Annotated in this window: 67 protein-coding genes and 1 riboswitch (2 of these 68 running past the window's edge); of the genes, 14 read left to right on the top strand and 53 right to left on the bottom strand. The window is 45.5% G+C overall.

Going from position 1 to position 56,015, the window contains the following annotated elements:
* The 3 genes in view from A7K50_RS05190 to A7K50_RS05180 are tightly spaced (at most 49 nt apart) and all read left to right on the top strand, a layout consistent with a single transcriptional unit that may run on beyond the window.
* Positions 1-110, top strand: partial view of a DUF421 domain-containing protein gene (locus A7K50_RS05190; RefSeq protein ID WP_119774896.1) — the 3' portion only. 574 nt of this gene lie to the left of the window's left edge; the window shows 110 of its 684 coding nt (coding positions 575-684); the start codon falls outside the window, past its left edge; the stop codon is at positions 108-110.
* Between the two features lie 37 nt (positions 111-147).
* On the top strand, positions 148-528 hold the full coding sequence (locus A7K50_RS05185; protein WP_119774895.1) for a DUF4363 family protein: 381 nt from the start codon (positions 148-150) through the stop codon (positions 526-528).
* A 49-nt stretch (positions 529-577) separates the two neighbouring features.
* The gene (locus tag A7K50_RS05180; protein WP_119774894.1) at positions 578-1,393 is read left to right on the top strand and encodes a YihY/virulence factor BrkB family protein; all 816 of its coding nucleotides are present in this window, start codon (positions 578-580) and stop codon (positions 1,391-1,393) included.
* Here A7K50_RS05180 and lysA read toward each other — a convergent pair.
* From lysA to A7K50_RS05150, 6 genes are all read right to left on the bottom strand, one after another.
* Positions 1,386-2,639, bottom strand: coding sequence for a diaminopimelate decarboxylase (gene lysA / locus A7K50_RS05175; protein WP_119774893.1), 1,254 nt, complete (start codon positions 2,637-2,639; stop codon positions 1,386-1,388). The two genes, A7K50_RS05180 and lysA, sit on opposite strands and share 8 nt — an antisense overlap.
* Positions 2,640-2,804: 165 nt before the next feature.
* A riboswitch (Lysine riboswitch) is annotated at positions 2,805-2,975 on the bottom strand.
* A 121-nt stretch (positions 2,976-3,096) separates the two neighbouring features.
* A complete protein-coding gene (gene scpB, locus A7K50_RS05170; protein ID WP_034382176.1) occupies positions 3,097-3,663 on the bottom strand; it encodes an SMC-Scp complex subunit ScpB in 567 nt (188 codons plus the stop codon).
* Positions 3,663-4,439, bottom strand: a complete 777-nt coding sequence (locus A7K50_RS05165) for a segregation/condensation protein A (protein ID WP_020491605.1) — start codon at positions 4,437-4,439, stop codon at positions 3,663-3,665. The genes scpB and A7K50_RS05165 overlap by 1 nt, the downstream gene beginning before the upstream one ends.
* Complete coding sequence (gene trpS, locus A7K50_RS05160; RefSeq protein ID WP_026156304.1) at positions 4,439-5,413, bottom strand: tryptophan--tRNA ligase; 975 nt, start codon at positions 5,411-5,413, stop codon at positions 4,439-4,441. The genes A7K50_RS05165 and trpS overlap by 1 nt, the downstream gene beginning before the upstream one ends.
* A gap of 53 nt (positions 5,414-5,466) precedes the next feature.
* A complete protein-coding gene (locus A7K50_RS05155; RefSeq protein WP_119774892.1) occupies positions 5,467-8,055 on the bottom strand; it encodes a CBS domain-containing protein in 2,589 nt (862 codons plus the stop codon).
* Between the two features lie 29 nt (positions 8,056-8,084).
* Positions 8,085-8,432 (bottom strand): hypothetical protein, encoded by a 348-nt coding sequence (locus A7K50_RS05150; protein WP_119774891.1) that lies wholly within the window; start codon positions 8,430-8,432, stop codon positions 8,085-8,087.
* 203 nt (positions 8,433-8,635) lie between these two features.
* Between A7K50_RS05150 and A7K50_RS05145 the strand changes: the two genes are divergently transcribed.
* The gene (locus tag A7K50_RS05145) at positions 8,636-9,970 is read left to right on the top strand and encodes an ArsB/NhaD family transporter (protein ID WP_119774946.1); all 1,335 of its coding nucleotides are present in this window, start codon (positions 8,636-8,638) and stop codon (positions 9,968-9,970) included.
* Positions 9,971-10,006: 36 nt separating this feature from the next.
* Here A7K50_RS05145 and A7K50_RS14460 read toward each other — a convergent pair whose 3' ends face one another.
* Together A7K50_RS14460 and A7K50_RS14455 are read right to left on the bottom strand one after the other, a co-directional pair.
* Complete coding sequence (locus A7K50_RS14460) at positions 10,007-10,582, bottom strand: MFS transporter (RefSeq protein WP_282432367.1); 576 nt, start codon at positions 10,580-10,582, stop codon at positions 10,007-10,009.
* 74 nt (positions 10,583-10,656) lie between these two features.
* Positions 10,657-11,334 (bottom strand): MFS transporter, encoded by a 678-nt coding sequence (locus A7K50_RS14455; RefSeq protein ID WP_282432368.1) that lies wholly within the window; start codon positions 11,332-11,334, stop codon positions 10,657-10,659.
* Between the two features lie 70 nt (positions 11,335-11,404).
* Here A7K50_RS14455 and A7K50_RS05135 point away from each other — a divergent pair, with 70 nt between their 5' ends.
* Positions 11,405-11,557 carry a DUF2922 domain-containing protein gene (locus A7K50_RS05135; RefSeq protein ID WP_243103654.1) on the top strand — a complete coding sequence of 51 codons (153 nt, stop codon included), beginning with the start codon at positions 11,405-11,407 and terminating at the stop codon, positions 11,555-11,557.
* On the opposite strand, the gene A7K50_RS05130 is transcribed toward A7K50_RS05135, so the two are convergent.
* Entirely contained in the window at positions 11,538-11,804 is a 267-nt protein-coding gene (locus A7K50_RS05130) for a hypothetical protein (protein WP_119774890.1), read from the bottom strand. The genes A7K50_RS05135 and A7K50_RS05130 overlap by 20 nt on opposite strands.
* Positions 11,805-11,975: 171 nt before the next feature.
* Here A7K50_RS05130 and A7K50_RS05125 point away from each other — a divergent pair, with 171 nt between their 5' ends.
* On the top strand, positions 11,976-12,449 hold the full coding sequence (locus A7K50_RS05125; RefSeq protein ID WP_199698228.1) for a hypothetical protein: 474 nt from the start codon (positions 11,976-11,978) through the stop codon (positions 12,447-12,449).
* A 65-nt stretch (positions 12,450-12,514) separates the two neighbouring features.
* On the opposite strand, the gene A7K50_RS05120 is transcribed toward A7K50_RS05125, so the two are convergent.
* The 4 genes from A7K50_RS05120 to spoVAC are packed head-to-tail and all read right to left on the bottom strand — an operon-like array spanning position 12,515 to position 15,907.
* Positions 12,515-14,023, bottom strand: a complete 1,509-nt coding sequence (locus A7K50_RS05120) for a spore germination protein (protein WP_119774889.1) — start codon at positions 14,021-14,023, stop codon at positions 12,515-12,517.
* A 4-nt stretch (positions 14,024-14,027) separates the two neighbouring features.
* Positions 14,028-14,390 carry a stage V sporulation protein AE gene (gene spoVAE / locus A7K50_RS05115; protein WP_119774888.1) on the bottom strand — a complete coding sequence of 121 codons (363 nt, stop codon included), beginning with the start codon at positions 14,388-14,390 and terminating at the stop codon, positions 14,028-14,030.
* Between the two features lie 13 nt (positions 14,391-14,403).
* Positions 14,404-15,414 carry a stage V sporulation protein AD gene (spoVAD, locus tag A7K50_RS05110; protein WP_119774887.1) on the bottom strand — a complete coding sequence of 337 codons (1,011 nt, stop codon included), beginning with the start codon at positions 15,412-15,414 and terminating at the stop codon, positions 14,404-14,406.
* A 22-nt stretch (positions 15,415-15,436) separates the two neighbouring features.
* Positions 15,437-15,907, bottom strand: a complete 471-nt coding sequence (gene spoVAC / locus A7K50_RS05105; RefSeq protein WP_119774886.1) for a stage V sporulation protein AC — start codon at positions 15,905-15,907, stop codon at positions 15,437-15,439.
* Between the two features lie 190 nt (positions 15,908-16,097).
* On the opposite strand from spoVAC, the gene A7K50_RS05100 reads away from it, so the two are divergent.
* From A7K50_RS05100 to sigF, 3 genes are read left to right on the top strand one after another with little or no spacing between them, the layout of a single operon-like run.
* Positions 16,098-16,415: an anti-sigma factor antagonist gene (locus tag A7K50_RS05100; protein WP_020491615.1), complete on the top strand. Its 318-nt coding sequence runs from the start codon at positions 16,098-16,100 to the stop codon at positions 16,413-16,415.
* 30 nt (positions 16,416-16,445) lie between these two features.
* Positions 16,446-16,883 (top strand): anti-sigma F factor, encoded by a 438-nt coding sequence (gene spoIIAB / locus A7K50_RS05095; protein ID WP_119774885.1) that lies wholly within the window; start codon positions 16,446-16,448, stop codon positions 16,881-16,883.
* 13 nt (positions 16,884-16,896) lie between these two features.
* The gene (gene sigF / locus A7K50_RS05090; protein ID WP_119774884.1) at positions 16,897-17,682 is read left to right on the top strand and encodes an RNA polymerase sporulation sigma factor SigF; all 786 of its coding nucleotides are present in this window, start codon (positions 16,897-16,899) and stop codon (positions 17,680-17,682) included.
* Here the strand turns inward: sigF and A7K50_RS05085 are convergent.
* The 3 genes from A7K50_RS05085 to A7K50_RS05075 form a co-directional block, all read right to left on the bottom strand.
* Complete coding sequence (locus tag A7K50_RS05085; RefSeq protein ID WP_119774883.1) at positions 17,679-18,851, bottom strand: D-alanyl-D-alanine carboxypeptidase family protein; 1,173 nt, start codon at positions 18,849-18,851, stop codon at positions 17,679-17,681. The two genes, sigF and A7K50_RS05085, sit on opposite strands and share 4 nt — an antisense overlap.
* Before the next feature lie 92 nt (positions 18,852-18,943).
* Complete coding sequence (locus A7K50_RS05080; RefSeq protein ID WP_119774882.1) at positions 18,944-19,438, bottom strand: CoA-binding protein; 495 nt, start codon at positions 19,436-19,438, stop codon at positions 18,944-18,946.
* Between the two features lie 190 nt (positions 19,439-19,628).
* A complete protein-coding gene (locus tag A7K50_RS05075) occupies positions 19,629-20,021 on the bottom strand; it encodes a pyridoxamine 5'-phosphate oxidase family protein (protein WP_119774881.1) in 393 nt (130 codons plus the stop codon).
* A gap of 156 nt (positions 20,022-20,177) precedes the next feature.
* On the opposite strand from A7K50_RS05075, the gene A7K50_RS05070 reads away from it, so the two are divergent.
* Positions 20,178-20,519 carry a helix-turn-helix domain-containing protein gene (locus A7K50_RS05070; protein ID WP_119774880.1) on the top strand — a complete coding sequence of 114 codons (342 nt, stop codon included), beginning with the start codon at positions 20,178-20,180 and terminating at the stop codon, positions 20,517-20,519.
* Positions 20,520-20,527: 8 nt separating this feature from the next.
* Here A7K50_RS05070 and A7K50_RS05065 read toward each other — a convergent pair whose 3' ends face one another.
* The 7 genes from A7K50_RS05065 to A7K50_RS05040 all read right to left on the bottom strand — a co-directional run bounded on the left by A7K50_RS05065 (position 20,528) and on the right by A7K50_RS05040 (position 26,628).
* The gene (locus A7K50_RS05065; RefSeq protein WP_119774879.1) at positions 20,528-21,829 is read right to left on the bottom strand and encodes a pyrimidine-nucleoside phosphorylase; all 1,302 of its coding nucleotides are present in this window, start codon (positions 21,827-21,829) and stop codon (positions 20,528-20,530) included.
* 47 nt (positions 21,830-21,876) lie between these two features.
* A complete protein-coding gene (locus tag A7K50_RS14450) occupies positions 21,877-21,999 on the bottom strand; it encodes a hypothetical protein (RefSeq protein WP_282433201.1) in 123 nt (40 codons plus the stop codon).
* A gap of 328 nt (positions 22,000-22,327) precedes the next feature.
* Entirely contained in the window at positions 22,328-23,161 is an 834-nt protein-coding gene (locus A7K50_RS05060) for a purine-nucleoside phosphorylase (RefSeq protein WP_119774878.1), read from the bottom strand.
* Positions 23,154-24,338 (bottom strand): phosphopentomutase, encoded by a 1,185-nt coding sequence (locus A7K50_RS05055; protein WP_119774877.1) that lies wholly within the window; start codon positions 24,336-24,338, stop codon positions 23,154-23,156. Before A7K50_RS05055 ends, A7K50_RS05060 begins: the two co-directional genes overlap by 8 nt.
* Positions 24,307-25,278, bottom strand: a complete 972-nt coding sequence (gene xerD, locus A7K50_RS05050; protein WP_119774876.1) for a site-specific tyrosine recombinase XerD — start codon at positions 25,276-25,278, stop codon at positions 24,307-24,309. The genes A7K50_RS05055 and xerD overlap by 32 nt, the downstream gene beginning before the upstream one ends.
* A 99-nt stretch (positions 25,279-25,377) precedes the next feature.
* Positions 25,378-25,977, bottom strand: a complete 600-nt coding sequence (gene spoIIM / locus A7K50_RS05045) for a stage II sporulation protein M (RefSeq protein WP_026156310.1) — start codon at positions 25,975-25,977, stop codon at positions 25,378-25,380.
* A 126-nt stretch (positions 25,978-26,103) separates the two neighbouring features.
* Entirely contained in the window at positions 26,104-26,628 is a 525-nt protein-coding gene (locus A7K50_RS05040) for an NUDIX hydrolase (protein ID WP_020491626.1), read from the bottom strand.
* Between the two features lie 141 nt (positions 26,629-26,769).
* On the opposite strand from A7K50_RS05040, the gene A7K50_RS05035 reads away from it, so the two are divergent.
* A complete protein-coding gene (locus A7K50_RS05035) occupies positions 26,770-27,336 on the top strand; it encodes a hypothetical protein (protein WP_119774875.1) in 567 nt (188 codons plus the stop codon).
* Between the two features lie 160 nt (positions 27,337-27,496).
* On the opposite strand, the gene spo0A is transcribed toward A7K50_RS05035, so the two are convergent.
* Positions 27,497-28,309, bottom strand: coding sequence for a sporulation transcription factor Spo0A (gene spo0A, locus A7K50_RS05030; RefSeq protein ID WP_026156311.1), 813 nt, complete (start codon positions 28,307-28,309; stop codon positions 27,497-27,499).
* 113 nt (positions 28,310-28,422) lie between these two features.
* A complete protein-coding gene (spoIVB, locus tag A7K50_RS05025; protein ID WP_119774874.1) occupies positions 28,423-29,586 on the bottom strand; it encodes a SpoIVB peptidase in 1,164 nt (387 codons plus the stop codon).
* 234 nt (positions 29,587-29,820) lie between these two features.
* Here spoIVB and A7K50_RS05020 point away from each other — a divergent pair, with 234 nt between their 5' ends.
* On the top strand, positions 29,821-30,840 hold the full coding sequence (locus A7K50_RS05020) for a lysylphosphatidylglycerol synthase transmembrane domain-containing protein (RefSeq protein ID WP_119774873.1): 1,020 nt from the start codon (positions 29,821-29,823) through the stop codon (positions 30,838-30,840).
* Between the two features lie 86 nt (positions 30,841-30,926).
* Here the strand turns inward: A7K50_RS05020 and recN are convergent, their stop codons facing one another.
* The 12 genes from recN to xseA all read right to left on the bottom strand — a co-directional run bounded on the left by recN (position 30,927) and on the right by xseA (position 41,017).
* Entirely contained in the window at positions 30,927-32,597 is a 1,671-nt protein-coding gene (gene recN / locus A7K50_RS05015) for a DNA repair protein RecN (RefSeq protein ID WP_119774872.1), read from the bottom strand.
* A 72-nt stretch (positions 32,598-32,669) separates the two neighbouring features.
* On the bottom strand, positions 32,670-33,119 hold the full coding sequence (gene argR / locus A7K50_RS05010) for an arginine repressor (protein ID WP_119774871.1): 450 nt from the start codon (positions 33,117-33,119) through the stop codon (positions 32,670-32,672).
* A complete protein-coding gene (locus A7K50_RS05005; RefSeq protein ID WP_119774944.1) occupies positions 33,116-33,712 on the bottom strand; it encodes a class I SAM-dependent methyltransferase in 597 nt (198 codons plus the stop codon). The genes argR and A7K50_RS05005 overlap by 4 nt, the downstream gene beginning before the upstream one ends.
* A gap of 4 nt (positions 33,713-33,716) precedes the next feature.
* Positions 33,717-34,535, bottom strand: coding sequence for an NAD(+)/NADH kinase (locus A7K50_RS05000; RefSeq protein WP_119774870.1), 819 nt, complete (start codon positions 34,533-34,535; stop codon positions 33,717-33,719).
* A 4-nt stretch (positions 34,536-34,539) separates the two neighbouring features.
* Complete coding sequence (locus A7K50_RS04995; RefSeq protein WP_119774869.1) at positions 34,540-35,358, bottom strand: TlyA family RNA methyltransferase; 819 nt, start codon at positions 35,356-35,358, stop codon at positions 34,540-34,542.
* A 71-nt stretch (positions 35,359-35,429) separates the two neighbouring features.
* Positions 35,430-37,307 (bottom strand): 1-deoxy-D-xylulose-5-phosphate synthase, encoded by a 1,878-nt coding sequence (gene dxs, locus A7K50_RS04990; protein ID WP_119774868.1) that lies wholly within the window; start codon positions 37,305-37,307, stop codon positions 35,430-35,432.
* 1 nt (position 37,308) lies between these two features.
* Positions 37,309-37,887, bottom strand: a complete 579-nt coding sequence (locus A7K50_RS04985) for a hypothetical protein (RefSeq protein WP_119774867.1) — start codon at positions 37,885-37,887, stop codon at positions 37,309-37,311.
* 76 nt (positions 37,888-37,963) lie between these two features.
* Positions 37,964-38,422: a divergent PAP2 family protein gene (locus tag A7K50_RS04980; RefSeq protein ID WP_020491638.1), complete on the bottom strand. Its 459-nt coding sequence runs from the start codon at positions 38,420-38,422 to the stop codon at positions 37,964-37,966.
* Positions 38,423-38,451: 29 nt separating this feature from the next.
* On the bottom strand, positions 38,452-38,610 hold the full coding sequence (locus A7K50_RS14015; protein ID WP_158582040.1) for a hypothetical protein: 159 nt from the start codon (positions 38,608-38,610) through the stop codon (positions 38,452-38,454).
* 44 nt (positions 38,611-38,654) lie between these two features.
* Complete coding sequence (locus A7K50_RS04975; RefSeq protein ID WP_119774866.1) at positions 38,655-39,521, bottom strand: polyprenyl synthetase family protein; 867 nt, start codon at positions 39,519-39,521, stop codon at positions 38,655-38,657.
* Between the two features lie 15 nt (positions 39,522-39,536).
* Positions 39,537-39,773 (bottom strand): exodeoxyribonuclease VII small subunit, encoded by a 237-nt coding sequence (gene xseB, locus A7K50_RS04970; RefSeq protein WP_119774865.1) that lies wholly within the window; start codon positions 39,771-39,773, stop codon positions 39,537-39,539.
* Positions 39,770-41,017, bottom strand: coding sequence for an exodeoxyribonuclease VII large subunit (xseA, locus tag A7K50_RS04965; protein WP_119774864.1), 1,248 nt, complete (start codon positions 41,015-41,017; stop codon positions 39,770-39,772). The genes xseB and xseA overlap by 4 nt, the downstream gene beginning before the upstream one ends.
* Positions 41,018-41,196: 179 nt before the next feature.
* Between xseA and A7K50_RS04960 the strand changes: the two genes are divergently transcribed.
* On the top strand, positions 41,197-41,715 hold the full coding sequence (locus A7K50_RS04960) for a DUF2148 domain-containing protein (protein WP_119774863.1): 519 nt from the start codon (positions 41,197-41,199) through the stop codon (positions 41,713-41,715).
* A 328-nt stretch (positions 41,716-42,043) separates the two neighbouring features.
* On the opposite strand, the gene A7K50_RS04955 is transcribed toward A7K50_RS04960, so the two are convergent.
* From A7K50_RS04955 to spoIIIAA, 15 genes are all read right to left on the bottom strand, one after another.
* Positions 42,044-42,997, bottom strand: a complete 954-nt coding sequence (locus A7K50_RS04955) for a magnesium transporter CorA family protein (RefSeq protein ID WP_020491643.1) — start codon at positions 42,995-42,997, stop codon at positions 42,044-42,046.
* Between the two features lie 792 nt (positions 42,998-43,789).
* On the bottom strand, positions 43,790-45,178 hold the full coding sequence (gltA, locus tag A7K50_RS04950) for an NADPH-dependent glutamate synthase (protein ID WP_119774862.1): 1,389 nt from the start codon (positions 45,176-45,178) through the stop codon (positions 43,790-43,792).
* A 2-nt stretch (positions 45,179-45,180) separates the two neighbouring features.
* On the bottom strand, positions 45,181-46,023 hold the full coding sequence (locus A7K50_RS04945; protein WP_015042523.1) for a sulfide/dihydroorotate dehydrogenase-like FAD/NAD-binding protein: 843 nt from the start codon (positions 46,021-46,023) through the stop codon (positions 45,181-45,183).
* A gap of 280 nt (positions 46,024-46,303) precedes the next feature.
* Positions 46,304-47,257, bottom strand: coding sequence for an O-sialoglycoprotein endopeptidase (locus A7K50_RS04940; protein WP_119774861.1), 954 nt, complete (start codon positions 47,255-47,257; stop codon positions 46,304-46,306).
* Entirely contained in the window at positions 47,254-47,676 is a 423-nt protein-coding gene (gene nusB / locus A7K50_RS04935) for a transcription antitermination factor NusB (protein ID WP_119774860.1), read from the bottom strand. The genes A7K50_RS04940 and nusB overlap by 4 nt, the downstream gene beginning before the upstream one ends.
* A gap of 23 nt (positions 47,677-47,699) precedes the next feature.
* Positions 47,700-47,969 carry a DUF2273 domain-containing protein gene (locus A7K50_RS04930; protein ID WP_119774859.1) on the bottom strand — a complete coding sequence of 90 codons (270 nt, stop codon included), beginning with the start codon at positions 47,967-47,969 and terminating at the stop codon, positions 47,700-47,702.
* A 22-nt stretch (positions 47,970-47,991) separates the two neighbouring features.
* Positions 47,992-48,429, bottom strand: a complete 438-nt coding sequence (locus A7K50_RS04925; RefSeq protein ID WP_026156314.1) for an Asp23/Gls24 family envelope stress response protein — start codon at positions 48,427-48,429, stop codon at positions 47,992-47,994.
* Between the two features lie 131 nt (positions 48,430-48,560).
* Positions 48,561-49,109 carry a SpoIIIAH-like family protein gene (locus tag A7K50_RS04920; RefSeq protein ID WP_119774858.1) on the bottom strand — a complete coding sequence of 183 codons (549 nt, stop codon included), beginning with the start codon at positions 49,107-49,109 and terminating at the stop codon, positions 48,561-48,563.
* A 6-nt stretch (positions 49,110-49,115) separates the two neighbouring features.
* Positions 49,116-49,673 carry a stage III sporulation protein AG gene (locus A7K50_RS04915; protein ID WP_119774857.1) on the bottom strand — a complete coding sequence of 186 codons (558 nt, stop codon included), beginning with the start codon at positions 49,671-49,673 and terminating at the stop codon, positions 49,116-49,118.
* Between the two features lie 16 nt (positions 49,674-49,689).
* Entirely contained in the window at positions 49,690-50,307 is a 618-nt protein-coding gene (gene spoIIIAF / locus A7K50_RS04910; RefSeq protein ID WP_119774856.1) for a stage III sporulation protein AF, read from the bottom strand.
* A 17-nt stretch (positions 50,308-50,324) separates the two neighbouring features.
* Positions 50,325-51,569, bottom strand: coding sequence for a stage III sporulation protein AE (gene spoIIIAE, locus A7K50_RS04905; protein WP_119774855.1), 1,245 nt, complete (start codon positions 51,567-51,569; stop codon positions 50,325-50,327).
* A 12-nt stretch (positions 51,570-51,581) separates the two neighbouring features.
* Positions 51,582-51,968 carry a stage III sporulation protein AD gene (gene spoIIIAD, locus A7K50_RS04900; RefSeq protein ID WP_019225824.1) on the bottom strand — a complete coding sequence of 129 codons (387 nt, stop codon included), beginning with the start codon at positions 51,966-51,968 and terminating at the stop codon, positions 51,582-51,584.
* Between the two features lie 12 nt (positions 51,969-51,980).
* Positions 51,981-52,178 carry a stage III sporulation protein AC gene (gene spoIIIAC, locus A7K50_RS04895; RefSeq protein ID WP_015042513.1) on the bottom strand — a complete coding sequence of 66 codons (198 nt, stop codon included), beginning with the start codon at positions 52,176-52,178 and terminating at the stop codon, positions 51,981-51,983.
* Between the two features lie 16 nt (positions 52,179-52,194).
* Positions 52,195-52,704 carry a stage III sporulation protein AB gene (locus A7K50_RS04890; protein ID WP_119774854.1) on the bottom strand — a complete coding sequence of 170 codons (510 nt, stop codon included), beginning with the start codon at positions 52,702-52,704 and terminating at the stop codon, positions 52,195-52,197.
* 300 nt (positions 52,705-53,004) lie between these two features.
* Complete coding sequence (gene spoIIIAA / locus A7K50_RS04885) at positions 53,005-54,075, bottom strand: stage III sporulation protein AA (RefSeq protein WP_119774853.1); 1,071 nt, start codon at positions 54,073-54,075, stop codon at positions 53,005-53,007.
* A gap of 197 nt (positions 54,076-54,272) precedes the next feature.
* Between spoIIIAA and A7K50_RS04880 the strand changes: the two genes are divergently transcribed.
* Positions 54,273-55,682: a LysM peptidoglycan-binding domain-containing protein gene (locus A7K50_RS04880; RefSeq protein WP_119774852.1), complete on the top strand. Its 1,410-nt coding sequence runs from the start codon at positions 54,273-54,275 to the stop codon at positions 55,680-55,682.
* An 88-nt stretch (positions 55,683-55,770) separates the two neighbouring features.
* Here A7K50_RS04880 and efp read toward each other — a convergent pair whose 3' ends face one another.
* Positions 55,771-56,015 carry the final stretch of an elongation factor P gene (gene efp, locus A7K50_RS04875; protein ID WP_015042509.1) on the bottom strand. The gene runs 313 nt beyond the window's last position, so the window shows 245 of its 558 coding nt (coding positions 314-558); its start codon lies beyond the right edge, outside the window; its stop codon occupies positions 55,771-55,773.

The raw sequence follows: 56,015 nt of genomic DNA, 5'->3' as shown, positions 1-56,015 counted from the left end.
ATAAGGAACTAGCCAAAGCAAATGTCCCGGATATGAAGAGTGTATTTTTTGCGAGCATCAACTCCGAACGTAAGCTCTATATTCAGCAAAAAGCAAACCCTAAGAAATAATTCAACAAGCATTCCCTTCGGGGAAGGAGGAGACAGAATGCGTTCGACGCTTACCATCATCTTGGGTTTCCTAATTCTAATCGGATCGACCTTATGGGTGGCCGACAGAATCGATTCTACTTCCAGCGCTGTTCTGGATAATCTGGATCAGATTGAGCTTCTGGTTGCCTCTGACCAATGGGACGAAGCCTCCTTAAAGATACAGCAAACCTATGATCATTGGACCAAACTGCACGATTGGTGGTCCATATTTCTTAATCATGGTATCCTGAACAATATCGAAATTTCCTACAAACGCCTTTCCCAATACGTTAGATATAAAGAAAAAAGCCATTCCATGGCTGAATTGAATACCCTGATTTTCCTGTTACAGGAGGTCCCAAAATCTGAAACGCTGAAGCTCAACAACATTTTATAAAGGTTAAACAGGATCAGGTAGGTCGTAAAAAACTGCGGGGCTGACATATATGAACTGGCGTAGCTTTTTCCGGAAGTATATCCGGATTATCTCCATCAATGAGTTATTTGCGCTTAGCGGACAGGTTGCCTACTACATCATCCTGTCGTTTTTCCCGTTTGTTATTTTTCTTCTGACCCTGGTCGGTTTTCTGAACATCAGCAATGCTGAGTTTTTCGGCAGTTTTAAGTTCCTGCTGCCTACAGAAACCTTCCAAATGGTTGAAACCATTGTCAATGAGGTCTTCAGCGTCCGCAGCAGCCCTGCTTTGCTTGTCTTAAGCATGATTGGGGCTTTGTGGGCATCTTTGAATGGCATCAACGCCTTGATGAGAGGAGCCGGCAAAGCTTACGGTCTTCAGGAAACCTGGTCGTTTTTTCGTTTAAAACTTTCAGCCTTGCTTTTTTTTGTTATCGTTGCGCTGGCTATTGTCGGTTCATTCCTGGTATTAATCTTCGGCCAAAAACTGACCATTTTCTTTGTCTATCTTTTAGGGCCGGACAATATCTTTCCACTCATCTGGCAGAACCTTCGCCTGCTTATCCAGTTTATTTTTCTGATTATGATCTTCATCCTGTTGAATATCATCGCGACCCACAACAAATATCCGATCCGGAGTTATTTTACTGGCTCGTTATTTTCCGCAGGCGGATGGATTATTATTTCGCTGGCTTTTGCCTATTACGTGAATCACTTCAACAGCTATACACTGGCCTACGGAAGCATTGCAGGCATCATCCTTCTTCTGTTGTGGCTGTACTGGAGCTGTGTTATACTGCTGCTCGGCAGTGCGCTGAATGCTACGTTCATTGACAGGGTTAATTAAGCCCGGAAAAATCCAGCGTTGCAAAATAATCCTCAATGGTTTCGGCTCTTCTGATCATCTCAACCTGGCCGTCAGGTTTCAGAAGAAGTTCTTTTGATCTGAGTTTACCGTTATAATTAAATCCCATAGCATGCCCGTGCGCACCCGTATCATGAATCACCACGAGATCTCCGATATTCATTTTGGGCAAAATCCTGTCGATGGCAAATTTATCGTTGTTTTCACAAAGTCCTCCGGTGACATCATACTGATGATCCGGAACCATCTGTTCTTTTCCAACGACTGTGATATGATGGTACGCGCCGTAAATCCCCGGACGCATCAAATCAGACATGCTCGCATCGAGTCCGATGTAATTCTTGTAGATTTCTTTTTTGTGAAGCACTCTGGCGACCAAATAGCCATAGGGACCTGTGATCATCCGTCCGCATTCCATGGCTACCTTTAGCGGATCCAGTCCGGCCGGAACAATCATTTGTTCATAAACCTGCTTGATCCTTTTTCCGACATATTCCAGATCTACAGGATCCTGACCAAGCCTGTAAGGAATTCCGATTCCACCACCAAGGTTAATGATTTCAATCCGGACACCGAGCTTTTCTTTCAGTTCCACTGCAAGTTCAAACATCATCCGGGCCGTCTCTACAAAAAACTCCGGATCCAGCTCATTGGAAATCACCATGGTATGAATACCGAATCTTTCGGCGCCAAGAACTCTTGCTTTGGCATATGCTTCAAAAAGCTGCTCTCTTGTCAGTCCATATTTGGCATCTTCGGGTTTTCCGATAATCGTATTGCCTTCGCGCAGTGGACCGGGGTTATAGCGGAAAGAGATCATTTCAGGTATTCCGGCTTCCCTGCTCAGAAAGTCAATGTGCGTAATATCGTCCAGATTGATGATCGCTCCAAGATCCTTGGCCTTACGGAATTCGGCTGCCGGCGTATCATTCGAGGAGAATACAATGTTTTCTCCTTTCAACCCGGCCTTCTCGGCCAGAATAAGTTCCGGAAGAGAACTGCAGTCCGCACCGGTGCCCTCTTCGGCTAAAATCTTTAAGATATACGGATTCGGTGTGGCTTTTACGGCAAAATATTCCTTAAAGCCTGGATTCCAAGCAAAGGCAGCCTGAAGCCTGCGCACGTTCTTTCGGATTGCTTTTTCATCATAAATATGAAAAGGTGTTCCATACTCCTGGGCAATCCTTTCAATTTCCTGACTGGAAAAAGGCAGCGATTTATTCGACATGTCGTATCTCTCCTCTAACGGTAAATTGGCAGCAGCCTAAGCTGAAATTCGACGTATCAGAAAGCACTTGGCGTATTTCTGATACACTAAAAAGGTTTACGGACACTACCCGTAAACCTGAAAAATCCTATTTTACCGGCATATTAAACACCGGTAATCTGAAAGGTCCCGAATAGCGCTTCATTCCGTTCCAGAATGACAGTTTTATACTCTTTCAGTATAAACCCAGCCGGACACTTGGCCATCATCCGGCTTCGGCAGTGTTTCCTTTCTTTATTCGTCATGGACTGGCATCTCGGAATAATTACTCTTAAGCACTGCGCCTCTATCCCTAAAAATATTCAATTTGCTCAATTATTTTAGCACATCCGACAGAAAAAGACAACTTACGATAAAAAACAATTCCTATCTGGCCGTCTACACGCTTGACTAACAGATTGGAATATTTTCAATCTGATTAGACATTTTCTGATTGTTCTTCCTCAAAATACGTTGAAGCTTCTTCCTCTTCTGCCGTATGCTCCAGCGGCGGGAGATCCTGAATAGATTTCAGGCCAAAGTGGATAAGAAAATCTTCGGTTGTCCCGTAAAGGATCGGCCGTCCTGGACCTTCTTTCCGTCCTAAGTCTTTAACCAGTCCTCTTTCCACCAGCGTGGCCAACGCCCTGTCAGATTGAACGCCGCGGATAAAATCAATTTCGCCGCGGGTAATCGGCTGCTTGTAAGCAATAATCGACAGGACTTCCAGCGCTGCATTCGATAGCACCTGAGAAGGCTGTTTGTATAAAACTTCGATATAGCCGGCAAGTTCAGGCTTTGTTCCAAGCCGGAAGCCTTGTTCCAGCTCAATAAGCTCCAAACCGCTCGCAGAATCTTCATATCTGTCCCTCAGGACCTGCAGAAATTCAGGTACATGGTCGGCAGGTATCTCCAATAATTCTGCAATTTTCATCATGCATAAAGGTTCTTTGGCCACAAAAAGCAAAGCTTCCAGCGCCGCAATCTCCGTATCCTGAAACAGCATCATCCTGATTCCTCATTTCGAAAGTCCCAAGCTTTTTCAGTTGGGACTAAAAATATTTCATTGGCCTCCTCGCCTTGCTCCGCCCTGACTTTTCCTTCTTTCAGCAGTTCAAGCAAAGCAATAAAGGCTACCACAATTTCTACTCTCGACCCATATCTTAGAAGCTGACTAAACTTCAACCCTCTGGGATGCAGGATCATTCTGCGCATGATGTCACTCGTCATCATCTCCACAGGGATTTCCTCGACCTGCACATACTGGATATCCTCACCTTTTTCAACTCGCTCCAGAACCGATTGGAACGCTTTGAACAAATCCTCCATGACAATGCCCTGTAAAGGGTTCGGTGGTGGGATCCTAGAAAGGATCTCTTCCAGATCGATTTCCCGGAAATACTTGCTGCCCTGCGTTTCCTCCCTAGCGTTCAAAAACGAGGCAATACTTTTAAAAGCCCTGTAGGTAACAAGTCTTTCCACAAGGTCCTTTTTCATCTCTTCTTCCAGCAGCAGTTCCTCTTCGGTCTTTTGCGGTTTTGGCAGAAGTTGGCGTGATTTCAGGTACAACAAATGGGCCGCCAGCACCAGAAATTCCGAAGTCACTTCCATATCCAGCGCTTCCATTTGGCGGACAGTCGCGATGAATTGATCGGCAATAAGCGCGATGGGAATATCGTAAATATCAAGTTTATGCTCCTGGATCAGATGAAGGAGCAAATCCAGAGGACCTTGAAAATTCGGGATTTCGACATACGGTGCATGTTTTAGAGCATCATCCATCAGATCCCCAGCGCCGAGCGGACTTCCGCCATCGTTGCTGCAGCGGTAATTCCGGCCTTTTCTGCGCCCTCCTGCAGTACTTTTTCAACCTTGCCATCTTCATCCCAGAATAATCTTCTTTCCCGGTAAGGGGCAAGGACTTTATCGATATTCTCGGCCAGATACTTCTTACAGGCAACACAGCCGATTTTTCCGGCACGGCATTCTTCTTCGACCCGGTTCACATCCGGCGTGTAGATACGATGGAATTTGGAAACCACACAGACTTCCGGATGTCCCGGATCATCCTTACGGAGGCGCTCGGGGTCCGTGATCATCTGTTTGACCCTGACATTGATTTCTTCTGTTGAGGCTGTAAGCGAGATCGCGTTGTTATAGCTTTTGCTCATTTTTCGTCCGTCGACACCCGGCAGCAGCGGTACTTTGCCGATAAGGGCCTGTGGCTCGGGAAAAACGTTCCCATACAGGTAATTAAAGCGGCGTCCGACTTCCCGGCAAAGTTCGATATGTGGAATCTGGTCTTCTCCTACCGGAACGGCTTTGGCCTTGTAGACGAGAATATCCGCCGCCTGCAGCAAAGGATAACCGAGAAAACCATACGTATGCAGATCTTTGCCTTCATTTCCGAGCTGCTGGAGCTGATCCTTATACGTCGGCACTCTTTCCAGCCACGAAATCGGCGTGAACATGGAGAACAAAAGGTGAAGTTCCGCATGTTCCTTGACCTGGGATTGAATGAACACCGCGCTCTTTTCAGGGTCGATTCCAACACTCAGCCAGTCCAGCGCCATTTCCCTGATTAAGGCCTTAAGATCAAGTTTATCTTCATAACTCGTGGTCAGCGCATGCCAGTCGACAATACCAAAATAGCATTCATATTCATCCTGAAGCGCGGCCCAGTTTTGCAGAACGCTTAAATGTCCTATGTGCAGCGAGCCTGTCGGCCGCATCCCGCTAAAAATTCTGTTTCTCAAAGTCATTTCCCCCTTCAGCAATTGACACATTCCTTTTTATATAAGCGATGGGTTTAGCCGTTATTTATGCTTCTCTTTTTTTGAAGCAAGGTTTTAACATACCTTTTTTCTTCATCCGGAGTCCGGATTTTTCCTTCGAGCCAGGCCAGCCAAATTTGTTTCAGAATGCTGCCGATTTCCGGTCCTTCCCTGACGCCTAATTGCCGCAGATCTTTTCCGGTTGTTTTCATCTGGATTCCCTCGCGCAGCAAACAGTATTTTTTTAAAGGATCCGTGTAGGCATCATCACTGCCAAGAATATTAAACAACAATAACGGAACTCCTGCAAGTAATTCATCAACGTTTTTTATATCGTTAAGATCTGCCAATTTTAAGGCTTTCTTCAGCCGAAGGTATTCCAGCGTAATCTTTTTGAGAAATTTAGGTAAGTTCAGTCTGTCCAAAACCGCGGAAATCTCAGTACTGTCCAGATTTTTCAGGCTGAAAAGCCATCGTTCAGTCAATGACCTTTGCTCACCGACGGACTCTGCCTCCTCAAAATTCCAGGCATAGTCTGCTTGAAACCAGGCTTTGAAAACACCATTCCGTATTAACTCGCGGCCCATACGCTGAAATTTGGGTTCCTTATAGATCAGGATCAGTTCTTCCGTAAAACGATCCGTGCTGATTTTGGCAAAAACGTCTTCTTTTAAGGCGATCGGTATCGCATCTGACGTCACCTTGGCAAGCTTAAACTCATACCGAACGGCAAACCTTACCGCTCTAAGCATCCGGGTAGGATCGTCAATAAAGCTGAGGTTATGCAGGAAACGAATTTCCTTTTGCTGCAGGTCACGAAAACCGCCATAATAATCAATGACATCACCAAAACGGTCTTTGTTCAAACATAAAGCCATGGCATTAATGGTGAAATCTCTCCGCAGCAAATCCTCTCTGAGGGTTGACTTCTCCACAACCGGCAAAGCTCCGGGAAAATCATAATCCTCCCGGCGGGTTGAAGCAATGTCCAAATGCGTGCCGTTACTAAAAATCAGACTGGCTGTGCCAAAGGACCCATGCAAGACCAATTTGTCGCAAGCCAGTTTTTTACTCAGTATCCTGCCCAGTTCAATCCCATCGCCTTCGACAACAATATCTAGATCATGGTTCGGCATATTCATCAGTAAATCCCTGACAAAACCACCGACCAGATAGACCTGGTTCCCCATTTTCGAAGCGGCTTCCCGGATTGCCGCCAGATCATCCTGAATGTCCTGAGGAAGCGCTGCAATATGTCGCAGAATTTCTTCCCGTCTGGCCATGCTTCTGTCTCTGGCAAGCTCATTTAAGGTCGGCACGACGCTGCCATAAATAAGTCGCATCACATCGGATCTCGACACAATGCCGGTAAGGACCTCGTTTTCCACCACCGGGATTCTGCCGATATCATGTAAAACCATCAGCTTCTGGACCTCTTCCCAACATAAATCGGGTTGGACCGTGATTACGTCCCGGGTCATGAACCCCTTTACCGGAGCGTGCTGCAGCCCGTGTTTCAGGGCCTTGTCCACGTCCCTACGCGAGATGATTCCGACAAGTGTTTCATTCTGGACAACAGGCAGGCCGGTGTGCCCGTATTTCAGAAGCATCTTACCAACCTCTTCGATCGGGGTATCCTGAAAAACCGTTTTAACCGGATAACTCATAATATCACGTACAGTTATGGGTTTCTCCGCCCTTAGCTTAATTTCTTCTCGCAGCAGCCTGATAATATTATCAGTATTGCCATTTTTAATCACGGCTGAAGCAGCTTTTTCGTGGCCCCCGCCGCCAAAAGCCTGAACAATTTCATTGAGCGGCAGCTTGCTGCCTCCCCGTGCCCTGCCGACAAGATAGATCCGGTCCTCCATCTTCACGACGAGGAAAAAAATCTCCGCATTTTCAAATTCACTGATCCGGTGAGCAAGTAACGCCAGCCCTGAAAGATACTCCTTGCATTCGGCATAGGAGATAAAAACCGGCATTTCATGATATTTTTCAATTACGCCGTTGTCCAGCAATTGCTGAAATAAGTCCTTTTGCTCCATGGTAAGCGGTCTCTGCAGATACTCTGCCATAACGGCAAGCTCGGCCCCTTCTTCCAAAAGATAGGCGGCTGCCAGCAGATCCCTCGGTGTTGTGTTGGCAAAAAGCAGGCTCCCGGTGTCATCATAAATCCCCAGAGCCATTAACGTCGCATCAAAACTGGTCAGGTTAATGCCTCTTTGCTGAATCTGTTCGACCAGAATCGTTGTGCAGGCCCCCACCATTTCCACAGTCCGGTCCCGGCCATCCGGTTCAAGGACAGGATGATGGTCAATGATCTCAATCGGGATGGTCCGAAGCCTGTCCATAAGATTTTTATTGCCGATGGACCGTTCCATTTCCTGTGTATCCACGAGAATGATCTTTTCTACCTTGTCCAAGTCAATATCTTTGAAGCGGTAGTAGGGCAATTGTTCTTTGGCCAGCGCTAAAAACTCCTGTACATAAGAACCGTATTTGCCGTCGATCACCAATACAGCTTCAGGACATAGCTTTTGCGCTGCGGCCATCGCTGCAAGCGCATCAAAATCGAGAAATTGATGTGACAGGATAATGATCATCGCAGATTCTCCATCCATACCCTTTTCGCCGATAAATCCATACGTCTTTACTGCTCGGTAGCCTTGTTCATCTCACTCATCACCGCGTCAATTTCATTCTGTGTCATACCTTCTTTTTTCAGCCGATGATCAATCGCATCGACCCAGAACCCGCATTTGGCAGCCATTTTTTTGAAAGCTTTCCCATTCAGCTTGCTTCTATGGGAACGAGATTCAGCATTGGCCTGAACAATGTTGCAGATATACCTGGCTTTCAAGCAGGCAGCCTGGTCCATCTCGTTATACGTTTTGTTCAGCAGTTCAATCACACCGGTATAATAGGTCTTGAATTCTTCGAAAGCAATCTCTGTCTCCATTTGAAGGTATTCCTTCAATTTGGCCATTTTTTCGTCCATTGTACCCTCCTGGTTCTCCTCTTCAATAGGAATGATCTTTTTTGATCGAAATTCCTCAATTTCTTATATCCATTTATTATATAAGAAAATAAAGCATTTGGAAAATAAAAATATATTGAACCTGTTTGCCCAATTCTTATTGATTAATTTGCCAGGAGTGCCATAATGTATGAGGAAAAAGTTTATTGCCGAAGCCGTACATCGTGTACATCGAAGCAGAAAAGACGCAGAAAAAAGACGAAGGAGGCCTTTCTGCAATGGAATTCACACCTACTATGACACTGTCCGTTATCATCTTTGCGGCCGCCTATCTGCTCATCGTGACTGACAAGATCGACAGAGTGATCATCGCGCTCGGCGGCGGTGTTCTGATGGCGCTTACAGGGCTTTTAGACCACGAGAATCCTTACGAAGCCATCGACTTTAACACGCTTGTCCTGCTGATCAGTATGATGGTGATCGTCATAATCACCCAGCGCACCGGTGTATTCGAATTTTTGGCCATTAAAGTTGTCAAGCTGGCCAAAGGAGAACCCTGGAAAGTGCTGGTATACCTTTCCCTCATTACAGCGGTCGCTTCAGCCTTTCTGGACAATGTAACCACGATCCTGTTGATTCTCCCGATCACGCTGGATGTAACAAGGGAACTCAAGTTAAAGCCTGTCCCGTTCGTGATCAGCCAGATCTTTGCATCGAATATCGGCGGCACGGCAACCTTGATTGGCGACCCGCCAAATATAATGATCGGGACAAAAACGGGCTTAAGCTTTATGGATTTCATTATCAATGTTGCTCCAGTCATTGTACCTATCCTGCTTGTCACGATTGGCGTATTTCTACTGATTTACAAAAAACATCTCCATACGAGCGAGAAGAACAAGGAAAAGGTCCTGCTGTTCAACGAATACGAAGCACTCAAGGATAAAAAGCTCCTTACCCAATGCTTAGTTGTACTGAGCCTGACCATCCTGGGGTTTATTCTTCATGGGACCTTAAATTATCCGTCTTCGGTCGTTGCGATGACCGGAGCAGTCCTTCTTCTTCTGATTTCCAAAGTCAAACCTGAAAAAATATTGAAAGAAGTCGAGTGGAAAACGATCTTCTTCTTTGCCGGTCTTTTTATGCTGGTGGGTGGTTTGGAACGGACCGGCGTTTTGGAAGTACTCGCCAAAAGCATTGTACAGCAAACCCACGGTGACATGTTTTTACTTGGCATGGCCATTCTCTGGGTTTCCGCGATGGCTTCAGCCTTTGTCGACAACATCCCGTTTACCGCAACCATGATCCCGCTGATTCAGGATGTCGGCGTGCTGACTGGAATGAATATTACACCGTTATGGTGGGCCCTTTCGCTGGGGGCCTGTCTGGGCGGAAACGGCACCATTATCGGCGCAAGCGCCAATGTCGTGGCTTCCGGTATGGCAGAGGAAGCTGGATATAAAATAACCTTCGGCCAGTACTTTAAAGCTTGCTTCCCTGTAATGCTTATTACCGTCGCCATCAGCACGGTTTACCTCGTTCTGCGCTACTTGATTTAGCATGCAATTTGACGATATCTCTTATTTGAACTATTTCTATCTGTTAATGGAAGCTGCAGCTTTCTTAGCGATTAGTTGAGAAACCACAACACAGATCATTATCAAAAGAAACGGCACCGTTGCGAATACGATAAAGTACATTATCAAAGATGCCTCTTGGGCTATCAACATCCCTCCAGTCACCGGTGCGAAAGATCCGCCGAAACGCCCCACAGCATTGGCCCATCCTAATCCAGTTCCACGGAAGGCAAGTGGGTAACTGACTGATATGAATGTAAAGGTCAATCCCAATAACCCATACATACCAGCTCCAAGGACAAACAGAACAATTGATACCAGAATTGTATCTAGTTTCAGCATCAAAAGCAGAACAACAAGGGCAGGAACCGCTGCATATAAGGATAGTGTATCTTTAAGTCCAATTTTATTGGCTAACGGACCCGATAGAAGGATACCAGGTATTGACCCGAGGATGAAAGTGAAAAAAAAGAACATGAGACTGGATCCTAAGTTATATCCTGCACCCATCATCATTTTAGGCAGCCATGTTACTAAGCGGTAAATGATAAACATACATAGTGCCATGATTAACCAATATAAAATAGTATTCACAGCCATGCCGTTTCTAAATAGACTTAGGAATGATCCTTTGTCGGAAGGACGGATTTCTGTTTCGTATTGCTCGTCTATGCTAGGATGTATTCAGGGGCAACTAATTTTAAGATCTTTTGAATTTTTTCTCTTTTATCGTCTTTTATCAATTTTTGCATAGATTCAGGTAAGTAAAAAATACAGAAAACAATCAAAATCAGGGGAATAAAACCAATCAGAAACATTGGTCTCCACCCAAACGATGGCAAAATAGCCATACCTGCCAAAGTGCTCAACATTCTTCCAAGCGGCATTCCCAGAGTCGTCGTGTTAATCAATTGAATACGATTTTTTAAAGGACTATATTCAGCAAGCATAGCAAAGGTAACTGGGGCAATTCCGGCAGCACCCATTCCTGTTAAAACTTGGTATAAAGAAAACTGCCATACTGTTGTTGCAGTTCCCATCAGACCTGTGAACATCGCGTAAAAGCCAATAGCTAACATGAATACTTTTTTATTACCTATTTTATCAACTAACATTCCAAATATTATTCCGCCGGCAATCATTCCATATAGTGTATAACTACCAATTAGGCCAAAAACTGTTGGCTCAATACCAGTATCTTGAATCAGCGAAGGAAGGGAAGTACTGTAAACCCCCTGAGCGTATCCATCAAATAATAGACCCAAGAAAGCTAATACCGCCACGATAACAAAAAATTTATTCATTTTACTTTGGCCAATGGTTTTTAGGACATTTACAGTGCTCAACTAACTCACCTCCTTTTTATTGATCCTAATCTTTAAATTAGACTATACGGACAAGCCGCATTCAAGCGGCCTGTCAATCCGGAGAAAAGGAGGTGAAACCATTGCCGTTATGGATTTGCTTATTGCCAGGGATATATTCCTTGCGCCCAGCGGCGCGCTGACCGAAATACGGGATATTAAGGTTATTGATACAACTACCAGTGTTAACGCAACTCCCGGTTAATTCTCTCCTCAATTTCCTGATCGGTCAGATCATATTCGTCCATTAATTCCCTGGCCCTTTGTCTTTGTTCATAATAATGGGCACGTTTTCTCCGCCTGAGTTCTGAGATGTCACTGTCCCCCCCTCCAGTCCAGTCACCGTTCTGCCGTCCCCTAATTGCTTTAAAGAAAAAATAAGACAGTGACGCTGTGACGACCAACATCAAAAGTGCCGTCAGTGGACTTCCAAAACCAAACCCTATAATCACAATTTATCACTCCTCATAAATTACCACTTTTGTATCATAATGGTAACTCATTTCGTATAATACCTTAGCATGGTCAATCAAAATATTCTTTCTTTATCTTATCATATTTTTGCGGGTTTAAATGTCTCCAAACCAAATCTGTCGTCAGGATATTTACGCTTTAGCGTTGACATGGCACGGGTATCGGGTACGAGTCAATTGAGGGAGATCAATATGAGCAATACGTTATTCAATAAACACATGTCATATCTGTCAGCTGTAAACGATCCGCGTTATTTTTCTTTGGCTAACAGGAATTACGGTAATTCACGGAAAATTTTTTACCCGCATTCCCAGACAGGACAGCCAAGCTCCGTACTTCAAACAGCATTTTTACCTGGTATGGTTCTAACCTCTGCAAACCTACCGGTTATGACCTTGCAGGTCCCTGTCCTGCCAAGTCCGGTTCTACGAAGTCCAGTTCTCCCCTCTTCAAATTCGACAAGTTCTTTTCTGAACGGTTATCCGATGCCTGTTGCCTCGCAGGTGAATATCTCTGCAAATAATCTGAATAAGATCCTGATCGCTATTTTACTTCTTGTTTCCCTGGACTTGGTGTTTGTTCGTCCGAGCCGCTCCCTGCCTTCCGCAGCATCGCAGCACTAGTCCGTCCATTCCATTGCGGCATGAGACCGTCTGTAGCCTTGCAGCTCCTTGCCTGCTATCTATCATTACGGATTTGTTCTTTCTTTCGGCTGTCTATCCTTGGGCTGTCTGATCCGGTCCTTGGGTTTAAAAATACTGGGTCTAAGGTTATTGATCGGAACCGGATTACGCAACAGAATTGTCTGTAAGGCTTTTATATCAGGCGGAATTAAAGGCCAAAGATAGGGTACACCGAAGGAGTTGGTCCGCAGCAAAATGAATAAAACAAGCAAGACGCCTGCACCCAGTCCCCAAAAATTAAACAGTCCGGCAGCCAGTACAAGGAATAAACGGACAAGCCTGTTGGCCTGAGCCAGTTCATAACTTGGCGTCGCGAAGGTTCCGACTGCGGCAATGGCGATATACATGACGACTTCCGGGGTAAACAAACCGACCTTTATCGCCACATCTCCCATCATGAACACTGAGATTAAACCCAGAGCTGTAGCCAGAGGCGTCGGAGTATGGATAGCGGCCATCCTCAGCATATCAATTGACAATTCCCCCATCAGCACCTGAAATAATAGAGGGACTCTCGCCGGCTTTTGAACTCCGATAAACTTAAGCGCATCAGGAAGAAGTTGCGGATTCAGTGCCGCTGCCAGCCATAACGGCGTGATAAAAACGGACAGAAAGATGGCGAAAAATCTTACCCACCGCAAATACATACCCACAACCGGCTCTTGGCGGTATTCTTCCGCGTGCTGGACATGGTGCCATAACGTACACGGCGCGATGATAATACTCGGGGAAGTGTCGACCATCACGATGACATTGCCTTCGAGCAGATGAATTGCAGCTACGTCAGGTCTTTCCGTGTATCTGACCCTTGGAAACGGATTCCAGAATTTGCTGCCGAGGATAAATTCTTCAACCGTCTTTTCCGCCATTGGGATACCGTCAATTTTGATATTCTTGATTTCTTTTTCAATATACTCCACCATTTTGGGATTTGTAATATCTTCAATATAGGCAATGCAGACATCCGTTTTAGAACGGCTGCCTGCTTTCACCAGCTTCATCCTTAAGCCCGGGTCACGCAGACGGCGGCGGATCAGGATCGTATTAAAAACCAGCGTCTCCGTAAAACCATCGCGCGAACCCCTTGTTACCCGCTCAATATCCGGTTCCTCCGGCATGCGGCCCGGGTAACTCCTGACATCCACAATGATAGCCTCAGTTCTCCCCTCAATAAGTATTGCCATCGTTCCGGATAACAGAAAGTAGATGACTTCATCCATGGCTTCGACTTCTGAAACCTGCAGGTCAATGATCTTTGACTTCACAAGTTTGTCTACCGCATTCACGGCGAGTTCCGCGCGTTCGAGCTGCGAAAGCACTTCCAGGATCAGATTGCTGGCAGGTCTATTTACCATTCCATTGACGGAATAAATCGCGATTTTTTTGCCGCCGATGTTCATTTCCCGGAGCACAATGTCAAAGCTTTCAGGTACACCAAGTTTTTGATTCAAATAATTGACGTTTTCTTGATAGTTTTTGGAAATACTCATTGTGGTTTCAGCTGTAGAGCTCATTTCATCAACCTTTCGGATTAAATACAATTGCTGTCAGATAGCCGAACAGTACCGCAACAGCAATTCCTGTTGCAGCGGTCTGAACACCGCCGGCCAGAACCCCGAGTATACCGCCGCTTTGTGCTCCTTCGATCGCACCTTTGACCAGCGTATAGCCAAAACCCGAAAGCGGCACGGTTGCGCCGGCACCTCCGAGCTTGATCAGTGGTTCATATAGCCCCAGTCCGCCCAGAATAACCCCACCGGTCACGTACCCAACCAGCACATGTGCCGGCGTAATTTTGGCTTTCGTCAAATCCATCAGCAGCTGTCCGGCGACGCACAGGAGTCCGCCAACCAGAAAAGCAGGTAAAATGTTATTTAGCATCAAAAGACCTCCCTTAACTCATTTCAATTGACACAGCATGACCAATTGCCGGCATGGATTCGCCCTGTTGGGACGATACAGAACTATGAAGGCTGCCGCTGCCGACAAACAAGATTTTTTGCAGTTCCCGGCTTTTCAGTTTATTCAAAAGATACCCTGTCAGGACGACTGCGGAACAGCCGCATCCGCTCCCGCCCGCATGTGTATCCTGTTCGCTGCTGTAAATCAGCGTGCCGCAATCTGAGAAATTATTGGACAGCCGCAGGCCGCTTCGTTTTAAAACCTCAAGTAAGAGTTGAAGCCCGACCGTCCCGAGGTCTCCGGTAATGATCAAGTCATAATAGTCCGGCTGACGGTTAAGGTCCTGAAAATGATTCAGGATGGTGTCGGCAACTGCCGGTGCCATGGCCGCACCCATATTGTTGGTATCAGTTTCACCGTAGTCTAAGACCCGGCCAATTGTTGCACTTGTGATTTTGGGCCCTTCTCCTTGATCAGCCAGAAGGATGCTGCCTGCTCCTGTTACCGTCCACTGGGCATACATTGCTCTCTGGTTGCCATGCTCATTTGGAAAACGGTATTGTCTCTCCGCTGTCTCATGATGACTCGATGCGCTGCATAGCACTTTAGACGCGAACCCGCCGTCAATCAGCATCGTCCCCAGGGCAGAGGAAAGCGCCATTGTTGAGCAGGCGCCATAGAGACCGATAAATGGAAGGCCGACTTGTCTGGCAGCATAGTTGGAAGAAATAATCTGGTTCAGCAGATCCCCTGCCAGGTTATAATCCACGGAATCCAGCGGGACATTTGCTTTGGCTGCAACCTTCGTCATGGAAGTCTCCAGCATTTTCATTTCTGTTTTTTCCCAAGTTTTTTCACTCGCGTAATTGTCCTTCAGGACCATGTCAAAGGTATCTTTTAACGGACCCTGGCCTTCCTTGGGTCCGACAACGTTATACCCAGCTAGAATAACCGGCGGCTGACCAAATACAACCGTCTGGTTGCCTACTCTTTTGGAATTCAAAATGTTTTTCTCCTTTCCGTGATTATCTGATCCATAAATAGATCAAGCCAACAATGATTGAACTTATAATCCCATAAACCAAAATTGGACCGGCAATTGTAAAAAGCTTACCGCCTACTCCAAACACATACCCTTCTCTCTTGTATTCAAGTGCCGGTGAAACCATCGAATTCGCAAAACCGGTCACAGGAATGATCCCTCCGGCTCCCCCATATTTGACGATCGTGTCATAAACACCGAGACCGGTCAAAAGAGCCCCTATAACGATCAGTGTCGCTGTTCCCGCTGTCTGAGCAGCTGTTTTAGCCAACCCGACATAATTCATGTAAAAATTGACAATCACCTGGCCCAAGCTGCAAATGATTCCACCGACAATAAAAGCCGACAGTACATTTTTCAAAACTGTTGGTTTTGGCGAAAGCTTTTCAGTTAATTGTTTATATTCCTCTTGGGTTACCGCAATCGATGGCGGACGGAGTTTAACTTCCGACAATGATTTTCACCCCTTTTTTTGATTAATAATTCCCGGTTTTCCGCTAAGAAATTCAAGTATTGTCAAATGTTTTATCCGTTTTTTTAACTTTACTTCAGGATATACCAATATTTTTAAAATATAGCACGAAGGAAATATCTGGGTGATGTCGAAGATAGATTTAACGACTTGTAATAAGGAGCGTGCATCAATGAAAAAAAGAATTGAACGACAAACCCTTCATTTATATCTTGAAGGTGAACTTGATATGAAGAATGCCAATGAGTTAAAATCCGTGATTGACTTGGAAATAGAAAGAAAAGGAATCAAAACGGTGATCCTGCATCTGGATGATCTTCGTTTCATTGACAGTTCCGGTCTGGGAGTTATTTTAGGACGATATAAAAAACTGCTTCCTCTCGAAGGAAAGCTTAAAATTGCCAATGCTCCGCCGCATATTTACCGGATTATGGAACTGTCGGGGCTTCCCAAAATTATAGAATTTTTACCAAAAGAACCTGCCGTATAAACCAATTCGGAGTTGAAAGGGGAAAAATCAATGGAAGTCAATAAAATGATCCTAACATTCTCGAGTCTGCCGCAGAATGTAACAATTGCCCGCATGCTGGCCTCTTCGCTTGGAGCCCAAATGGATTTGGCCTTAAACGAGCTTGAAGAATTGAAGGTTGCTGTCTCTGAAGCAGTTTCCAACGCAATCATCCATGGTTACAGCAATGTGCCTAATCATTTTGTCACGTTGGAACTGGAGGCAGATGAAACAAGAATTTCTATTCAGGTAACCGATAACGGCTGCGGCATCCCCGATGTAAATCAAGCCATGCAGGCTTCATATTCTACGGACCCCGACAGAATGGGACTTGGTTTTGTTTTTATGCAGTCCTTCATGGATGAACTGCGAGTCGAATCTGAAGTGAACAAGGGAACCAAAGTATTGATGGTGAAATACTTAAACCACAACCGTCCATCCTCTCATTAGAGGGGGTGTGAAGATGATTCAGCGACTTTCAGATATGAACCTGCCCCGTTTCCCCCTGCTCTCCGAACAAGAAATGATGGAGCTTCTACACAAAGCCCAAAATGGTGACATCGATGCCCGGGAGCGTTTGGTCAATTGTAATTTGAAGCTCATTTTTAATATGATCCAACGTTTTTCCCACAGGGGATATGATCTGGAGGATCTCTTTCAGATCGGTACCATCGGCCTCATCAAAGCCATTGATAAATTTGATTTCTCGTACGGCGTTAAATTTTCCACGTACGCCGTACCGATGATTATTGGCGAAATTCGAAGATTTTTGAGAGATGACCATCCGATTAAAGTTCCACGTTCTTATAAAGAACTGGTTTACAAGATCAACCGTTCCCGGGAAAAACTTTCCTCAGAATTAAACAGGGAACCCACGATCAATGAAATCGCCGAAGATATCGGCACACCGAGCGAGGATATCATACTCGCCCTCGAAGCAGTGCAAAGCCCGTCGTCAATCCATGATACGCTTTATCAGGACGATTCTGATCCTATTTATGTGATTGATCAAATTCCGCAGGAAAAGGATACCAATCCGGGATGGTTTGAAAAAATTGCCCTACAGGAAGTCCTTGATAAACTGCCCGGAAGAGAGAAAGAGGTTCTGTATCAGCGGTTCTTTGAAGATAAAACGCAAAATGAAATTGCTAAAATCATGAACCTCTCCCAGGTACAGATTTCCAGGATCGAACGTGCTGCCTTGCTTCATTTAAAGCAGATTCTGAACGACAATCCGCCTGAACTTTAGTTGGCATAAATCGGCGGGGCCATGCTGTAGGACTGATGAACCGTGCGCTTGAACATCTCCAGCAGTCCTGCTTTTTCAACTGATTCTGCAGCTACAAGCTTTATGCTGTCAGCTTCTTTCTGACCGCAATAAATAATCATTTCTCCGAGCTGCTGTCCCTTAGTGATTGGTGCAGATACCGGGTTTGCAAAATACCTGGTTTCAGTCCGGCATTCCTTCTCCTTCCCTTTCTCAACACACAAGCCGACAGCTTTCTGACAGATAAGGTCAACTGTTTGGAGCTTCCCTTTATGAACAATAACTTCTCCTTGTTTAGAACCGGCAGGAGCAAATTCTTTATAAACGTAATTAGCAAATCCATAATTATAAATCTTCATAGACTCTTGAAAATGGCCTCTGACCTGTGGAACTCCCATGACAACACAGATCAGTCTCAGGCCATCTCTTTTTACAGTTGAGGCTAAACAGTATTTTGCTTCCTGCGTCCAACCGGTCTTAAATCCATCCGTTCCCTCATACCACCATAAAAGTTTATTGGTGTTCCACAATTTAAACTCACCGTTGCGCAGTTCATATTCCTTCATGGATGTCAATTCTGATACCAGCGGGTATTTGAGCGCTTCCCTGCCCAAAACTGCCAGATCGTAGGCACTCGTGTAATGCCCCTCCGCCGGCAGTCCGTATGCATTGGCAAAATGGGTATTCTTCAGTCCTAATTCCTTGGCCTTTCTGTTCATCAAATCCACAAATTCCTCATGGGTCCCTGAGATATGTTCCGCAACAGCCACGCAGGCATCGTTCGCCGACCCTACTGCGATCGAAATTAAAAGTTCTTTTAACGTAAACTTCTCTCCCGGCTCGAGATAGATTTGCGATCCGCCGAGAGAAGAAGCATTCTCACTCGCAGTCACCGTATCGGTCAATTTGACTTTGCCCCCTTCGACAGCTTCTGCTGCCAGTAGCATTGTCATCAGCTTCGTAACGCTTGCCGGAGGCAGTTCTTTATGAGCATTCTTCTCATAAAGAATTTTGCCCGTTGCCGCATCCATAAGAATCGCGCTTTCAGCAGCTGTCTCAATATTTGCAGCCTTGACCGGCGCCGTCATCCATCCGAGCAAACATGCCGCGGCTAGGACCGCTGTCAGCATCCGTAAACAAAATTTAGGCATACGAAAACCTCCCAAGCTAAAGTTATATTTGTTGTTTTAGTATGCCCTTATCAAATCAAATCATGTTATGTTTTCAATAATCTTAGATATGATTAAATCCGCTGGTACTTTCCCGGTACTTTATTCACTTTCCGGCCGTGCCAATAACAAGGATTCAGGTATGCGAACGGCCTTGGATAAATTTTATGTTTCAAAACACACCCGCGAACAACTTCGATTCCATTCTCCCGGCACGCTGCATCAAATTCGGGAGTCCAATTCTGTTCCTGGAACCAAATTGCTTTGGCCTCGCATTCCGCAGCTTCCACGACAATGTTCTGAATCAGCTCCGCCCTGAGGCACGGAACCACAACATCAACTTTACCCTTTAGCGCGTTTAAATCCGGATAAACCCTGCTCCCTTCAAATGTTTTTGTTTTCAAATCAGGAGCAACCAGGTAAACCCTGCAGCCAAAACTCTTAAGACAGTGAGCTGCTTTCCAGGCATGCTTATGCTTCAAAAAACGATGAGAATCGGCATAAACAGCATACCGCATGCTTGTATTCAGACTGCCGGAAAACTCATAGATCTTCTTAGCTTCTTTCATCGGCCCCACTCCAGTCAACGTTCGTATAAAATTAATCTTTACAAGAAACGTCAAATCGCTGTTGTTCAAGAATAGTCTATGACATAAGCATGTAAAAATTGCCTGAAAACACAAAGAGACCTGAACCTTTTACAGTTCAAGTCTTTTTTTGTTTAAGTCAGATTACGTATTTTAGGTTCTGTAATAATTCTCAAATTGTGAACTCTACCGGGTCTGCGGTGAAAGAATGAATCGACGCTGTGGCTTCAGTGAAGTACAGGACCTCACAAAGGCCGTCATCGCACTTGTACATATTTCTTAAACTCGGATTGGCTTCGAACATCGCCTCACGTGCTTCAGGGCGCGGGTCAACGGCTACTTTCCCGACGAGTCGGATCCATTTGTCCCCAACCATTCCGGAAATTTCGACTTTCGGGTTCTTCAGTAATTGGGCAAAGACATTTTTTTGATTATTGGTGCAAATGTACGTTTTCCCGTCATACTCTGCGACAGCGCCGAACGGACGGACATGCGGCTGATCACCGTCTGCTGTAGCAAGGTAAAATGTTTTGGCATCAGACAGAAACTGGGCAATTGACTTCATGATCTTGACTCCTTTCAAAATAACACGTTATAATCGTGATGTATCATCATAATAACAGATATCAAATATTGAACAAGTACGATTTTTTTCTGTTATAAGTATCCAAATAGATACTATAGGTGTAAACGTGATATTAATAAGAAGTGGAGTAAAAAAATGGAACAAGAAATCAATTTGTTTGGCAAATGTCCGTACTTTACCGCCCAAAAAATTTTTTCCGGAAAATGGTCCATTCTGATTATTAAGCATCTCAGAGAAAAGACCCATCGCTTTGGTGAATTGCAGCGCAAGATCCCGGGCATCACCCAGGCCACACTGACCAAACAGTTGAGATTTCTCGAAGAGTTCGGTATGATTGACCGCTATGTTTATCCGGAAGTACCGCCAAAAGTCGAGTATTCCCTTAGTAAGATCGGCCAGGAATTTATTCCCGTATTAGAGCAGTTTGAAGTTTTCGGCAATAAGTTCATCGCCCAGATGTCCGAATATAAAAAATAACGGTCTTTTTAGCGGATCACTGTCGAAACCGTCGGTTTAAGCAGCGGCTTTTCTTCGTCAATTGTAATCGCCGCTGCAGCCTTTGCCAATCCAAGCGAACTTTTTTCGGCAGAAGAAGTATACAGCATGCATAATGGTTCACCGGCTTGCACTGCGTCACCGGCCTTTTTCAACAGATAAACACCTGCGCCAAGGTCGATTGCACTGTCTTTCGTTTCCCGGCCGGCCCCGAGAGCCATGGCCAGAAGCCCAATCTTCCGGGCATCAATATGTTGAATATAACCTGCTCTTTCGGCTTTATAAACAATTTTTTCTGAAGCCAGGGGCAGGTTTTTGGCATGCAGCACGGCCGTATCGCCTCCCTGGGCTTGAACAAACGCCAAAAACTTCTCCCAGGCCCTGCCGCTCTGCAGTGTATCTTTCAGGATCTCTCCAGCTTCCGTGATTGTAGCAGCTTTCTTCCCGAGCACAAGCATCCAGCTTGCCAGTTCCAGACACACTTCCATTAAATCATCAGGTCCTTTGCCCTGCAGACAGTCAATGGCCTCAAGAACTTCAAGACTGTTGCCGACGGCCCTCCCGAGCGGCTGGTCCATCCTGCTCAGGACCGCCGCCATATCCCTGCCCAGATTTTTGCCGATCCCAACCATGATATCCGCCAGTGTTTTAGCTTCTTCCAACGTCGCCATAAAAGCGCCTGAGCCGTATTTTACATCCAGCACAATCCCCTGGGCGCCGGCGGCAATCTTTTTGCTCATGATGGAAGAAGCAATCATCGGAATCGAATCGACCGTTGCCGTAACATCCCGTAAAGCATAAAGTTTTTTATCTGCTGGAACCATGCTACCGGTTTGGGCGACGACCGCTAAGCCAATCCTGCCTACCTGCTCAAGGAACTCCTGTTCTCCTAATTCGACCCGGAATCCCGGAATAGCGGAGAGTTTGTCAATGGTTCCCCCAGTGTGCCCGAGGCCTCTACCGGACATCTTGGCAACCGGAACGCCGCAAGCGGCTACCAGCGGGGCAACAACCAGCGTTGTCTTATCCCCAACGCCTCCGGAACTGTGCTTATCGACAAATACTTTCCCCGGAAGGGACAGTTTAAGCTGATCTCCGCTCTCCGCCATCGCCATGGTCAGCTCCGCTGTTTCCTGAACGGTCATCCCCTTAAAATAGACCGCCATCGTCCACGCCGAGACCTGATAGTCTGGGATGTTTCCTTGAACATAACCCTGAACGATAAACCTGATCTCCTCCCGCGTAAGCGGATAGCCGTTTTTCTTCTTTTCAATCAGCTCAACCATTCTCATCGTATTTATGCCGCCTTATTACTATTTATTTGGGGCTGGTCTGTGTGTCACAGCACCGCTCTTCGGCTATTGCGCCCTCCGTGGCGCAAATAGCCGCGCTCCGCATCGTGCTCCGCTTCTCGCGGAGTTGTGACACCCAGACTGATAATAAGTTTAAGTCTATTGTGCATGTCATGATGCAGAATCATTTTATTATGGCATTGTTGCAAGAATTGAGGTTATCACTGGAACAACTGTATTTTCAACAATCATCTGGATTATCTGCGCTGAATAAAACCCTCAGATCAGTCTGCGTGCCACGGCTCCGCGAAAAGCGGAGCAAGGATTGCGCAGCGCGGCCGTTAGCGCCAGGAGGGCGCTATCTGCCGAGGAGCGGTGCTGTGGCACGCAGGCCTACCCGAAGAGAAATTCCATATAGAACCATACCCTAAAGCAAATTGGAAACTGAGACCGATCTCAAGAGGTTTCAGGTATGAAATCATGCCTATAATGCATGCATCAGTCCAGCAGCGCGATTAATTGCCTCATGTACCGCAGAAACGTCTCCTCAATCCGGTCCGCCGTCGCCAATACCTCCTGATGGTCAAGCTTTTGCTTTAATATTCCGGCGGCCATGTTGGTCACACACGAGATGCCAAGCACTTTCATCCCGCCATGATTCGCAACAATGACTTCCGGTACAGTGGACATTCCGACAAGGTCGGCTCCAATCGTTCTTAAATAACGAATCTCTGAAGGCGTCTCATAGCTCGGTCCGCTGAGCGCCGCATAGACTCCCTGCCAGGGATTCAAGCCGTACTCCTTCATCAGGGATAGTGCCAGCTCTCTCCATTTGCCGTCATAGGCTTCACTGAGATCCGGGAAACGCGGTCCAAGATTGCTGAGATTCGCTCCTCGCAGCGGACTGCTTCCCATCAGGTTGATATGGTCTTTGATCACGATCAGATCCCCGGGGCGGTAATCCGAATTGATTCCTCCAGCGGCATTGGTCACGACCAAACCTTTCATCCCGATCGTTTGCATCAGACGGACCGGGAAAGTCACTTCATGCATCTCATAACCTTCGTAATAATGGAAACGTCCCTGGAGAACCATGACCTTTCTGTCTCCCAATGTTCCGACGATCAGCTTGCCGGAATGCCCTGTAACAGTAGACACAGGAAAATGAGGGATTCCGCTGTACGGAATAACGACAGCATCTTCCACAAGTTCAGCCAGCTTGCCAAGACCTGAACCTAAAATAATGCCTATTTCAGGAATGTATGAGATTTTCTTGAGCAGAAAATTACGGGCATCATTCAGCCATATCGTCATGACTTGTTCATTAATCATGCTGATTTTCTCCTTTCAATTCTGTATAAAAACTGGTCCCGATTTCAATCGACTGTACCCCCAAATATTCGGCAATGGTCACTCCAAGATCTGCAAAGCAGGCTCTCTGTCCGAGATTCACTCCCTGCTTCAGCTTCGGCCCGTATACAAGCAGCGGAACGTATTCCCGGGAATGATCTGTGCTTACTGTCGTCGGATCACAGCCATGGTCGGCCGTAATAAATAGGATATCATCCTGTTTAAGAATGCTAGTTATTTCTGGAATTCTGGCATCAAAGGCCTCAAGGGCCTCGGCATAACCCCTGACATTATTGCGGTGTCCATAAACCATATCAAAATCAACAAGATTTGTAAAAATTAAGCCTGCGTCGTCCCGCCGCAGATATTCGATGGTCTTGGCGATTCCATCGTCATTTCCATGAGAGCTGACATGCTCACTGATTCCTTTGCCATTAAAGATATCGTTAATTTTGCCGACTGCCAATACTTTCTGCCCGGCTTCAACAATCCTGTCCAGCAGTGTTTTTTCCGGAGGATCCACAGCAAAATCATGCCTGTTTGGTGTTCTTTGGTAATTGCCTGTTTCGCCGATGAAAGGGCGTGCAATGACACGGGCAACCCGTAAGTCACCCTGCAGCATTTCCCGGGCAATTCTGCATATCTCCATCAGCTCATTTAATGGAATAACCTCCTCATGCGCTGCAATCTGGAATACTGAATCGGCAGAGGTATAAACAATCGGTTGTCCAGTCCTGACATGCTCTGCCCCGAGGCGCTGCATAATTTCCGTGCCGGATGCCACCTCATTGCCTAAAGTCAGCCGGCCGATTCGTTCTTCAAACCTTCTGATAAAATCATCAGGAAAGCCGGACGGAAAAGTTGGAAAAGCCTGATCCAGAATGATCCCGGTCATTTCCCAATGGCCGGTGATTGTATCCTTGCCTTTTGATCTTTCAGCCATGAACCCGTAATTTGCGGAAGGATTGTTTTGGGGAGAAACAAAAGGAATTTCGCGTGCATTGCCAAGACCCATACGCTGAAGATTCGGGATTTTCAATCCGCCTGCCTGCTTGGATATATTCGCCAGCGTATTGCTTCCTTCATCGCCATATTGGGCTGCATCCGGCATTGCTCCGATGCCAACGCTATCCATTACGATCAATATCGCCCGAGCCATCTGTATTTCCTCCTTTTTTAGCCCGCGGGTGTGATTTGCGGAAAACATCCAACAGGCGTTTTTTCGTTAAATGGGTATAGATCTGAGTGGTCGATATATCGGCATGCCCAAGCATTTCTTGAACCGAACGCAAATCAGCACCATTATCAAGCAAATGTGTTGCAAAACTGTGTCTTAATAAATGCGGATAAATATCTGAACTCAAATTATTTTCCGCCGCCCATTTTTTTAAAATCAGCCAGACTCCCTGACGTGTCAGCGGTCTACCGCGTGAATTGAGAAAAAGGATATTCCTGGCTTCTGCTGTTGGTTTCGGGTTGCGGGTGAGCAGCGTTTGCCTTGTGGAATCAATGTATGCCTTTAAGATAAGGATGCCGGGCTCACCCAAAGGAACGATTCTTTCTTTATTCCCTTTACCCCGGCAGCGAATATATCCCAAATGATAGGAAATATCGTTCAGGCTGAGTCCAATCAGCTCTGAGACCCTGAGCCCGCTCCCATAGAGAACCTCGACAATCGCCCGGTCTCTACTGCTGAGATCATTTTGATTATCATTCTGGTCAATTGCCCTGGTCAGATTGATCTCCGACAAGACGCGGGGCAGCTTTTGTTCGAGTTTCGGGGCCGGCAGAAAGACCGTTGGATCGTCATTTCTTTTGTCTTCCTGAAGCAAATATCCGTAAAATCCTCTTAAAGCTGCCGTATACCTAGCCAGTGTTCTTGCAGATTTCCCCTGCTTCTTTTCGTCCAGAATGAAAGTGATCAGGTCTGAAGTACTACACTGCAAAACTGTCCTGTCATTTTCGTGAACAAAAAGTACAAATTTATAAAGATCCCTGCAGTAATTGGAACAGGTATTTGCGGAAAGCCCTCTTTCAACACGTAGATGGTACAGATAATCTTCTAACAGATCATCCCTTAATTTGCTATCTTTAGACATAAAATATCCCCCTGCAGTTCATTTCTACGCAAGGAGGAATTATCCTTTTCTTTAGGGATTATCGTTTCACATTAATTAAAAAATAAGGCTGTCCCCTGTCTATAAGCCGAAAAGGCGCGCTCCCAGTATGGTAAAATATCCTTGTAGTAACCCTGTGGCTAAAGCCGCGATGGAGATCAATAAGGCCATGCCACAGTAGTGGAGAAAGTTATTCTTTAGAAAATCACCCCGCATCCTTCCCTGCAGCAGGAGAAGCGAGAAAACAGTCGCAAGACCGGCTCCGAGCAGAAGACACGGAACCGCCAGAAGCGATGGGAATAGAATCGTAAACAGGACCAAGCCCAAACCCATCATTTTTTTCAGTTGAATAATAAACACAACCGTAAAACCTAAGATAAATCCTCTCGTAAAGACGATCAGGTATACCAGTGGAGTTCCAATCACCGTCAAGCCAAGGATCCATATCCCCGCCATCATAATAAAGTTATCCCTGGCTAGCTGCTGAAGGAATGACGTATCTATGGCAGTTGGTTGTTCTCCGAGCAGGCTGTTGAAGAAACCGGTTAGTTCTTCCGCTTTTTCTATTCCCAATGAACTGACCCCAACTGCTCCGAAAACACCTCCGGCTAAAAATACGCAGCAGAGCGTCAGATAGATAACCCAGTACTGATTGATATGATCGTACAGCATTTTCTTCATCATTCTACCTCCCTGAAGACTTGTCCTCAAGAAAATCATATTCAGGAAGGCAGAAGACTAGTACCTTGTCAACGCTAAAATGCATGTAAAAACGCTGAGGAAATTTTTGAAAATATCTTTATTCGTTTATAGCGCCAGTAGCAGGCCAATGGCAGTTTTGGCATCAAAGAATCCGCTGCTCCCTGCCATTTGCAGAGCCTGTTCCCTTGGAACAGCTACGACATTCAAAAACTCATCGTCATCACAGTCCAGAGGGGACCAGCTCAGATGCTGTGCCCGGTAGATATGGATCATTTCATCGGTAAAACCCGGTGATGTATAAAAAGAGCCAAGATAGTTTAGTTCTCCTTGATAACCTGTTTCCTCCCTTAATTCTCTTAAGGCGCAAGTTTCCGGGTCTTCACCCGGGTCCATTTTCCCGGCTGGAATTTCCAGCGTTTCCTTGGCCAGCGCATAGCGGTACTGGCGAACCATTATGATCTTGCCTTCGTGTTCAGGCACGATGGCTACAGCACCGGAATGCCTAACAATTTCCCGAATGGACGTTTTTCCATTCGGGAGTTCAACTGTATCCCGATTGACACTGATGAACTTTCCGGAATATACCCTCTGTTCAGCAATACATTTTTCTGTCAGGTCATTATTATCCATGAAGAACCTCCTGTGTTCTAAAATATTAGATGAAATCAGTTATCCTGATTAATGGATTTTGGACCGGATGCTGGCATATTATTGCCTTCTTCCATACTATGATACATTATATCCTATCTATTTGGTCTGGGAGGCGTAAATATGCCGGCTGAATCTCACCATAACACCTATCAGCTGCTGGTAACGATAACAACCTTTATATTTGCTGTTACCTCCATGATTACCGTCTATATTTCCCTGTCAGCCTGGAAGGAAGAACGGGGATCCGTCAAACCTTACCTTACCTTTACACAATCTCCTTCTGTGAAGATTCTTAATAAAAAAGATGTGGCATTCAGCTTTCATTTCACCAACGTCGGTACGCATCCGGCAGCTTCACTCCATTGCCAGACCATTTTTGTAGATAGTGATTTAAATGCAGAACCGCTCCGGGTTGATCAGCTCTCCCTCGCCAATTATGTTTCTCCTGATTCCACTGTGGATCTCGTTGTCAACATCGATATGCAATCCCAAGAAATTGACGCCGGACAGGTTAGTCAGTATTATATTATTTTAAATCTAAAATATTTTGATCCGGTATTTGAAACACAATACGAACAAATTATCTATTTACGATGGGCCGGTATATCTAACGGTCAGCTTCAGCCAATTTATCATGCGTCCAGAGAAGATAAGGCTCAGATCATTCAATACCTTGGCCAAACCTAGTCAACCATGGCAAAAGCAATTTCTTTCTCGATATCAAGCTTCCTACAGCCTAAATAAGCATTGTAATAAATTAACACCTTCTCATTTATTTGAAAACAAAGGAGAAGGTGTTCTCTACTCAGTTAGTTTAAAATTGGCTAAAATCGCCAAAATTTCTATCTTATAACTTATCAGCAATTCTCAATTTATCTGCGACCATCGCGATAAATTCCGAGTTCGTCGGTTTCCCGCGGTCAACATTAATCGTATAGCCAAAAAATTTGTTCATAAACTCAATATTTCCTCTGTCCCAGGCTAGTTCAATCGCATGGCGGATTGCCCTTTCCACTCTGCTGGGAGTCGTACCATAATTTTTGGCAATCATCGGATACAATTCTTTGGTCACGGCGCCAAGCAGAGAAACATCTTTGATCACGGAGACAATAGCGTCTCTCAGATACTGATATCCCTTGACATGCGCGGGTACTCCCATCTGTTGGATCATCTTGGTAACTTCAACTTCAATCATTTTGGAATTTTTGACGTTAACCTGAATAACACTGCTGATATTCGGAGATATCATAGCATTTGAAGTATTATTAAAAGAAGGGGCGGCTTCATAAACCCCGACCAGCTGCCGTATTCTTTTCCCTAACGTGTCCAAATCAAATGGTTTTAATATGTAATAGTCAGCCCCCAGTTGAACCGCTCGATGTGTCATATTTTCCTGACCAAAAGAAGTTAAAATAATCACCCTAGGCCTTTTGATCGTGTTTATCAATTTTTCCATGACGCCTAATCCGTCAAGATGAGGCATAATAATATCCAGAACTACCACATCCGGTTCCTCTTTTTTGATCATATCCAGTGCGTCGTTTCCGTTATAAGCTACACCCGAAAGAACCATATCCTCTTGATTGCTTATATATTCCTTTAATACTTCAATAAAATCGCGGTTATCGTCAGCCAACAAAACTTTTATCTCTTCCATCAAACTATCCTCCAGCTTCCAAAGATCACCAAAAAACGTATAAATTCAATCCAGTTACCTTTCGACAAGAATTTACCAATTCCTTCTGGTCCAATGGGAAAAATATTTATTCGGCATTATTTTGTCAAAGAAGAACCGCCCTTGCGGGCGGCTGCAGCTTTACTCGTTATACCTGATTCGTCTATCATCTTCTCAATAAATATTCCGTATCCCCGGGTTGAATCATTGACAAATACATGCGTAACGGCGCCAACAATTTTGCCATTTTGGATAATTGGGCTGCCGCTCATACCTTGAACGATCCCGCCGGTTTTTTCGAGCAATTCAGGGTCGGTGATCCTTATAATCATGTTTTTGTTGTCTGTCCGATACTGCATAATTTTTTCTATTTTAATGTCAAATTCTTCGATGGTATTGTCTTTTAAAACCGTATAGATTTTTGCCGGCCCAACCTCAACCTCAGATTTCCAGGCTATAGGAACAATTGTACTGAAATACGGATTTCGGAGTTCACCTTCATAAATACCAAATATCCCGCTGGCTGAATTCTTGGTAATTTTACCGGAAAAGTTTGACTGAACCATAAATGTGCCGATCTTTTCTCCGGGATCTCCTTTTTGACCTTTTTCAATGGAGTAGATTGTGGATTCGACGATTTTGCCATCACTTAATTCAATTTGATCATTGGTATCAATATCCGTAATTACGTGTCCCAAAGCCCCAAATATTTTTGTATTGGGTTCACTAAACGTCAGAGTTCCCACTCCTGCAGCCTCATCCCGAATAAACAGCCCTATCCGATATCTTTGGGTTTCTGAGCAGAATACCGGTTGAATCTTTTTTTCCAGAACTTTTCCTTTGTGTTTGATCTCAAGCACAATTGTTTTGTTTTCTTTACACTTTTTATTGATTTCCTGCGCTACCTGAAAATCATTTATTGCTGTAATACCATTAATTTTAAAAATGATGTCCCCGATTTCTATTCCAGAATCCTTTGCCGGATAAGACTGTTTGCCTTCCTTGTTCGTGATCGGAGCATATCCTACAACCAAGACTCCTTTGGTCTGCAAAGTCACGCCAATGGATTGTCCGCCTGGAACAACAGATGGCCGTACTTTAGTGACTTCTTTGCCTGCTGAAAAAAAATCCAGGTAATTGGTTACCGGGTAGAAACGACTAGTTTCTGTTTTCTGATAGAATCCTGCAATTTGTTGAATACTAAGGGCAAAAACGAGGAGAATTCCTATTCGGAAAATTATCCGGGTTAGTTTTCTATTCAAACCGTTTTTTCCCTTCAGTTTTTCACCCTCCTCACGTATTTTTCTCCTGCAGCGAATACTACAATAAAATTTTTATTGTAATATTAGATTTCCCTTATAAAAAGGTTTCATCCTGTGAAATGTTTTCTAGGATTTCTTAAATTTATGGCGAAATAAGAAAATGACAAAAGCTAGCACTCTTGTCATTTGTTAGGTTATAATAGGCTTTATAATGGTTACAAAAGGAAACAAACAATGAAAAAAATTTTTGTAAATTATTTTTTTACAGCCCTGCTCATTGCAGTGACCATAGGGATTTTGACTTCCAGTTCGAAATTCAGTATTATTCCCCATCTGATCGCCATAACTGATGGAGGACTGTTATTCCTGGCATTTGTCTGTATGGTCCTTTTTTGGTTTTTTGATGCGTTAATTATTAAAGTGATTATTGAGATCTCCAATCAAGGTATCCGTTTTTGGCAGTATATGAAAATAGCGCTGATCGGACAGTATTACGGTTCCATTACTCCTTTTTCTGGCGGGGGACAGCCTGTTGCGCAGGTCTATACGATGAAAAATGACTATAAAATTCCGCTGGGACTGGCTACATCAGTTACGATCAATAAATTTGCGGTTTATCATATTATTGTGACTGCATTCGCCTTGATTATGGCTATTTTTAAGTATGATTTTATCTTTGAGCAGGGTACGGTCAGCAAAACCTTCATTGCTATAGGTTTTATAATCAATATCATATCGACGCTGGCTATGCTTTTGCTCTGTTACAACAGTTCGATTGTGAAAAAGGTCTGTCTTCTGATCTTAAGACTGCTTCATAAAATTAAACTGGCCAGGAATATTGATGATCAAATCTTTTCCAGGCATATTGAGGAATACAGAAGTTCTCTACGTTTGTTCCTGAGAGACCGCAAAGCTCTGCTCCTAACTTGTCTCTATACGTTGATCCAAGTCATCGTGTACTTTTGCGTAACCTATTTTGTCTATCTATCTTTTGGTTTAAGAGATGCTTCTCTGCTTGATATTCTTGCTGTGCAGTCTTTGCATTACATGGCGATTAATTATATTCCGACGCCTGGAAATGCAGGAGCATCCGAGGGAGGATTTTACCTGATATTCGGGCTAGTCTTTCCTTCCAGCGTTATGATCTATGCGATCATGCTCTGGAGGTTCATCGTCTATTATTTAAATTTATTCGTGAGCGGAATGGTCGTACTGATCGATTACCTGTATAAACAAAGCTTAAAGAGGTTGTAAATGAAGCTCATATTTAAAAAGTACCCTGTTGTCGCTTTTGCATGCGGAATAACAAGGTACTTTTATTATTACATTTTATTTTTATCTTATTTTTGGGCCTGCTGCCATAATTCCTCCGCAAGGCTTAGCGCGACGCTTTCGCCGCCAAGCATCCGGGCCATTTCCTGGACTCTTTCACTTTCATCGAGCCGATTAACCTTGGTCAGCGTCCTGTCTTCCACAACGATTTTATTAATACCAAAATGGCTGTCGGCGAATGCAGCGATCGGCGCCGAGTGTGTAATGCAGAGTACTTGTCTGTTACCCGCTATTTTTTCAAGCTTTTCAGCGACCTTCATGATCGTTCTGCCGCCTACCCCACTGTCCACTTCATCGAAAACAAACGTATCCACGGTTTCCACTTTCGATAATAAGCTTTTGAAAGCCAGCATGATCCTGGCCATTTCTCCTCCAGAAGCTACTTTGGCCAAAGGCTTGGGAGGTTCTCCGACATTCGCGGAAAAATAAAATTCGATCTGTTCCGCACCTTCGGGCGATGGTTCGGTAACGGGCGAGAATATGATTTCGATTCTGGCCTCGCTTAGCCCCAGATCGAGCAATTCGTCTGCCAGACCCTTTTCAATTCGTTGAGCCTGGATCCCGCGATTCAGGCTGAGTTCCTCCGCCAGATTGTTATAGGCTGTCAGCATCTCTTTCTTTTCGCGCCGGATATTTTCCTTTTCATCCTGAAGATGGGCTATTTCTTCAAGCTCTTCTTCCATTTCAGCCCGTCTTTCCAGAACAGCTTCAATCGTATACGCATATTTTCTGAGCTTCCCGAGATCAACCAGGCGGGCTTCAATTTCGTCAAGCCTTCCTGGTTCAAAATCCAGCCCGTCTTTATAGGACCGTAGCTTGGTCACATAATCTTCGAGACTGAAATAGATCTCTTCAATGTTCTTATGCAGCTGCTCAATCTCAGGATCAAGTGCTGAGAGTTCCCCTATTTTTTCTGTGGCGGATCCCATTAGATCAAAAGCAGACTCAGAGACTTCTTTGGTTCCAGCATAGAGTTCATCATAGGCTTCATTGACAAGGCTGACGATTTTCTCGGCATTCAGTAGAAACTTTCTCTCCTGTTCCAGAGATTCCTCTTCCCCGGAAACCGGTGCAATCCGATCAATTTCTTCAATCTGGTAACGCAATATTTCTTCTCTTTTCTCCCTGTCCCGCTCTGAGCGCAGGAGTTCTCTTTCTCTAGACAGGGTATTCCGGTAATTGACGGCTGCTTTCCTAACCTGATTCAGCAATTTTAAATGTTCCCCCCCACCGAAACTGTCTAAGAGTTCCCTTTGGGTTTCCGCCAGTAGCAAAGACTGGTGCTCCATCTGATCGTGAATGTCTACGAGTCCTTCACAGAATGTCCGATACAGTGATAACGGAACTGTTCTGCCCTGAACACGACAGACATTTCGGCCGGAGTCATTGATTTCTCGATACAGAAACAGCATGTCATCTTCAAGAGGATATCCTTCGTCCTGTAACATTTCAGTCAGCTTCAGCGGCAGATTAGAAAAAATCCCTTCTACACACGCTTTGTCCTTGCCATGCCGCAAAAGTTCATTACTGGCTCTTCCACCCAGAAGCAAACCCAGCGCATCGACCAGCATGGATTTCCCGGCTCCTGTCTCTCCTGTAAAAACAGACAAGCCTTTATCAAAAACCAAATGGACATCTTCCATCAGTGCAAAATCTTTGATGCGAAGTTCTACGAGCATAGGTCTCCTCCTCTTTGCCATACTCAGTCAATGGAAAATTTAAAGACACGGTTCAGTTCAGTTCAGTTCAGTTCAGCTCAGTTCGGCTAGTCTCTCCAGAATAATTTCTGTTTGTTCTTTCGGTTTAATCAGAAGAAAGATGGTATCATCCCCGGCCACCGTGCCAATGACTTCTTTCCATCCAATATTGTCAAGCAGCAACGCCATCGCCTGGGCATTCCCCGGTATGGTTCTGATTACAATAATATTTTCGCTGCTGTCGAACGAGATCACAACTTCCTTGAACATTCGTTTCAATCTTTCCTGATACCCGGGAGGATGTGCTTCAGCCTGAATGGCATAACGGTATTCATCGTCTGAACCGGATATCTTGACCAGACCCATCTCCTTGATATCCCGCGAAACGGTGGCCTGTGTGACATTAAAGCCCTCTTCGAACAGCCTCTGCGCTAGTTCTTCCTGCGTTTTAACCGATTCATTGGTAATCAGTTCCTGGATTTTTTTCTGACGACGGCTTTTCATAAATGATCGCCTCTATTCTTCTGAATTATTAACCAGTATGGAGATGTCTCACCTTGATTTAGATAAATTCCCTGGAGGACATGAAAATCCTTCTTAGAAAGTTCTGCAGCATAGGCATTCAGTGCATTTGCTTCTTCCAGACTGTGGCTGTGTCCCCGATATACAGTGCATACAATGACCCCTTTGGCAACTAGCAGCTTCAAGGTATCATTTACCGCCCGAAGTGTTGTCTCCGGCTCGGTAATCATTGCCTGATTGCTCCCGGGCAAATATCCAAGATTGAAAACGACAGCTCTGATTCCTTGCGGAACAAGGCGTCCAATCTCTGTGTGACTCTCCCGAAATAAGGCAACCCTGTCGAGCATCTTATGCGCTGTGAGCAGTTCCCGGGTTGATTGAATCGCTTCTTCCTGAATATCAAACGCAAACACCCGGCCTTCAGGACCCACGCATTCCGCCAGAAAAAGGGTGTCCTTGCCGCGTCCTGCCGTAGCATCAATCACCTGATCTCCGTGCTGGATAAGCTGCTGCAGATACATTTTTAACATTGTCTGCGTATTTCCGATCCCCTTCGGATTAAAGACACCGTTCATGCCCTCATGATTCATGCCAGCGGTCCCGGAGTTTCTCCCGGACAACCTTCGGGAAACTCCTTCCTCCAAGCCGGATAAATCTTGCTTTGATCGGAGCCGTTTCGATCCGGACCGTATCCCCGGAATTCATGGTCGTCAGATACTTCCCGTCGACGGTCACCCGGCATTTATTGCCTCTGGTCAGACTGATATCTATTTTTTCTTTATTTGATACGACCATGGGCCGGGACGAAAGCGCATGGGCAGCCAGCGGCGTGACCAGCATGGCCTGAACATCTGGGCTCACAACAGGTCCGCCGGCTGAAAGTGAATAGGCGGTCGAACCTGTCGGGGTTGCAATAATCAAGCCGTCCGAAGGCGGACTCGCAATCGGTTCACCGGAAAGCTTGACCTGAAGTGTTATCAGCGTCTCTTCACTGTCCCGGATAAAAACAACATCATTCAGAACCATATCCTGCTGTTTTTGACCGTCTTTGAAATATGAAGTAATCATCATGAGTCTCTCATCGACCGTATATTCATTACGCAGCACCTTTTTTAAGGCAGAATAGATTTCGCCGCGTTCAACCTCGCATAAAAAACCAAGCCGGCCGTAATTCACGCCAAGAACCGGGATGTTGAACCGGGCGGCTTCTCTGGCAGCTTTCAAGACTGTGCCGTCTCCGCCAAGGGAAAGTACAAAGTCAACATCTTCCGTAATCTCCTGGTCCCATTCCGGTACAGTTTCCCATCCCTGACTGTTGAACCAATTGATCAACTGAGGGGTGATGCTCTCTTTCGTAATTTTAGAATGGTTAATCCATATCCCTACCTTGTTTCCCATCCGTTCACTCCGTTCCTGCCTGAGCCTTCATAACAAGCTCATTCAGACAAGGATTCCAGTCGAATACCGCTGCTTCTTGCTCATTTCCTCTGCTGAGCCAGGCTAAAAATTCTATATTTCCTTCGGGACCGCGGATTGGCGAAAAGTCCAGTCCCTTGACCCGAAATCCTTGCTTTTGAGCTTCCGTCAGGACGTTTTGTAGAACCTCCCGATGGACTTGCGGGTCTCTGACAACACCGTTTTTGCCGACATTCTCGGATCCGGCCTCAAATTGCGGTTTAATTAGGACCAGTGCCTGTCCGCTTTCTTTCAGAATCGCTGTCATCGAGGGAAAAATCTTAGTCAGGGAAATAAATGAAACATCACACACGATCCAGTCTACTTTTTCCGGGAGACTGTCCGCAGTCAGGTAACGTGCATTGGTTCTTTCCAGGCAGACCACTCTTTCGTCACTGCGCAGCCTCCAGGCCAGCTGACCGTAGCCGACATCGACCGCATAGACCCTGGAAGCCCCATTCTGCAGTGCACAATCCGTAAATCCGCCGGTAGACGCCCCGATATCGGCAATGACCTTATCCTTCAGATCCAACTGAAATACGTCCATCGCCTTGGCCAGTTTCAGACCTCCGCGCGAAACATAAGGATGGATCTCTCCCTTGACAATCAGATCCGTATCTTCTTCCAGCATGATGCCTGGTTTGTCAAGACGAAGATTGTCCTTATAGACTTTTCCGGCCATAATTAAAGCTTTAGCTTTTTCTCTACTTTCAACCAACCCTTTTTGGACCAGAAGAAGATCGAGTCTGGATTTATTTTTGGCCACGATATGCCCATCCTTGTTCTATATCTATCTTTACTCTATATCTATATCTATCTCTATCTGTCTATTTTAAATCATAAACATCTATTCTTTATCAGTTCTCTGGAAACACTGACAATATGCTCAACCGTAATGCCACAGGCTTGATGGAGAAGTGAAATTGCTCCGTGTTCAACATAATCATCATACCCTATCCGTTCGACTGCTATGCCTTGAATTCCTTTTTCCTCAAGAACTTCCAATACCGCGCTGCCCATCCCTCCGGCGAGGATGTGGTCCTCAACCGTAACCAGCTTCCCGGTTTTTTGAACCTCGGCGACCACCATCTCTCGATCAATCGGATTAATAAAACGCAAATTAATCACACCGGCTTGAATACCTTCAGACTCCAGCCGCTTAGCAGCCTCCATACAAAAATTGACAACCGGCCCAAAACCAATCAGGGTAATATCCTGGCCCTCTCGCAACAGTTCTGCTTTGCCTTTCGGCAATGTTTTGAATTCTTTGTCCATTTCCACGCCGACACCGGCCGACCTCGGATACCGGACAGCTACCGGGTTGTCCATGATGAGCGCTGTATGAATCATATGTTTAAGTTCATTTTCATCTTTCGGCGCCATCAAGGTAAGGTTCGGAATCGTTCTGAAAAAAGAGATATCGAATATGCCATGATGCGTCTTCCCATCCTCGCCGACGACGCCGGCCCTGTCGACCGCAAACACGACCTTGGCATTTTGCAGGCAGACATCATGCAGGACCTGGTCATACGCTCTCTGATAGAACGTGGAATACATGGAAACAACCGGTTTCAGTCCCTCCAGCGCGAGTGCCGCAGCAAAAGTTACCGCGTGCGGTTCGGCAATTCCGACATCAAAAAATCTTTCGGGGTGATTTTGGCCGAAATGGTTCAGACCTGTCCCAGATCCCATGGCTGCCGTAACTGCAACGATCCTGTTATCCTCTTCAGCCAATTCACAAATGGTCCGTCCAAATACTTCCGTATAAGTCGGTGGCGCATCCTTTTTAACCATCTCACCCGTTTCTTTGGAAAATGGCCCTACCCCATGGAAAATATCCGGACTTTGCTTGGCCGGCTCATACCCATTGCCTTTACAGGTCTTAATGTGAACCAGAACCGGACCTTTTTTCTGTTTGGCCTGGTGGAGAACCTTTTCCAGTGACGCAATATCATGTCCATTAATTGGTCCGAGATAGGTCAGACCCAGTTCCTCGAACAACAGACCGGGTACCAAGAAATATTTAATACCGTCTTTAGCCCTTCCGGCTGCTTTGGCCATAGAGGAACCAATACACGGAATATTTTTGATGAACTTTTGGACATCCCTCTTTCTTCTGTCGTAAGATGGATCTGTCCTGATCTTGTTCAGATAGGAGGACATTGCGCCGACATTCTGAGAGATAAACATTTCGTTGTCATTTAAAACAATAATTAAATTGCTGTCGCTGTTACCGGCATGATTCATCGCTTCATAGGCCATCCCGCCGCTCATTGCCCCATCACCGATCACAGCAACGACATGATAATTTTCCTTCTTAATGTCCCTGGCTTTGGCGAAACCCAGCGCAGCTGAAATGGAAGTGCTGGCATGTCCGGTATCAAAACAGTCGTATTCGCTTTCCTCTCTCTTCGGAAAGCCTGCCAGACCGTGAAATTGCCGGATCGTCTTAAAAGTTTCTTTCCTTCCGGTTAGAATCTTATGAACATAGGCCTGATGACCAACATCCCAGATAATCTTGTCGGTTGGAGTGTCAAATACTCTATGCAGTGCCAGAGTCAGTTCCACAACACCAAGGTTTGATGCAAGATGACCGCCATTCACTGAAATAATATCTATCATTTCCTGACGGAGTTCTTCAGCCAGAACGGTCAGGTCACTTTCGCTTAAGTTTTTCAGGTCGGTTGGAGAATCAATTTTGTCCAGAAGCCGCAAATTATTTTCCTCCTCGTTTGTTTTTTGTTATGTTCAGTCCAGTTACCTTTTCCACACTTGCAATCACTCTGCCGGTCATATCAACAATCCGATTTGATTCATTGATCGCAATGGTTTTGCCCCAGGCCTTTCCTGTCACAGTAAGGGAAGCAATCAAGGCCAAAATCAACACATTTAAAAGTACCTTCCAGGTACTTAAAACAGAAAATTTAGCGATTAAGCTTAAAATAATTGTCGCTCCCATTGCTCCGCTTAATGTTCCCGTAATATCGCCAACAATATCATTCGCGAAATTAGCGACTTTATCGGCGTGTTTGATTAAATAGACAGACTGCTTCGCGCCGAAGACTCTTTTGGCTGCCCTGGCATGGTGAGGCGCTTCATCAGCAGCCGTCACAGCAATACCGATGATATCAAACAGGATCCCGACCGCAATCACAACCATGAGCAATATCCAGGTCAGGCTAACCGGAGAAAACTTTAAAAAAGCCTCCGCTCCGCTTCCCAGAAGTGAAGCAATAAAAAATGTGGCAATAAATACGGTAATAATATAGCGAACACTTTGCTTCTTGCGAACCAAAAGTCTATCCTGCCTTCCTCATCCTATACACCGTTTTCAAAATAACGACACGAGAACGAGCTACATTCTGGCTGTATTAAAAGATCAAAGCAATTGCGCAGCCCAGAATTGCGCCGCCAAACACTTCAAAAGGTGTATGTCCGATCAGTTCCTTAAACTTTTCCTCTTGAATATTATAACCCATAAAATCTGTCGGATGCTGCCGCATCCATTCCACAAGATAGTTGATAATTCTGGCATGATTTCCGGCTGCGCGCCGGACACCGGCAGCATCATACATAACAATAACAGCCAGTGTAACAGCTATCGCAAACAGAGAAGAATCCCAGCCATCAATTTTGCCAATGGTGATGGCCAGGGCACAGACAATCGCTGTATGCGAACTTGGGAATCCACCGGAACTTGTCAGGAGATCAAAATCCCATTTCTTCTCAATTACGAAATTGATCAGGATCTTTAAGATTTGAGCAAGTATCCAAGCAAAAAGCGAAATCCACATGATATTGTTGTGCAATATCGAAGAGATTGGGTTCATAGAGATGATTCATCCTCTCTCATCCTGATTTAATTTTTTTCTATCATGTTTCTGTCATTGTCCTGCCATTCATCAGGGTCTGGTCTGCATGCCACCATACTGCTTTTGGCAGATTGCACTCTCCGTAGCGCAATCTGCTGCGCTGCGCACTCTATGCCCCGCTTGACGCTGGTAACTGCGGCATGCATACGCAACTTTGGCGTAATTATTTGTGTAACTCGAAAACTTTATACTAGTTTGTTCTTTCAGCGGTGTAGTCAGCCAAGGATAATAAAAACGCTGCTTTAGGGCTAAAACAAGACAGGGATTCTTTCGCCAGAAAGATTGTTTTTTCCAGTTGTTCCCTGGCCCCCTCAAGTCCCAGCAGTGACGTATAGGTCGGTTTGCCGGATTTTTGGTCCTTACCGGCGGATTTGCCGATGACCGCACTTTCTCCTACAACATCAAGAATATCGTCTTTAATTTGAAAGGCTAATCCCAAGTATAAAGCATAGCTTGTCAAAATTTCAATCTCCGGCTCCGATCCACCACCTAGAATTACGCCAAGACGAGCTGAAGCCTTTAGAAGAGCGCCAGTCTTTAAATGATGGACGTGCTCAATATCAGCCAGCGTACTGTTTTCTAGATTTCCAAGCGTATCAAGGCTCTGCCCGCCGACCATGCCCTGCCAGCCGGCGGCCTGGGCGGTCTCTCTGATAACTCTTAATTTTTTCTGAGGCTCTATTGCCGAAGGCTCGGTCAGCAGCTCAAAAGCAAGTGTAAGCAAGGCATCACCGGCCAAAATGGCTCCGGCTTCTCCGAATACTTTATGGTTCGACAGCTTACCTCTGCGATAATCATCATCATCCATGGCTGGAAGATCGTCATGAATCAGAGAATAGGTGTGAATAAGCTCGATCGCAGAAGCTTCTGAGACAAGCTCTTCAGGCCGTCCGCCGACAAGCTCTGCGCAGGCCAGCGCCAATACGGGCCGAATCCTTTTGCCTCCTCCGACCAGGGAATAATTCATGCTCTTACCCAGGATACTTTGATCCAGCGGCAAATGATTGAGATATTGTTCAACCATATTCAAATAGTCATTATAGCGTTCTTTGAACATTTTCAGTTTGTACTCCTAATCTTGATCAGTCACTACCAGTTCACCTTTACTATTTTCCAACAAGACTTTGACTTTTGCTTCGGCTGAATCCAGGAGACCGTTGCATTGTTTGATCAGCTCAATTCCTTCCCCAAACAAGTCCAGGGCCTGCTCAAGCTGCACATTGTTCTGATCCAGATTATTAATGATTTGTTCCAGCCTTTCGACTCCCTTTTCGAAGCTGAAGACTTCTCTGTCGCCATTCTTTTTCATGGTAATCCTCTCTTGACGTTTGAATCGCTTGACGCTTGAAGTTTTACTGTATCTATAACTTCGCAGATTAATGTCCCATCACTGAGCCGCACGGATAAAGTGTCCCCTGCTGCGGTCTGTCTTACCTTTTTGATTAATTTCCCCTCGGTATCATAGGCTAAAGAATATCCTCTTCCCAGTATATTCAAGGGACTTAATAAGTCAATTTTCGCGCTTAACAACCTAAGTATACCATTTTTTTCTGTCAGAAATCCAGTCATTCCCTCGACAAGACGCGTGGAGAGATAATCCAGATTCTGTCTGGATTGTTCGACACGCCAGCCCGGGCGGGCCAAAGCCGAGTTGGACATTAGTTCTTCCACTTTATGCTTTTTGGTTCGCAGAACATTTTGGATCCTTTGTTTGAGCTTTTCTTCATAATAACGGATACCATCTTGCAATTCATTAAGGACCGGAATGACCAATTCTGCGGCAGCTGACGGCGTCGGCGCTCTTAGATCGGCAACGAAATCCGCAATCGTATAATCGACTTCATGACCGACAGCGGAAACGACCGGTATATAGGAAGCAGCAATGGCTCTCGCCACCTCCTCGGTGTTGAAAGCCCATAGCTCTTCCAGGGAACCGCCTCCCCTGCCGATAATCAGCAGGTCAATCTTTCCATAATGATTGGCTCGCTGAATGGCTCGGACAATTTCTGCCGGTGCTGCCTCACCCTGAACCGCAGAAGGAATAATGATTAATGAAATCAATGGATTGCGTCTTCGGGCAATATGCAAGATATCTTTCAGCGCTGCTCCGGTAGAACTGGTCACAATGGCCACCCTCGAAGGAAATCTTGGAATCGGTTTCTTCTTCTCTGCGGCGAACAGTCCTTCGGCAGCTAAGCGACTCTTTAGCTGTTCAAATGCCAGGTATAAAGCGCCGAGGCCGCTCGGGTAGATTTCTTCCGCATACAGCTGGACGCTGCCGTCTTTTTCATAAAGACGGATACTTCCCCGGATTGACACCTTCATTCCATTTTGAGGCTGAAAACCGGCCGTCAGATTCCTGGTTTTAAACATTACGGTTTTAATGCCGGCTTCTTTATCTTTCAATGTAAAATACCAGTGACCTGATGGAATATGATCTTTAAAATTAGATATCTCGCCTGTCACCCAGCAATTCCATAAACCGTTATGTTTTTTCAGCGCGTCATTGATTTCCCGGTTGATTTCCGATACTGTCAATATTTTTTCGGTCAAATCAGTTCCACCTCATTTAAATACCCTTTAAATAACCCTTGTCGATCTTAAAAAACATGGATATATGGCGTGAGATTTTTACAAAGTTCTGGTAATTCGTTATAATAATAGTACTATTATACTTACAAAATATCAAAAACACTAGAACAGCGCACAATTTTGAAGGGAGAAACAGAAATATGGAAGTTATGAAAACAGTAGCAGAGCTTATGGCTTTGTCCGCAATCACCGCGCCGAAGGCAAAAGGACAGGATTACATAAACGTAAAGGTCATTATAGAGCCAGCTGTACTGACCTATCTAGCCGATGAAATGTCGAAGTGCAGCGAGGAAAACGGAAAGAAATTTTTCAACCGTGATGCTGCCAATATACGTAATTCTCAGGCGCTGGTTTTACTGTCTCTGAAGGATGCCAAACATGCCGGCTTAAACTGCGGTGCCTGCGGCCGTCCGAGCTGCGCGATGCTCGAAACTGTCACGCAAGGACCGGAATTTAACGGTCCGCTTTGTCCCTGGCGTCTGATTGACCTAGGTATTGCGCTCGGGTCAGCCGTAAAGACAGCCGGGACACTCAACGCGGATAACCGAATCATGTATTCCGCAGGAGCTGTTGCGAAAAAAATAGGGTTAATTGAGGGGGACATCGCTGTCGCGATCCCGTTGAATGCGAGCAGCAAAAACATCTATTTTGACCGTTAATGTTCTGTTCTTACTTAGTCTTTTTTGTAAAGAATCTTTTGTATTCGTATACTGCTAATAGCTCACAAAACTATTAGCGGTATTTTCTTATTATTTTGGGTTTACGCCATGTACCCTAACCGCTCTTCGGCTATTGCGCCCTCCTTGGCGCGTCGCTCCTTGCCATCCATGGCACCGCGACATTAGGCCATCCGTGGCCGTCAAAAAGCCGCGCTCTGCATCGTGCTCCGCTTGGGCGCGGATAGACTACATGGCGTTGATTTTGAGTATATAAAGTAATAGGAAAAGCGCCTCAAATGAAGCGCCATCTTAGACTGAATATCTTTTCTTATAATATCTTCCTCCGAATCAGGATATATACCGCAGTTCCCGTAACCAGCGCAGCAATCGCCACAACGAAGACAAACCCATATGGATTTGAATCACGGAAAGGAACATTGACATTCATTCCCCAGAAACTCGCGATCATCGTCGGAATCGCTAAAATAATCGTCATCGACGTTAAGAATTTCATGACCATATTCAAGTTGTTCGAAATAATGGATGCAAACGTATCCGTCAAATTGGTAAGGATCCTGCTGTACATTTCGACCATCTGAACAGCCTGATTGTTTTCAATGATGACATCTTCCAGCAAATCCTCATCTTCTTCATAGATCTGGATGAGATGCCGGCATTGATTATTCGAGCGGATACGCAGCAGCCGGTCCATCACAATGCCATTGGAACGAAGGGAGGAAGTAAAGTACGTTAACCCCTGCTGGAGATCCATCAGTTCGAATAGTTGCTTGTTTTTCATGGTCCGGCGCAGATCCACTTCAATTTGTTCGCTTAACCTGCTGATCTGGCGCAAATATCTTAAATAATACGTTGCCGACTTGTAGAGGATCTGAAACAAAAACCTTGTCCGTTTCGCCGTATTGAAAGAACGCCGGTTATACTCATTAAATTCAAGAACAACGGGGTTATTTTCAAGACATACCGTGATAATGTTTTCCGGCGTTATAACGATACCCAAAGGCAACGTATCATAACTCGTTTCACTTAACATGACTGGTATATTAATAAGAATGAGCGCAGATTCGTCTTCAATTTCAATACGCGGACGTTCTTCTTCATCAAGTGCCGCTTTGAGAAAATCCAGCGGGCAGTTGGTTTTTTCCGCAATCAAAACAAGTTCATCTGACGCAGGATTGACAAGGTTGACCCAGGCATTTCGCGTCAGGCTGTCCAGACTATATTCTTGGTAGTTTATTCCATCATTTTTGTAGATTCTGAGCACAGCTTCCCCCCCATTTTCCGCAGGAAGAAAGTCTCAGAATCCAAATGAAAAAAATGATTGCTTGATGACAAAATCATCTTTTAGTCTTTAAAAAATTGTAAGAAAACTAAGACTTTTTCCTGCTTTATACTATTATAGATTTCTATTCCTCCGTAGGAACCGTCACCGTCCAGTTTTCTCACCTACTTTCATTTTAGAAAACTTGGCTAATGCCAAGCCTTGGCAGTCATCTTGAGTTTCACTGAAAAAAGACTCTAATGTTTCAAAAGTCTTTCAAGCCTATAAAAAATATACTCTCTAATCAGGCATAAGTCAAACATTAATGAAAAATGACCGGCTGAACACGTACCGGCCATTTTCTATAATAATTTTTTGGACACCAAATTGAATAAAATCTCGCTCATCCTATTGTAACTTATCAGGTGGTCATACCACCGTCCAACATGTACAATATATCACAAATTAAATGAGTATACAAGTATTTGGTGTGTTATTTTTTAAATTTTTCAAGTATTTTTTATCATTGAATTGCAAAAGTAAATTCCGCGTGTATCTCCGCATCCAAGTAATCTTCCAACAGCTTTACATGACATGTGTTGGTCGGTTACTTTCAATACTGCTTCTAAACGTTGTTCATAAGAATACTTTGCCAAAGAAAAGTGCACCTCCAAATGTTAGTTTTTTTGTCCAACATTTAGGGTGCACATCAACTTGACGCCTTTCATTTAGGACTAAGTTGTGTTACAGCCCCATAACAATACATGCAGAATAACTTTAACAGGTCAACAATTTTTATTTGGTCTTTAAATACGTGTCGATCGAGGCTGCAGCCATTTTTCCAGCACCCATTGCAAGAATGACAGTGGCTGCGCCGGTTACGATATCTCCACCGGCATACACACCCGGAATCGAGGTCGCCATGGTCGTCTCGTCAGCAACGATGTTGCCCCACTTGTTCAATTCCAAACCTGCTGTCGTGGTGGTCACAAGCGGATTCGGTCCCTGGCCGATCGAGACTACGACGGTCTGCACCGGCAACTCAAACTCGGAACCTTCAATCGCTACCGGACGGCGGCGACCGGATGCATCCGGCTCACCCAGCTCATATTTCAGACAGGTCATGCTCTTGACATTACCGTTTTCGTCACCATTGATCGCAATCGGATTGGTCAAAATCTTAAACTGAATGCCTTCTTCCTCAGCATGATGCACTTCCTCAACACGCGCCGGCAGTTCGGTCATGGAACGGCGATAAACGATGTAAACGTCTTTGGCGCCGAGACGAAGTGCTGTTCTGGCTGCGTCCATGGCCACGTTGCCGCCGCCAAGTACCGCAACCTGCTCTCCCACTTTGATCGGGGTTGCATGATTCGGGAAATCATAGGCTTTCATGAGGTTCGACCGGGTTAGGAACTCATTGGCGGAATATACGCCATTATAGTTTTCACCCGGAATATTCATAAAGTACGGCAGGCCGGCACCGGTGCCGATAAATACGGCATCATAGCCGTTTGCCAGCAATTCCTGGACAGAGGTGACTTTGCCAACGACTTGGTTAACCAGGATTTCGACGCCCATATCTTTTAAGCTGTTGATTTCTTTCTGAACAATGGCTTTCGGCAAACGGAATTCAGGAATTCCGTACATCAGTACGCCACCGGCCACATGCAAGGCTTCCAGAACGGTTACGGAATGGCCTTTGCGGGCAAGCTCTGCCGCACAGGTGAGTCCGGCAGGACCTGCACCAATGACGGCTACTTTCTTGCCGGAAGGCGTTACTTTTCCTAATTTGCTTGTGCCGTTGGCCATTTCGTAATCTGCTGCAAAGCGTTCCAAACGGCCGATTGCAACCGGTTCACCTTTTACACCGAGGATACACTGGGCTTCACACTGGGATTCCTGCGGGCAGACGCGGCCGCAAATTGCCGGCAGGGTATTTTTGCCTTTTAAGATGGACGCGGCTTCGAGGTGTTCACCCTCGGCTATTTTATTGATAAACTGCGGAATATCTACCCCTACTGGGCAGCCTTCCACACATTTTGGCTTTTTGCATTGAATGCAGCGTTTGGCCTCTTCCGCAGCGGTCTCAACAGTGTATCCAAGCGCAACTTCGCTGAAATTTTTCCCCCGGACAATCGGGTCCTGACAGGGCATATCATGTCGTGGTGCTTTTGATGCCATGATTATTTGCCCTCCTTTGCACACTGGCACTTGACTTTACCGTAAGCGACAGCTTCTTCGTTTTTAAAGAAGGCCGAACGTTTCATGGCCAGGTCAAAATCTACCTTGTGGCCGTCAAATTCCGGCCCGTCAACACAGGCAAATTTGGTTTCGCCGCCGACATCGAGTCTGCAGGCGCCGCACATACCTGTTCCGTCGACCATGACAGGATTCATACTGACGATGGTCTTAATACCAAGAGGTCTGGTGAAATTCGCTACGGATTTCATCATAACGACCGGACCAATCGCCCAGATCGCATCAACTTTGATGCCCTGATCCAAAACGGACTGAATGCCGTGCGTGACAAAACCCTTCATACCATAAGTCCCGTCATCGGTTGTAATGATGACTTCATCACTTACAGCCCGCATTTCGTCTTCGAGGATCAGCAGGTCTTTAGTTCTTGCTCCGAGAATGGAGATGACCTTGTTGCCTGCTTCTTTCAGGCCGCGCGCAATCGGATGAACCGGCGCGACGCCCACGCCGCCGCCAATGCACAGAACCGTACCGTAATTCTCGATTTCGGTGGCTTGTCCGAGCGGACCTACAAATGTAACAAAAGAATCCCCTTCCTGCATCCGGGTAATCAGATTGGATGAATAGCCTACTTCCTGGATGACGATGGTGATTGTCCCTTTATCCCGATTAAAGTCCATGATGGTCAAAGGGATCCTTTCAGATTCCTCATTTTGTCGAACAATGACAAATTCGCCGGGTTGGGCTTTTTTGGCGACTTCCGGAGCTTCTACTTCCAGCAGTGTAATAATGTCCGCCAACTGCCTTCTTTTGACTACCTTATACACGTTGTCTCCCCCTCAGGATTATTCGTTGTACCGACCAAACGGATGCATGGTCCCTTTTTCCAAGCTATACAAGTATATACATCTATGTTTGGCACAGTAACACGTATTTGATACTTTACCTTGTTTATTATAAATGAACTTTTGCCTCGAAATCAAGTCTTTTAATTGTAAAATGTCCTTAGGGCACGAAAAAACTCATTATATATCATATTTTTAGTTTTATTCTAAAATCTTTTTTCTAAATCTCTTTTTTAAATCTCTTTATAGAAGATAAAAACAATTAATGATTGTCCGACAGCATCGTTTCCCGCGTCAGAAGTGCGACCCCAATCGAATTATCCGAACTCCATCCCGGCTTTGCCCAAAATAATCTGGCCTGAGATTCCAGCTTCTTTTCAAGCTGATTCCTTAGATATTGATTTGAGGCTACTCCGCCGACAATCAGAATATCTGTGAGTCCGGTATCGTCAACAGCTTTGGTCAATACCTTATAAATCGTCCGGACAATACATCCTTCCACCGCCCGGGCCAGATCGGCCGGACGTTTTTTTTCTTCGATCAGACGCTGAACTGCCGACTCGACGCCCGAAAAACTCATCTCATATCCTTTGACCGAGGAAGGCAGCAGGGAAGCAGATCCAGGCGCTGATTTTAAAGCCAGTTTTTCGAGCTCCTTTCCCGCCGGGAAAGATAGTCCCAGACGCACGCCGACCCTGTCTACAAATTGACCGGCATGCAGATCACTGCTTCCGCCAAGAATCTGCAAACTTAGTTTTCCCGGAGAATCCTTCCGGACTTTCAATACTTCCGTTGTTCCTCCCGAAAGGTGGACAGCCAAAAAATCCGTCAAAGCAAAACCTTCGGCGGATTCCAATCCTGCAGCCAGATGTCCTTCCTGATGACTCGTCGTTACAAGCTTTACATTTAAAGCGCTGGCCAGAGATGAAGCAACCGACCTTCCTGCCAGAAAGACCGGCATATAGGATTGCTCTGCCGGACGAGGCGCCGTACTGACGCCAATGCCGGCAATTTCCGGCCATATCGTTGGCGGAACCAGGGCCAACAGTTCCGGAAGATTTTTAATATGATTAAAAAGAGCTTCTGACTGGGCCAATCCCCTCTCTCCTTGAGGAACTTCGAGAAGGCGTCGTTTTTCCCAGACCAGATGCTTTTCTTGATCCACCACGGCAACGGATGTCGTGTATGCACTTGTATCAAGACCTAAGAACATCATTTTTCACTCTCATCCATCAGCTTGTCTAAAATGCCGTTAATGAATTTTGCTGAGTCATCCCCGCCGAACCTTTTGGCAATCTCAATCGCTTCATTTAAGGTGACCCGCTGGGGTGTTCCGGGGCTGTACAGCATTTCATAGACAGCAAGCCGCATCAGATTGCGGTCCACATTGCCCATCCTGTCCAGAGCCCATTCGTGGGAAGTCGAAGCAAGCTTGGCATCGATGTCCGCTTTGTTCTGCAGGGTTCCTTCAACCAGTTCCCTGATAAAATCTGCCGTCTTATCAGGGACGGCAAATTCCTGGATCCAATGCTGCAGGACTTGTTCCCGCTTGTCCGTTTCTCCCGTTATATCAATTTGATAAAGTATTTGCAGTGCCGTTTCTCGGGCCTTTCTTCGGCCCATTATTTTACTCATGAATATGCCTCCGGAATTTCATTCTACGTTTTATGTTTGCCCCAAAAAGGTATTCTATGTATTACTTCGCTCAGTCCGGTAGGCCAAACCCCATCATCCCAGCATTTTCCCAAGTAATATCCTCCGCCGGATAAGGCAGCTAAAAGCAGCGTCTGCCAAAATCCCAGCAAAATAAACGCTAAAGCCAGAAAAAAACCGATTAAAAGACCAAAAAATTTACCAGGATGATTATCAAGACACCACAGAAAAAAAATATTGAGTTTTTCCCCGATATTTCCCCAGAAATTGCTCATCTCTCCACCCTGCTGCACTGTTCTATTTTTCTTTCAAATCTTTTTCTTTATTCGTTTTATCTTTGCTGTCTTTGGCTTCCTTGACCTCAGCCGCATTTTTGAACGCTATGCCCTGAATATGAACGTTGATGACCATGACGGATAATCCGGTCATGCCTTCAATAGCTTCCTTCACGACGACCTGTACTTTCTGCGCTACATCTGGAATGGACACCCCGTACTGTACGGCGATAAATAAATCGACAGAAGCTTCTTTTTCGTCAATTTCAACTTTGATTCCCCTGGACCCCTTGGATGTATTTTTGCCTCGGCCTAAAATATTGGCAATATCCTGGGCAAAGCCTCCGCTTAACTCAGCAACTCCTTCGACCTCCGAAGCAGCCATCCCTGCAATCACTTCGACGACCTCATCAGCAATTTTAACTGAACCGATTGAATGATCTATTTTGTTATTATCCATCATTACACCTCATTTTCCATCTTCAACCTGTTATTAGCCTTATTATAACAGAATCCCCCGTTGCCGCAAATCCCCCTGCCTGCTTAACGTAGATTTACTTCCTGAATAATGAAAATATATTATATTTCCCATCAGACCCGATCATCAAATTTTTCCGGCGTGTCTTTGACGACTGTTACTTCGATTTGATCAACTGCAGAACCGGTAATTTCCGATGCCGTGTTTTGGATGATAAACATATCCTGAACCTTTAATTCGTTTGTCAGGACTGTAACCGTAGCCTTTTGCGTGTTGACTTCCGAAACAATATCTTTAAAACCTTTCATCTTCAGTGCATTCTCGATCTCGGCTTCCCTGCTGATCTTGTCACTTAAGGCCAGCCATCGCTGCTGGGCCTGACTGCGTGTCTCCGTGATATCTGACGCGAGCAATGGCTCCAGCATTTTAAGTGTTTCCTGTCTGGTCTGTTCCCGTTTTATCCTGTAATTAACAAAGTAGTTTTCTCCCTCATTTTCCGTCAGTTCAATAATTTCCGCTGAAAAACAGACGGAATCCGAGATATTGACCGGTCTGCCTTCTTCATTTTGCTTCCCAAAACATGCTTGGCTTAACCAAACAATGCAGCATACCGCGATGGCCGGAACCCCAATGATCCAGATCAAAGATGTATTTATTTTCATGTTAATTCAGACGCCCCCCATTGGAACAACACTGATTTTGGCCGGCTGAATATTCAGCAGCGTCCTGACCGCTTCAAATACTTGCTCCTTAATTTTGGGATCACTTGCTCCCTGCGCGATAACCAGCACTCCCGCGACCTCCGGACGTTCTTCTGTAATAATTAAAGCATTTTCGCCTACAACCACGATCTTGTTATTCTGTGTTACCTCTTCCGTCTCTCTGGTTCCGCCGTCTTTAGCCGTTTCCTTTGAAGTTTTTTTCGTAACGCTTTCATCTCTGGCATACTGTTTTTTTACGTCAGTGGTCAGGGTAAGCAAGACCTTCGTTTTGCCAACGCCCTGGATTTTTTCCAGATTAGCTGCAAGTTTTTCTTCAAGTTGTTTTTCCAATGCAGTAAAACCCGATTCATTTTCTGGAACGGCTGTTACCGTTTCAGCCTCGAGTTGGACTGATGCAGCGGACTGATCCTCCTGTGAGGTAAAAATAAGAATGGCTGCGACGATTACCAGCAAGATCACGGCCAACGTAATCTTTTCTGTGATCACCTGCTTGAAAAATCCCATACTGACTTCCTTCCTCCTATTTTTCTTCCTGCACAAACACGATTTCTTCCGGCAGCTGCATGAGTGCTGCAACCTGTTTTTTTATTTCCATTGCTTTCGCTGACTCAGCCGCTCCCTGGCCCTCGGCCTGGTCTGTGTTAACGCCTCCGATAATGACCGGCTTAACAGGCTCAATGCTGACACTTTGCTGACTGAAATGGATCTCGACTTTTTGGATTTGCGGATAGTCGGCAAATCCCTCTCCACCGTCCTCCAGTTCAACATTCGTATCCGAGCTTTTGACCCCTTCCACCCCGGATACAAGGGCCTGAATCTGGCTAACCAGAATCCTGCGGTATTGTTCGATCACCAGAGCATTTGCTTCCGTGGAAGAATTGTCTTCTCCGTCAGAACTATTTTCCTGTGCCAGAACAGGCAAGTCTCCGGAAGAACTGCCGGCCCAGGCCGGCACGCTATTTTCAAAGTCCCAGTTCAGTAGATCTGCCAACGGATTCAGGATTGCCGCAATCACAAACAGCCCCATGACCATCTGCACAAATCCCCGCATGGATTTACTCGGCAGAAGCATCTCGAGAAAGGAGGCCAGCAATAGAATGAAAGCTAAATTGCGGATCAGCGTCTTTAATCCATCCATTTTCACACACCTCAAAATCAGCGAAGCATTACCGCCAAATTTCCAGTCCCGACAATGATCACAATCGTCATAAAAAACATGATACCGACGGATGTAACGGTTACAAAAATATATAATAAGCCTTTGGACATGTCCTGAAGACTATCCGCAAGTTCTTTTTCTCCCAGAGGTTCGACCAGCGCCGCAGCCAGTTTAAAAGTAAACATCATCGCGATAATCTTAATCGCCGGCAGAAAAGTAATGACGATAATCGCAATCATTGCCACGATCCCCAGCGCGTTCTTAAGTAAGAGACCTGAGCTTGCTACGATCTCGACAGCGTCTTTGAAGAATTTGCCGGCAACCGGGATCAAATCTGCTGCATATTTTACGGTTCTCAGCGTGACCCCGTCGGCTACGCCCCCTGTTACGCCCTGTACCGACATAATGCCGATAAAAACCGTCATGACAATACCAATACTGAGTTTGCCCCCGAACTCCAGTAGAGAGGCTAATTTGCTGAGCTTGAACTGTTCGGAAATGTTATTGAACAGCCTCAGGATAATGCTCAGAAAAAAAAGAGGCAAAACAATGTTTTTGATTACCGTAGCCAAAAAGATCAAACTGCCGATGACCATCGGTTTAAACAAGGCTGCGCTGGTCAGACTGCCCATGGTCAGCAGGACAGTATACATGGCCGGAAGGATAATCTGCATAAAAGAGACCATATTGTCAATGGACGCATTGCCAACATCCAGCGCAATACGAAAAGATGTCATCGCAAGCGCCAACAGAACAAGATATACGAGCATTCGGGCTATCCTGCTTACTTCACCTGTAAAAGCAGACTGCAGTTGATTGATGATTGCGCAGATCACAGCGAGTACCAGCAGCTTTGCAATCAAAGGCGCGTTGGTGACTACCTGTTTTAGCAGAGCCTTGACAATACTGCTGCCGATGCCCTGCAGACTAAAATTAACCTCGCCGTTTTTAATGCTTTCAAAGATCTCTGTTAAAGAAAAATCAGGCAGAGCGTCCTGAACATCGCGGTCCAGTTGATTCAAAAATTCTCTGACTTTAGATAAATCGATCTCCTCGGACAAATCTACTTCTTCGGACACGCCCATCTCCCCGGGAGTCCCTGCTTCCGCAAATGGTTCATCCGCCTCCGTCCCTGTGTAACTCGTCTCCTGACTTTCTGCCGCCAGGGTCACCACTGGAAAAGCAAATACCAGGGTCATCCATATGGCAAGCCCCAGCGCAGCCAAGACTTTTTTTGTCATCCGTATCGCTCCTCACGCCAGCAGCTTCATCATGGATTCCATAATCGCTGCAATGATCGGGATAGCCAAAATGACCACGAATACTTTAGCTGCAATTTCAACTTTTGTGGCCAGTGCATTCTCTCCGGCATCCCGGCAGATTTGGCCTCCCAATTCCGCCAAATAGGCTACTCCCACGATTTTAAGAACAATGAACAAGTAGTAGGAACTGATATCTGCCTGATCAGCCAGTTTCTGCAGCAGATCAACCACCAGTCTGATTTTGTCCATGATCAGCAGAAATATGGTTACCCCTGCCAGAATGCTTAGCTGAATTGCAATCTCAGGTTTAATTTGTTTCAGAACAGCTCCGAGAACCGTGACAATGATGGCGAGTCCAATCACTTGTGCTATTTCCATTGCCAGAGCCCCCTAGTATAGATTAAATACGCTTTTCACCAGAACAAACAGATCGGAGATTCCCTGGATGACCAGATACAACACGACCACAACCCCGGCAATGGTAACCATCTGGGCCTGCTCTTTCTTACCGGCCTCATTCAGGATAATTGCACAAATGCCCACCAATAGACCAATACCTGCTACCTTCAAAATGAGGTCAATACTCATCGCGAACCCTACCTCCTCACATGATCATAATGACAGCCGCAATTCCGCCCAGGAAACCGAGGTAAGACCACATCTTTGCCCTGCTTTCTGCCTGCTGCCTGGCCTTTTCGTCTACGCCTGCCAAATGCCGCTGAACAAGTTCGAGCTGTTTATGCTGTTCATTCCGGTCCGACCTGCCCAATCCCTGACTGATTCCGCTGATCACCAGCCAATCGTCATCTGTCAGGCAGGTTTTCCGGCGGTGCATTTCAATGCTTTTTTTCCAGGCCTGAGAAGCATTTTCTCCGGCTCTGATCTTTTCCTCGAGACTCGCAAAAAACGCCTGCCAGGGAGGACCGGTTCTTTCCTTAAGTACCCGGAAAGCATCCGGCAGGGGTGTTGCTCCCCAGTATATCTCAGTATCCAGCAACGCCAAGGCATTGATCATTTCCCTGATTTCCTGCGGACGTTTCTTAATTTGATTTGCTCTGATAATCCCCAAACAGCCAAATCCAATAATCAGGGCAAGATAGCCTGCAACCAACATACTTTTCGCCTCCAACGGCCTAATAAAGCGGACCGATCAACTAGTGAAACATTCTTCATATAACTGCCCTCCTGGCTTAGTGACTGACATAAGCAAACTTATCATCAGTCTGTGGGGTACATTACCGCTGTGAGCGGAGCACGATGGGGAGTGCGGCTTTTTGACGGCCACGGATGGCCTAATGTCGGCGATGCCATGGATGGCAAGGAGCGACTCGCCATGGATGGCGCAATAGCCGAAAAGCGGTATTGTGCCCCACAGACTTGCCCAAAAAATAGTTCAATTGTTTGTGAGATGAATCTAAGCATTGTACGAATGTCGCGATGCCATGGAAGGCTTATTAAACAAATTAACGCCGCTCGCCATGTCATAAACGGCTTCCACCGTACCCGGACCATTTGCCCTGCTTAACACAACAATCCTTTCAAAAGTCTCTCTATTCAGCAATTCCCTCAGATGGGTCCTTTTTTGCAGTTCGTCCAGAGAACCGGCATGGACCGTTGCGAGAATCTTAACGCCGCAGCGAACGGCTTCCCCAAGAGCCGCGGCATCCTCCCGCCCCCCCAGTTCATCAACAGCAACCACTTCGGGCGCCATCGACCTGATCAGCATGATCAGTCCCTGGGCTTTGGGGCATCTGTCCAGTACATCTGTACGGCAGCCAAGGTCGAAAGAAGGGATGCCCTGCCACATCCCGGCAATTTCACTTCTTTCATCAACCACGCCGACGGTATGACCTTTTAGTTTTAGCTGAGGTACACCGTTACTGAGATTTTTAACTAAGAATCTCAGCATTGTGGTCTTCCCTGCTCTCGGAGGTGAAACAAGCAACGTATGGCAGACTGTATTTTCCTGATTGATCAGTAAGCCCAGCAATTCCGGAATGATCATTTCCGGCTGTCTGGCTAAACGAATATTCAAAGCGGAAATATGGCGCATAATCCTGATCTTACCATGTTCAACAACTGTTTCTCCGCTTAATCCCACGCGATGCCCACCGGGCAAAGTTAGAAAACCCTGCCGTAATTCCTCCTCAGCGGCATAGACAGAACTGAAGGTCATTTTTTCCAGCGTTTCCAATAGGTCTTCGCGCTTGACAATATACGCTAGATTCTTTGTTCCGGTTTGCCCTGCCGAAGTACAAAAATATTCCCTGGTTCCTGTTCTGAAGAGGACAGGCTGATTGATTCTAAGGCGAATTTCTTCAATATTTTCCGTGTCAGGTAACGTCCCTGCCGCCTTACGGATCATCCCGCCTAGCCGTTCCCCAAACCAACGGATAATCCCTTCAGCCTCGGATTCCGGATTAAAGAGTGCATCATTTTTATTCCCAGGGACTTCCGTTAAAGGTGAAGCAAAGCTTACCTTCATGTTTTAACCTCCTCTGTATTAGAAGGTATGTCCCAAAAAACGTTTTTAGAATTACCAGTTTGTTCGGAGAAAAATAAAAAACGACCTCAAGGGTCGTTTTTAAAGAAAATTGAACGTGAAAGGCTCCTTGCTAAAAGATAAATCACCTTGAGTTTCTTTTCTACATATCTTACATGAAAAGGAGTAGGAGGTGCTCTATGCTTATTCATGTCGTCAAAGCGAATCAAACTTTGGATCAGATTGCAATTACATATCGGGTCTCGCCGGCATCAATCATAAGCGTGAACGGACTTGTTGAACCTGTACAACTGCTAACCGGACTAGCATTAGTTATACCAACTGAAGATGTCTTCCATACTGTGAAATCGGGAGAAACATTATGGAAGATTGCCCAGATTTATGGGACGACCGTACAAATCATTCTCCAGAACAATCAGATTACGAACCCTGCCAATATTTATCCTGGTCAGTTGATCACCATTCCTGCCAGGCGGCATCGCGTTCTTGCTGGGGAGACCTTATGGTTTATTGCTCAAAAATATCAGGTCTCCTTACAAGACCTCATTAAGGTCAATAATATCACGAACCCCAATTTAATTTATCCGGGCACTGTACTCATGATCCCGCGTAAGCCTCGCCCAACCATTGATGTCAATGGCTATATCTATCGTTTCAGTCAGGATGCGCTTGCTGCTGTCAATCGGGAAGCTGAACATCTTACATATTTAAGTCCTTTCGCTTACTTAATTCGAGAAGATGGAAGTCTGCAGGCAATCGACGATCTTCCGTTCATTCAAGCTGCCATAACAAAAAAAGCGGTCCCGATGATGTCCGTTACCAACTTTACGTCAACTACGCGTGGAGAAAATCTTGCTCATCTGGTCTTGACCAATACCGAAGCCATTAATCGATTAATGACAAATGCCATCAATATCATGAAAGAAAAGGGTTATCGGGGACTTAACATTGATTTTGAAAACGTGCTTCCCGAAGACAGGGAAGCTTATAACGCTTTGCTTCAAACAGCCGTAATCCGTCTTCATGCAGAGGGTTTCTTCGTCTCAACGGCTTTAGCGCCAAAATTAAGTGCTGAACAACGGGGACTGCTATATGAGGCACACGATTATCCAGCCCATGGCCGAATTGTAGATTTCGTTATTCTCATGACCTATGAATGGGGCTGGCGTGGTGCTTCACCGCAGGCAATTTCTCCCTTGAATCAGATCAAACGGGTTTTGGATTATGCTGTTTCAGTCATTCCAAGAGACAAAATCTTTTTTGGCTTTCAAATTTATGCCAGAGATTGGCTTTTGCCGCATGTCTCCGGACAAATTGCCGAAACCTTTGGGATGGATGAAGCAATGTCCAGAGCCCTTCGATATCGTGCTGAGATCCAGTATGACACGGTTACCCAGTCCCCTTTCTTCCGGTATACGGATTCGCAAGGAAGCGGTCACGAAGTGTGGTTTGAGGATGCCCGCAGTGCCCAGGCCAAATTTGATACCGTCAAAGCTTATAGATTAAGAGGTATTAGTTATTGGGCTTTAGCCTATCCCTTCCCTCAAAACTGGGCTTTGCTGGAAGATAATTTTACGGTCCGGAAATGAGCCAAATAAAAAAGGGTTGCTGCTCAAGAAAATTACTTGCCAACAACCCATTTTATTCTAATCATTCTTTTTGTAATAGCTAAGATGACTAAGCCCGAGAAACATACGCTCCGCTTCTGGTGTCGATAATCAAGACATCGCCTTCATTCACAAAGAATGGAACCTGAACCGTAGCGCCAGTCTCGACAGTAGCAGCTTTCGTACCACCTGTGGCCGTATCACCCTTGACTCCGGGCTCACATTCCGTTACTTTAAGCACAACTGTATTGGGAAGGTCTACCCCAATGACTTCGCTATTATAGAGCAAGACGCCAAGGTTCATATTTTCTTTGA

This window comes from Dehalobacter sp. MCB1 (assembly GCF_003590275.1).
Classification (GTDB): Bacteria; Bacillota; Desulfitobacteriia; order Desulfitobacteriales; family Syntrophobotulaceae; genus Dehalobacter.
The sequence above is the reverse complement of the archived record's forward strand: the minus strand, read 5'-3'. Positions and strand labels throughout refer to the sequence as shown.

Excerpts from the sequence above, each read along its gene's own strand:
- A7K50_RS05150 (WP_119774891.1), bottom strand. The coding sequence starts at position 8,432 with ATGGACGAAAAAATGGCCAAATTGAAGGAATACCTTCAAATGGAGACA.
- scpB (WP_034382176.1), bottom strand. The coding sequence starts at position 3,663 with ATGCTGTTTCAGGATACGGAGATTGCGGCGCTGGAAGCTTTGCTTTTT.
- A7K50_RS04980 (WP_020491638.1), bottom strand. The coding sequence starts at position 38,422 with ATGAACCCAATCTCTTCGATATTGCACAACAATATCATGTGGATTTCG.
- A7K50_RS04975 (WP_119774866.1), bottom strand. The coding sequence starts at position 39,521 with ATGTTCAAAGAACGCTATAATGACTATTTGAATATGGTTGAACAATAT.
- A7K50_RS05070 (WP_119774880.1), top strand. The coding sequence starts at position 20,178 with ATGGAACAAGAAATCAATTTGTTTGGCAAATGTCCGTACTTTACCGCC.
- spoIIIAC (WP_015042513.1), bottom strand. The coding sequence starts at position 52,178 with ATGAGTATTGACCTCATTTTGAAGGTAGCAGGTATTGGTCTATTGGTG.
- nusB (WP_119774860.1), bottom strand. The coding sequence starts at position 47,676 with ATGAGTAAAATAATGGGCCGAAGAAAGGCCCGAGAAACGGCACTGCAA.
- A7K50_RS04930 (WP_119774859.1), bottom strand. The coding sequence starts at position 47,969 with ATGAGCAATTTCTGGGGAAATATCGGGGAAAAACTCAATATTTTTTTT.
- A7K50_RS04925 (WP_026156314.1), bottom strand. The coding sequence starts at position 48,429 with ATGGATAATAACAAAATAGATCATTCAATCGGTTCAGTTAAAATTGCT.
- A7K50_RS05155 (WP_119774892.1), bottom strand. The coding sequence starts at position 8,055 with ATGGATGGAGAATCTGCGATGATCATTATCCTGTCACATCAATTTCTC.
- A7K50_RS04880 (WP_119774852.1), top strand. The coding sequence starts at position 54,273 with ATGCTTATTCATGTCGTCAAAGCGAATCAAACTTTGGATCAGATTGCA.
- A7K50_RS05120 (WP_119774889.1), bottom strand. The coding sequence starts at position 14,023 with ATGAGCTCTACAGCTGAAACCACAATGAGTATTTCCAAAAACTATCAA.
- A7K50_RS05040 (WP_020491626.1), bottom strand. The coding sequence starts at position 26,628 with ATGGATAATAATGACCTGACAGAAAAATGTATTGCTGAACAGAGGGTA.
- A7K50_RS04890 (WP_119774854.1), bottom strand. The coding sequence starts at position 52,704 with ATGTTGGTTGCAGGCTATCTTGCCCTGATTATTGGATTTGGCTGTTTG.
- A7K50_RS05085 (WP_119774883.1), bottom strand. The coding sequence starts at position 18,851 with ATGCCTAAATTTTGTTTACGGATGCTGACAGCGGTCCTAGCCGCGGCA.
- spoIIIAE (WP_119774855.1), bottom strand. The coding sequence starts at position 51,569 with ATGACAAAAAAAGTCTTGGCTGCGCTGGGGCTTGCCATATGGATGACC.
- A7K50_RS05065 (WP_119774879.1), bottom strand. The coding sequence starts at position 21,829 with ATGAGAATGGTTGAGCTGATTGAAAAGAAGAAAAACGGCTATCCGCTT.
- A7K50_RS14015 (WP_158582040.1), bottom strand. The coding sequence starts at position 38,610 with ATGCATGCCGCAGTTACCAGCGTCAAGCGGGGCATAGAGTGCGCAGCG.
- gltA (WP_119774862.1), bottom strand. The coding sequence starts at position 45,178 with ATGGCATCAAAAGCACCACGACATGATATGCCCTGTCAGGACCCGATT.
- A7K50_RS05185 (WP_119774895.1), top strand. The coding sequence starts at position 148 with ATGCGTTCGACGCTTACCATCATCTTGGGTTTCCTAATTCTAATCGGA.
- lysA (WP_119774893.1), bottom strand. The coding sequence starts at position 2,639 with ATGTCGAATAAATCGCTGCCTTTTTCCAGTCAGGAAATTGAAAGGATT.
- A7K50_RS05055 (WP_119774877.1), bottom strand. The coding sequence starts at position 24,338 with ATGGCTCGGGCGATATTGATCGTAATGGATAGCGTTGGCATCGGAGCA.
- A7K50_RS04915 (WP_119774857.1), bottom strand. The coding sequence starts at position 49,673 with ATGGGATTTTTCAAGCAGGTGATCACAGAAAAGATTACGTTGGCCGTG.
- A7K50_RS05035 (WP_119774875.1), top strand. The coding sequence starts at position 26,770 with ATGCCGGCTGAATCTCACCATAACACCTATCAGCTGCTGGTAACGATA.
- spoIIM (WP_026156310.1), bottom strand. The coding sequence starts at position 25,977 with ATGAAGAAAATGCTGTACGATCATATCAATCAGTACTGGGTTATCTAT.
- A7K50_RS05180 (WP_119774894.1), top strand. The coding sequence starts at position 578 with ATGAACTGGCGTAGCTTTTTCCGGAAGTATATCCGGATTATCTCCATC.
- sigF (WP_119774884.1), top strand. The coding sequence starts at position 16,897 with ATGATTCAGCGACTTTCAGATATGAACCTGCCCCGTTTCCCCCTGCTC.
- A7K50_RS04960 (WP_119774863.1), top strand. The coding sequence starts at position 41,197 with ATGGAAGTTATGAAAACAGTAGCAGAGCTTATGGCTTTGTCCGCAATC.
- spoIIAB (WP_119774885.1), top strand. The coding sequence starts at position 16,446 with ATGGAAGTCAATAAAATGATCCTAACATTCTCGAGTCTGCCGCAGAAT.
- A7K50_RS05125 (WP_199698228.1), top strand. The coding sequence starts at position 11,976 with ATGGCACGGGTATCGGGTACGAGTCAATTGAGGGAGATCAATATGAGC.
- spoIIIAA (WP_119774853.1), bottom strand. The coding sequence starts at position 54,075 with ATGAAGGTAAGCTTTGCTTCACCTTTAACGGAAGTCCCTGGGAATAAA.
- A7K50_RS05000 (WP_119774870.1), bottom strand. The coding sequence starts at position 34,535 with ATGGGAAACAAGGTAGGGATATGGATTAACCATTCTAAAATTACGAAA.
- xseB (WP_119774865.1), bottom strand. The coding sequence starts at position 39,773 with ATGAAAAAGAATGGCGACAGAGAAGTCTTCAGCTTCGAAAAGGGAGTC.
- A7K50_RS05020 (WP_119774873.1), top strand. The coding sequence starts at position 29,821 with ATGAAAAAAATTTTTGTAAATTATTTTTTTACAGCCCTGCTCATTGCA.
- A7K50_RS05060 (WP_119774878.1), bottom strand. The coding sequence starts at position 23,161 with ATGATTAATGAACAAGTCATGACGATATGGCTGAATGATGCCCGTAAT.
- recN (WP_119774872.1), bottom strand. The coding sequence starts at position 32,597 with ATGCTCGTAGAACTTCGCATCAAAGATTTTGCACTGATGGAAGATGTC.
- A7K50_RS04940 (WP_119774861.1), bottom strand. The coding sequence starts at position 47,257 with ATGATGTTCTTAGGTCTTGATACAAGTGCATACACGACATCCGTTGCC.
- xerD (WP_119774876.1), bottom strand. The coding sequence starts at position 25,278 with ATGTCTAAAGATAGCAAATTAAGGGATGATCTGTTAGAAGATTATCTG.
- A7K50_RS04920 (WP_119774858.1), bottom strand. The coding sequence starts at position 49,109 with ATGAAAATAAATACATCTTTGATCTGGATCATTGGGGTTCCGGCCATC.
- A7K50_RS14450 (WP_282433201.1), bottom strand. The coding sequence starts at position 21,999 with ATGCACAATAGACTTAAACTTATTATCAGTCTGGGTGTCACAACTCCG.
- argR (WP_119774871.1), bottom strand. The coding sequence starts at position 33,119 with ATGAAAAGCCGTCGTCAGAAAAAAATCCAGGAACTGATTACCAATGAA.
- A7K50_RS05005 (WP_119774944.1), bottom strand. The coding sequence starts at position 33,712 with ATGAACGGTGTCTTTAATCCGAAGGGGATCGGAAATACGCAGACAATG.
- A7K50_RS05100 (WP_020491615.1), top strand. The coding sequence starts at position 16,098 with ATGAAAAAAAGAATTGAACGACAAACCCTTCATTTATATCTTGAAGGT.
- A7K50_RS05075 (WP_119774881.1), bottom strand. The coding sequence starts at position 20,021 with ATGAAGTCAATTGCCCAGTTTCTGTCTGATGCCAAAACATTTTACCTT.
- spoIIIAD (WP_019225824.1), bottom strand. The coding sequence starts at position 51,968 with ATGGAAATAGCACAAGTGATTGGACTCGCCATCATTGTCACGGTTCTC.
- spoIIIAF (WP_119774856.1), bottom strand. The coding sequence starts at position 50,307 with ATGGATGGATTAAAGACGCTGATCCGCAATTTAGCTTTCATTCTATTG.
- A7K50_RS05080 (WP_119774882.1), bottom strand. The coding sequence starts at position 19,438 with ATGAAAGAAGCTAAGAAGATCTATGAGTTTTCCGGCAGTCTGAATACA.
- A7K50_RS05165 (WP_020491605.1), bottom strand. The coding sequence starts at position 4,439 with ATGGATGATGCTCTAAAACATGCACCGTATGTCGAAATCCCGAATTTT.
- spoVAE (WP_119774888.1), bottom strand. The coding sequence starts at position 14,390 with ATGCTAAATAACATTTTACCTGCTTTTCTGGTTGGCGGACTCCTGTGC.